This window comes from Undibacterium sp. MH2W (assembly GCF_049340215.1).
Classification (GTDB): domain Bacteria; phylum Pseudomonadota; class Gammaproteobacteria; order Burkholderiales; family Burkholderiaceae_D; genus Undibacterium.
In genome coordinates this window covers 52,777-110,447 of record NZ_JBMPPA010000010.1, presented here as the reverse complement: position 1 = coordinate 110,447, position 57,671 = coordinate 52,777, and the positions used below count along the sequence as shown (strand labels likewise).

The window sequence follows — 57,671 nt, the reverse complement described above, 5'->3', positions numbered from 1 at the left end:
CTGCTAAGGAACCAATCGTGATGCCTGGCAGGGATCCAATCAATAAAGCGATCAGCAACGACCAGTCAATCGATCCCAGCCACCAATGGCCAAAGGCAGCAATCGCCGTTAATGGTACTGCATAAGCGATATCGGTACCGGCAATGTGCGCTGCAGACATTCTAGGATATAACATCACTAACAGCGTGGCGCCGATTGCCCCTGCGCCAATAGAGGAAATAGTGACCAGTGTACCGAGCAGTGCGCCTGAAATCACGGTGGCAGCTTGCAATTGACGGCCTTGCAATTGTTTTTCAGGATGATTATTCAACCAGTTCAACATTTTGCTTTTGAACAGCAGCGCGATCACAGTCAAAAAGACCGATGCAGCGATTGAATAGCGAATAAGTTGGCCAATTTCTTTGTTCAGGCTACCAAAATGTTTGAGTGCGAGGGTCGCGAGAACAGCTGCTGGTAAAGCGCCGTAGCAAAGTAGGCGAACAACTTGCCAGTCAACGGTGCCGCGTAGACGGTGTGTAAAGGTGCCAGTCGCTTTGGTAATGGACGCAAAAGCGAGGTCAGTACCGACGGCGACGGTAGGCGCAACGCCAAACAAGAGGGTCAACAACGGCGTCATCAACGAGCCGCCGCCTACGCCGGTCAATCCGACCAGCGTACCTACTGCAAATCCCGAAAATATATAAGTTAAAGTCATATCACCCCGTCTAAATTAGGGTGAATCGTAATGAAAGTCGATTCTATTGCAAACTACTTAGTATTCATTTGCTTATATGCGCTTTTGATATATGCATAGTCGGCGAAGGGGATAAGACGTTCTTTAGGCGATGATCGGCGGCTTTATCCCTGTTCGGTAGTGATTTTTTTGTTGAAAATGCATCTCTTCGGTTTTTTCCCTGCGCCGACGTGTTTGAAAAAATGGTCGTATAATTAGCAAGCCGCTAATGCGGTAGGTAGTACGTCTTCAGGGCGGGGTGTAATTCCCCACCGGCGGTAAATCTGAGTTTTCAGACAAGCCCGCGAGCGCCCGTCAGAAATAGCGTAAGTTTTTTTGGCGGGGTCAGCAGATCTGGTGTGATTCCAGGGCCGACGGTCATAGTCCGGATGAGAGAAGATGCGCCTTAGTGCAGTGATCATGGTTTGCGCCATGAGCGCTGTCGTATGGCTATGCGTTTTTGATTTATCCCTGGAACGTCTTTTGCACTTTTTATTTTGCGGAGCGTTTCATTATGTTAGAGAGTAAAAACCCAAGTAATACGGTTGGTACTGCAACCGTTTCCAATGTCAATTCTTCTGCTCATGCTGAGCAGGCAGAAACCTTTAGTCTTGCCCCTTTTGAGCAACGTCTGCAACAAGCCTTGGCTGATTTGCGTGAAGGTCGTCCTGTTTTGTTAATGGATGATTTTGATCGTGAAAATGAAGCAGATCTCATCGTTGCAGCCGAGAAAATCAGTGTCGAGTCGATGGCAAGGATGATCCGTGATGGAAGCGGCATTGTCTGTTTGTGCTTGCCGGAAGAAAAATTATCCCAGCTCGCATTACCCCCGATGGTCAGTAACAATGAAAGCCGTTACGGGACGGCGTTCACCATTTCTATTGAGGCAAAGCAGGGCGTCACAACGGGTGTTTCCGCAGCAGATCGTGTGACAACGATCATGACTGCCATCGCCCCCGATGCGAAGCCGGAGCATTTGGCTAGACCTGGCCATGTGTTTCCGCTACGTGCGGTTGCTGGTGGTGTCTTAGAGCGGCGCGGACACACCGAAGGGTCTGTTGATTTGGCGACGATGGCAGGACTTTCACCCGCCGCAGTGCTTTGTGAATTGATGAACCCGGATGGCAGCATGACGCAAGGCTTGCAGGTGCAGGCGTATGCATTGGCACATGATCTCGTCATCTTAACGATCGATGAGCTTGCCCGCTATCGTCAACAGCAGGTCGCGTCGATGTAAACTTCGCTAAGCAGGATGGTAGAGCGCCAATCCTGCTTAGTCGGGGTATGATGACGTATCAGCGCGTTACTAATTCGGTATCAATTCGGTATCAATTTGGTACTAATTTGGTACTTATAAGGTGGCATCGTGACATGTCAAAAGAAAGGAGAAGGGCGATGAAGATGGGCTATTTTTCGCGTAAGCGAGCAGAAGTCAAACCTTCCTTTTTGTTGGCAGGGATCGTTGCCTGCTTGTTCGCTGTCTCTCCAGTGAGTGACGCTGCCCCTGCGGGTTATTTTGTCTGGAAGAGTAAGACGTCCGATGCCCAGCTCTGTGCTCAAACCTCTCCGGGCGAATTTTGGGAAAAGACCACCGGCCCCTACAAAGACCCGCAATGCGAAAAACTCGCATCGGCAAAAGAGCCGACACCGCCCGTCATTATTTTGGTTCCTGTTGTTAAGACGCGTTAATACGATCAGTTGAAGTTCGTTGGGTTTGATCAGCACTAACAACAGATGTATTGCCTGCCGACGCACCTTTTTCTTGTCATATTGCCGTCTAATGGATGAATTGCGTGTCAATTACACGTCATCTCTGGCGTTTGTTTCTTGTTGATATCTGGATAATCAAGGACTGAGAGTAATCCCAACATGCGATGTTGTTTGCTCTGAGTTGACGATCTGCTTTTGCGTCGGACAATGGTCTGATCATGAGTCAGTCACGTGAAAATACTGATTGAAAAGGAACCACAATGTTGATTGAGCGCGAAGCAGAGAGCTGCTACCTGGGGCAATTTATTCCATTGCAATACCATCACAATATGTTGATGGATGCCAATCGCATGGATAATTTTAAGGCAGCGATTGAACGTCAGGTGTTTGAAGGTGCGAAAGTGCTAGAGCTTGGCGGCGGCACAGGCGTGTTATCGTGGTTTGCGGCGCAAAAAGCAGAAAAGGTCTATTGCGTGGAGTTCAATCCAGACATGGTCACCGAGGCGCGCCGTTTGCTTGCGAAAAATGCCCATGGTGACAGAGTGGAAGTCATCCATGCCGATGCGTTTGAGTATCTTCCGCCCGAGCCAGTCGATGTCGTCATTTGTGAAATGATCCATGTCGCCATGATCCGCGAAAAGCAGGTCGAAGTGATTGAGAATTTCAAGCAACGCTACATCGAAAAATTTGGCGGCCCATTGCCGATTTTTATTCCTGAGGCGGTGGTGATGGCTGTACAACCTTTGCAGCACACTTACGATTTCTCAGGCTATCAAGCACCGATTATTCAATTTACTGACCCTGGTACTTTTTCTGCCGATACCCGCGAACTGGCAGCACCTGCGCTCTATAGCGTGATTGATTTTACTCAGCCGAACGGTCTGCAGATTCAATGGGCCGGTACATTTACCATCGAGACCGCGGGGACGTTGAGTGCTTTACGTTTCGTCACGAAGAATATTCTGGCGGTGTTGCTGGAGACGTCGGCGACGATTGATTGGTTGATTCCTTACATGTCTTTGCCTGTGGCGGAGCCTTTCGAGGTGAAAGTCGGGGATGTCATTGAAGTGAGCTTTGGTTATCGCACTGGTGGATCCTTTGCGTCATTACAAAATTCTCTGCAAGTTCGTCTTCAATCGACAGCGGCATCCCGTGCTGGACACCTGCGACTGGTTCACGCCTAAGCTTGTTGTTGCACACTGATGACGTTGTTCGTAATGGTACCCCTGCGGTACCATTTTTTTTGCTGTGTTATCTCGAAGGGTGATTGCGATCTGTTATCGTGGTTGCTATTGTCGTTTTTATTATTTTTATTATTTTTGTTATTTTTGTTATTTTTGTTATTTTTGTTATTTTTGTTATTTTTGTTATTTTTGTTATTTTTGTCGTCATCTTTATTGCTATCGTTTCCTTTTTATTCTTAATAGGAGTGAGCCATGCCGTTGCAACACCAAGTTCCTGATCAGACCGTGTCGCGTAGTCAATTCCTTTGCCGTTATGCCTCAACAGGGTTGGCAACGAGTCTTTTGGCCATGTCGATCGCGGCACAGGCTGCAATAGTAGTGCCAGAAAACCCACTGAAGGCAAAACCGAGCACGGCCGATCTCGTTAAAACGGCGCAGCCGAGCGATTGGCGTCAGCCCGACCCAGAAAACACGCTCTATCTTGAGTTAGAAAAGGGACGGGTGGTGATTGAGTTAGCGCCGCTCTTTGCCCCAAACCATGTTGAGAATATTCGTAAGCTTGTTCGTGAGGGCTATTTTGATGGGCTTGCTATTGTGCGCTCGCAAGATAACTACGTTGTGCAGTGGGCTGATCCCGATGAAAAACGTGAATTGAAGACGGCAAAGAAGAACTTGGATCCAGAGTTTACCGTGAGCGTACCTAAAGGGATGACGTTTAATCGGCTCTTTGATACTGACGGCTATGCGCCGCAAGTCGGTTTTAGTAACGGCTTTGCCGCTGGTCGTGATCCTAAGACAAACACCACCTGGCTAGCGCATTGCTACGGGGCGGTTGGTGTGTCACGGGACAGTGCAGTCAACACAGGGGATGGTACGTCATTGTATGTGGTCATCGGCAACGCGCCTCGGCAGTTGGATCGCAATATTACCGTGGTAGGGCGTGTGTTAGCGGGCATGCCTTTACTGAGCACGTTGCCGCGTGGTACAGGTGCATTGGGATTTTATGAGAAGCCAGAACAAAACGTCCCGATGAAATCAATACGACTTGCAGCGGACGTGCCTGAAGCAGAGCGTACGCATCTCGATGTGATTCGCACAGATACACCGCTGTTTAAAGCGATTGTGGAAGCGCAACGAAATCGTGGCGGAGACTGGTATAAACGTCCCGCAGGCCATGTTGATTTGTGTAATGTCCAGATTCCTGTTCGTGAGCACAACAAATAGGTCACAGGAGCGGAGGAGTGTACCAATGATGGCGCAGGGGGCGTTACCCTGTTATGATGACAGCCCTGCGCTTTTCTCCCATCGGTATTTCTCATGAACGCTCTCATTCACGCCACGTTTGGCGTCTCCGATTTTTGGACTTTCTTTATTGGGACGATTTTTATCGTCTTGCTACCAGGCCCCAACTCAATGTATGTGTTAAGTGTTGCGGCCCAACGAGGCATCCGCCCTGCATACCGAGGGGCTTGCGGCATTTTCTTGGGTGACTTTATTCTGATGGTGCTCTCTGCCGGCGGTATGGCAACGCTCTTGAAGGGGAGTCCTTCCTTATTCTATGCCGTCAAATATATCGGTGCTGCTTACTTGGGATGGATTGGCTTACAAATGCTGTTGAGTAGTCGGCGTGGTATGCGCCAGGCAGCTTCCCCGGAAGCGGCAGCGGAAGGCAAAGTGGATCTGACTAACTCAATGAGTAAGCCATTTACCCGCGCGCTGATGATTAGCCTGATGAATCCCAAAGCGATTCTATTTTTTATTTCGTTTTTTATTCAGTTCGTTGATCCTGAATTCCATACACCGGTCTTGTCTTATAGTTTTTTGGGACTGGTATGCCAGATTTGTAGTTTTACTTACCTCACCGCTATTATTTTGATCGGTGCAAAGCTAGCCGAGGCATTTCGTCGCCGCCGCCGTTTATCGGCTGGTTTATCTGGCGGGGTAGGTGTCATGTTTATTGGTTTCGGTGCGAAATTGGCAACCGCGACGTTATAACAGCCATCTCTGCATAGAAACTAAAAAGCCCCCGTACTGTTGATTGAGTGCGGGGGCTTTGATTTTCTACGGTACGCGTTATTGACCTGGATTGTTCAATGTTGCATGTATGCTTTCAATACCAGCGATGATTTCGGGGCTGAGCGTGACATCAAAGGCGTCAATGTTTTCTTTTAATTGCGTCAAGGTCGTCGCGCCAATGATGGTGCTGCCGATATACCAACGTGAATAGCACCATGCCAACGCTAACTGCGATGGAGTGAGACCATTCGCCCGCGCCAATTGGGCGTATTGACGGCTGGCTTCGAGCACGCTGGCGCGTGTATAACGAGGACTCCAGGTCGGTGGGAAAATAGTGAGGCGACCATGTGCCTTCGCATCATCAACGTATTTTCCTGTCAACTGACCAAATGCCAGGGGGCTATACGCGAGCAAACTGACGTTTTCGCGGTAGCAGCTTTCATCAAGCCCTTGTTCAAAGGCGCGATTCACTAAATTACAGGCATTTTGGATAGAAACGAGACGCGGAGCGTTGAGTTTTTCTGCTTGGCGTACAAATTCACCTACGCCCCATGCACTTTCATTCGATACGCCGTAGGAGCGAATTTTTCCTTCTTTGATCAAGTCCGATAAAACGCTAATGGTTTCGGCGATCGGGGTGTGTGGTCGCTCAAGTGTTGGGTCGAATTGTTTTTGCCCAAAAATCGGCGCGTTACGGCTCGGCCAATGCAATTGGTAAAGATCGATATAGTCTGTTTGCAGTCGTTGCAAGCTGCTGTCGACAGCAGCGCGAATATTGGCAGCGTTTAGATCGTTCTCACCACCACGAATCCAATGCATGCCACGTGAAGGGCCAGCTACCTTGGTCGCCAGAATAATGTGATCGCGCTTGGCGCTGTTTTTCTTGAGCCATGTGCCAATGTACTGCTCTGTTTTACCTTGCGTTTCGGCGCGCGGCATGACGGGGTACATTTCTGCTGTGTCGATAAAATTAATGCCACGTTCTAAGGCGTAGTCCAACTGCGCATGCGCCTCGGATTCACTATTTTGTTCTCCGAACGTCATGGTGCCGAGACAAATTTTACTGACCTGAATGTGGCTATTACCGAGCAATGTGGTTTGCATAGACATAGTTCTTTCACTAGCGAACGTTACGTAAGGCATTGGCGCATTCTTTCACGAGTGCGGGACCTTGATAAATTAATCCTGAATACAATTGAACCAGAGACGCACCCTCGCGTATTTTTGTCGCCGCATCCTCGCCAGAGAAAATACCACCGACACCGATGATCGGCAGTTCATTGCCTAACTCTGCCTTCAGCGCACGGATAACGCGGTTCGATAATTCAAATACCGGTTTGCCTGACAAGCCGCCTGCTTCTTCTGCATGTGGCAGGCCTTTCACGGCATCGCGTGTGATGGTGGTATTGGTGGCGATAACACCGTCGATACAGTGGCGCAATAGGGCTTCTGCGATCGTTTTAATTTGTTCCGCATCGATATCGGGAGCAATCTTCAAAGCGACGGGCACATAGCGTTTGTGTTGATCTGCCAGTTTTTGTTGTGCGGTTTTTAACTGTGCGAGCAAGTTGTCGAGCTCGTCCGCGCCTTGCAATTGGCGGAGATTCTTTGTGTTTGGTGATGAGATGTTGACGGTGACATAGCTGGCGTAAGGATAGACTTTTTCCAAGCAATGTAGGTAATCCTCTGCGGCACGTTCGATGGGCGTATCGGCATTTTTCCCAATATTTAAACCCAGCACGCCTTGCTTCTCTTGATAGAAGCGGGACGATTGTACGTTGCGCACAAAGGCATCGACACCGCCGTTATTGAATCCCATGCGATTGATGATGGCTTCTGCCTTAGGCAAGCGGAACATGCGCGGCAGTGGATTGCCTGGTTGCGCACGTGGTGTCACGGTGCCAATTTCAATTGATCCAAAACCAAGGGACGCTAGCCCGTCGATATAGGCACCGTCTTTATCCAGACCTGCTGCCAGTCCTACGGGGTTCGGGAATTGCACGCCCATCACTGTACGTGGGTCGTTGACTGGTTTGCTAAATAAGCCACCCAGTCCGGACTTGCTGATGCGTTGTAAGGCAGGGAGGGTGAAGTGATGGGCTTTTTCAGGCTCCATCGAAAACAGGATCGAGCGCGCCAAGGTATAGAAGAGTTTTTCAGGCATAGGAGTAATCGTCGGATGTACGTAGAAGAATAGGTATAAAAGTGCGCTTGAGTGAGGACAGTGACCAAAGAAAAATGAATGCTACTTTATCCTGCTGTCAGTCTAGGTTGTCTGTTGTCATCTGTTTTTTTGTTCATGTTGCTCAATGCGTTTGTTACGTGGTTTTTATTTTTTTCACATTTGCCCCTAGAGAGGCTGCCAATGTCCATGCATTAATGCATCGAGTGGTTTGAAGTTAATTTTATAGGCCATTTTAGGGCTGGCTGCGATCCAGTATCCGAGATAGACATACGGTAATCCGATCTCTTTTGCCTGTCTGATTTGCCAGATCACATTGTAAGTGCCATACGACGCGTTCGCATCGCTAGGATCAAAAAAGGTGTAGACCGAAGAGAGACCATCGGTGAGGATGTCAATCAGGCTTACCATTTTTAATCTGCCTGTTTCATCTCTAAATTCAACTAATCGCGTATTGACACGGCTTTGTAGCAAAAATTGGGCGTATTGATCGTGGCTGTCGTTATCCATCCCACCGCCGGCGTGGCGGTGATGTTGGTATTGCTGATAGAGCTCATAGTGCTCATGTGAATAGCTAAGGCTTGTGACGATAGCGTGTAAGTTGTCGTGTTTTTTTTCTGCGCGGCGTTGGCTGCGATTGGCAACAAACTCATCGACCCGCACTCTGACTGGGGTGCACGCTCTGCAATTATCGCAATGGGGCCGGTAGATGAAAATACCGCTTCGGCGAAAACCATTCTTGACGAGCTCAGAGTAAGTATCCGCATTGATCAGGTGCGCAGGGGTGGCCACTTGTGACCGTGCCTGCAGCCCTTCTAGATAGCTACAAGGATAAGGTGCCGTCGCATAAAACTGAATGCTCGCTAAAGGCAGATCGTTAAGTTGCGTCACGTTTCTCTCTTCTTGTTCTTACTTGACTGATGCGCTACTTTTTGACATCGCTGGTATCACTGAAAGCGGTTGCCAGTCAGTAATTTGTGGCATGGACGTTGCACTACTAATCCACTCCAAAAACGTCGACCGAGGAATCGGTTTTGCTCCCAAAGATGCCAAATGGCGTGTCTCTTGTTGGCAGTCTATCATTTTCACACCGTGCTGGCGCAAGAAAAAAACGAGATGACTTAATGCAACTTTTGATGCGTCGGTGACGCGGGCAAACATTGATTCTCCATAGAACATTTGCCCAATGCTAACGCCGTAAGCACCACCGACGAGTTGACCTTGAAACCACACCTCTGATGAGTGGGCATAACCCTGCGCATGCAAAGCACAGTAGCCTGCGATGATGTCGTCTGAAATCCAAGTACCCGCACCGTCTTTCCGTGGTGCTGCGCAAGCGCGCATGACTTGCTCAAAGGCACTATCGAACCGTACTTCCCAATCAGGGTTGTTTTGAATTTTTTTCAAGGTTTTACGGAGGCTATCGGAGACCGTGAAATCATCCGTCTTAAGCACCATTCGCGGGTCTGTCGACCACCACAGAATCGGTTGTCCCTCTGAAAACCACGGAAAAATACCCCGGCGATAAGCCTCAAGTAGGCGTTCGGGAGAAAGGTCTGCTCCTGCAGCCAACAGTCCGGCTGCACCTTGTTGTTCTGTCAGTGCGGTGTTGACATCAGGAAATGGTGTGTTTTTTTCCAACCAAGGTATCAAGTGCTACTCCGCATTGGCTTAAAGATATCATCCTCGTGCACTGAAAACTGTCCACCGGCTTTCACTTTTTTGATATCGCTAAAGAAAAAGCGCAGCGTATGCGTCACCGTTGGGAAGGCTATGTCGTCCCAGGGAATCTCTTCTTCAGAAAATAACTGCACATCGAGGCTTTCAGTGCCTGCTGCATAATTCAGATCGAGGAGGGTGGCGCGGTAAAACAAATGAACCTGATGGACGTGAGGCACGTTAATGATGGCAAACAGCTCGTGCAGCGCAATATTGGCGCCTGCCTCTTCGATTGTTTCGCGTTGAGCGGCGTGTGCGCTGGTTTCGTTGTTTTCCATGAAACCCGCTGGCAAGGTCCAAAAGCCAAGCCGTGGTTCAATGGCTCTTTTGCACAGCAACACCTTGAGTTCGCCATTTTGCTCCCATACTGGAATAGAGCCCACGACCATTTTGGGGTTCTGATAATGAATGGTGCCACACTGGCTGCAAACAAATCGCTCCCGCGTATCATCAGCAGGTATTTTGAGCTCAACGGGTGCGGCGCATTCAGAACAGAATTTCATAGCAAAATAGAGATAAATTGATGTGATGCTCGCAGTGTAACATCTGCAGTGGCTGGTGCGAAACTCAGTTTAAAGTGGCGGGGTCATTGCGCGCTGCGGTAAAATCGTGTATAGTTTCATTCTTCAGACGCGGGGTGGAGCAGTCTGGCAGCTCGTCGGGCTCATAACCCGAAGGTCGTAGGTTCAAATCCTGCCCCCGCAACCAATTCTTGAAAAAGGCTTACAGAAATGTAAGCCTTTTTTGTTTTTTGCGGTGGAATTCTTTGCTCGACGTGATTCGAGCAAAGAAGCGTTGGCTATAAGCTTGTTAACCTTTCCAATGCGGCAAGGAGCGTGGCGTCTTTTTTTGCGAAGCAAAAGCGAATGACTTTTTGATCAAAGCCGCTGCCATAGAACGCAGATAGCGGGATCGCTGCAACGCCAAGCTCGGTCGTTAGCCACCGACAGAAATCCTGCTCACTCAGATCACTGACCTCTGAAAAATCGACACATTGAAAATACGTCCCTTCACAAGGTAACAATTTCAATTTGGTTTTTGCTAACCCTTGGCGAAATAAGTCGCGTTTTTTCTGATAAAACCCAGGTAAGTCGAGATAAGGTGCTGGATCGGCCATATACGCGGCGATGCCATGTTGTGCAGGCGTATTGACGGTAAAGACGTTAAATTGATGTACTTTCCTAAATTCCGCCATCAGATCGGCCGGCGCTGCAACGTAGCCAGTTTTCCAGCCTGTGACGTGGTAGGTTTTGCCAAAACTGGAGATGACAAACGACCGAGCGGCTAAATTGGGGAATGACGCGACGCTGAGGTGGGGCGCGCCATCAAACACGGTATGCTCGTAGACTTCATCAGAAATAATCAAGATATCGGTGTTGCTCACGATCTCTTCTAGCTTACGCATCTCATCGCGTGTCCAGACTGTGCCACTGGGATTGTGTGGTGAATTGATGACGATCGCACGCGTCTTGCTGTTGATCGCAGTAGCGATTAGATCAAAATCAGGCCTGAAACTGCCTGGTGTCAATGGTACCCGAACAGGTATCCCGCCTGCTAATTGAATATTCGGGACATAACTATCATAGCAAGGGTCTAACACAATTACTTCGTCACCAGGATGCACCACCGCCAGCATCGCCGTTAGGATTGCCTGCGTTGCACCAGCCGTCACGGTGATTTCAGTCGCTGGATCATAGGTATGCTGATACAGTGCCGCGATTTTTGCCGCGATGGCTTCTCGCAGCACGGCAATGCCTGGCATCGGCGGATATTGATTCAATCCTTGGGTCATCGCTTTGGTCACGCCTTCAATCAGGCGTGGGTCGCAATCAAAATCAGGAAAACCTTGCCCTAAATTGATGGCGCCATGCTCGGCAGCGAGCATGGACATCACGGTGAAGATGGTGGTACCTACGTCTGGTAGCTTTGTAGTCAGGTGCGGTGTGCGAAAGTCGGATTGAATCAACATCGTTGTGTGTCTTAAATTTAATGGTGAAGGGTGTTTAGAGCGATAACCAGAGATTATCCCAATCATTTGCCTGAAATTTACCTTCGCGCTTAAATTTTAATTGTGCATTATGGTCAAGGACAAAATGGGTTGGTTGCGTCGCGATCACGCCAAAATTGTCTTTGTGTCCTGGGGCATTGCGCCAAACGGTCGGGAAACGCTGATCCTTTGGATAAGCGTGGGTCGTTAGCTCATTGTAATCGTCGAGATCTTTTTTGTTGGTATCGAGGTTAACACCGAGCAGCATGAATTTGTTTTTACTGTTACGCACATAAAACTCGCGCATCAGCTTTAAGTCGTCGCTACATAAAGGGCAGTCGAATGTAAAAAAGCTGACAAGGACCGTCATGCCTGAAAAATCATGCAAATTGAGCTTTTTTCCGTACACATCTGTACCGTCCAGCGTAAAAGTGGTCGTATTTTTCTGCGCCAGGGAGAGTCCTGACGACAGCAATAAGCCAGAGGCAACGGCGGAGTGGATGAAATCTCGACGTAACATGGTGCAACTCCTTTGTGGTGGTGTGGACTTGATAAACGATGGCCGCTTTCTGCAAAGTAGCAAGCACCGTTGCGTAAGCTTGATTACAGATGCATAACCTTGAGTAATTTGACTAAAGGTATTCTTTCTCTGTAGCTAAGTTTAGGTCAAAAAAGTCCGATGTGGACGTTTCGTTGTTGCATGTGGTAAAAAAACCAGGCTGGGTGGTTCCCAGTCTGGGTTTTGTCAGAGGAAATGATCGTTTAAATGATCGTTAAATGATCGTTAAAGAGATCAAAGCGCTGGTGCAGGAGGGAAATCGACAGGGATTTCCGTTGTACTGTGCAGGTAATTGCTAATGATTTTGTCGCCGATGGCCATCATGATATCAACCAAGTTACCTTCGTTCCATCCAGCATCAAAAAATGCCTGAAGGAGTTGTTTGTCAGTATGCCCCCTTGTAACAGCGACGTTGTGTACCAACTGTGCCAGCGCATCGAGGCGAGTGTCAAAGTGGGCTGTTCCACTGCGGATTTCAAGAATCTGCTGATCGGTGAATCCGACCATTTTTCCGACCATGGTATGCGCTGCAAGACAGTATTGGCAGGCGTTGACTTCGCTGACGACCAGATTGACCACCTCACGTGCTTTTGAGGATAACGAACTTTTCGCATTTTGGAGCGCCAGGTAGGTGCCTAAGGCTGTCTCTGAATAGGTGAATGTGGCATACAAATTAGGTACAAAGGTCAGGGCGCTTTTGAGATTGTCCATTAAGGCTTTATTTGCGTCAGTAGAAGCTTCGTACGTAGGTACTTGAATAGTTTTCATGATGATCCTTTTGAGTCAATGAGTGAATTCGATGATTTACTTCTGTGCGTTGTTGCTGAAGTGAAGTATGTACCTCATCCAAATAGGGCACTAGATCAAAAAACAGACTATCATTCATTCCTAGATGGAATGAATAAGGGATGGTATGGATCGATTAATGGCGATGCAAACATTTGTTCGCGTTGTGGAAACGGGGAGTTTTTCGGCCGTCGCTCGGGAGCAGTCCAGTACGCAAAGTGCGGTCAGCAAGCAAGTCGCGGCGTTAGAGAGGTATTTGGGCGTGCGTCTCCTTGTGCGAACGACGCGTGCTGTCACGACCACTGATGATGGCTTGCGTTATTTCGAGGAAGCCCGTCGGTTGGTAGCGGAAATTTCTGAAGCCGAATCCCATTTACGCGAGGGCGAACGTGCGCTGTCAGGTCCATTGCGGGTCGCGACGTCGGTCGGTTTTGGCTTGCGGGTGTTGCTGCCTCATGTGCGTTCGTTTATGCGCAGTCATCCAGACGTGATTGTCGATTTGAAGCTCGATGATGGCTTTGTGGATTTGATCGAGCAGGGCATTGACGTTGCTGTTCGCATTGGCACATTAAGCGATAGTTCATTGGTCGCCCGTCGCGTCGCTACGTCGCAACGCATGCTAGTAGTAGGGAAGCGTTATTTGGAACAGTTACCAGCAGGCGTCCATCCGCCACGCATCCCGGAAGACCTCTTGCAACACCCCTGTTTGGTCTACACCGAATTGCGTATGCGTAATCAATGGGAGTTCAACACCGCCGACGGTTCATCTGTCAGTGTGCGAGTGAGTGGGCCGTTGCAGACCAATAACTCTGAAGTGTTGCGCTCATGTTTGCGTGATGGGCTTGGTATCGGCTACCTACCCGACTGGCTGATTGCCGATTTGCTCGTGAGCGGAGAGGTGATTCAATTGATGCAGGATTGGTTAGTCAATCCTATTCCAATTCATTTAATCAGTCCCGCCGCGCGTAAGCATTCTGCGAAGGTGAGAGCCTTTAATGATCACGTAGCGAACGCCTTGGCGCGTCCTTAACGCGACAGGTGGGCTTGGGTCTAGAGATAAGCTTGCCCAAACTGTATTTTCAGTTTGGGCAAGTTGAACAAAGAACGTCTGCTGGAAATAATGCTTAGATCATTTCCGTGCCGCTGCTAATCGCGCAACAACAGATACGAGGCGATCAACTTCTTCGCACGTATTGTAAAAAGCGAGGGAAGGGCGCACTGTTGCCTCAAGACCAAATCGACGTAGGATCGGTTGTGCGCAATGGTGACCTGAACGGACGGCAATACCTTCTTCATTGAGGGCTTTGCCGACTTCTTCCGTTTGATAGCCATTGAGAACAAACGATAAAACGCTCGCTTTGTCTTTGGCTGTACCGATTAACCGTACGCCACGAATTGATTGCATACCGTAAGTGGCATACGCTAACAAATCATGTTCGTAACGGGCGATATTTTCGATACCGATTCGCTCGATATAATCAATCGCCGCACCTAATCCGACAGCATCGGCAATATTGCCCGTGCCAGCTTCGAATTTATTAGGTGGCGGTTGATAAATCGTGCGCTCAAACGTGACATCCGCGATCATATTGCCGCCACCTTGCCATGGCGGCATTTTTTCGAGGAGATCGCGTTTGCCATAGACAACGCCGATACCGGTGGGACCGAACAATTTATGGCCGGAAAACACGAAGAAATCCGCATCCAATGCTTGTACGTTCACCCGCATATGCGAGACAGACTGCGCGCCGTCGATCAACACTTTTGCACCAGCACGATGCGCAAGATCAATGATCTCTTTAACGGGAACCACCGTGCCCAAGGCATTCGACACTTGCGTTACTGACACAATCTTGGTGCGGCTATTGAGTAATTTGGTGTACTCACTCAAGATGACCTGACCTGTGTCATCGACCGGAATCACCCGAATCTTTGCGCCAGTGTGTGCTGCCAACTGTTGCCATGGCACGATATTGGCGTGATGCTCGAGATTGGAGACGATGATTTCATCTCCTTCGCCAATATGTTGCGCTCCCCACGTTTTAGCGACCAAGTTAATGCCTTCTGTGGTACCACGTACAAAAATGATTTCATCTGGTGAGCTTGCGCCCAAAAAATTCGTCACTTTTTTACGTGCACTTTCGTAGGCATCCGTTGCACGTGCCGCGAGTTCATGTGCTGCGCGGTGAATGTTAGAGTTTTCGTGTTCGTAAAAATACGATACCCGATCAATCACCGATTGCGGCTTTTGTGTTGTCGCTGCATTGTCAAACCAGACTAATTGCTTTCCATTGACGCGCTCTTGCAGAATCGGAAAATCTCTGCGAATTGCATTGACGTCAAATGGTGGTCGCGCACTGGAGGCCAAGTTTGGGAGTGCCCCTGCATGGCTACCGTGCGGTCCCGGAAAGCGTCCCGTGTCGAGAAAGTAAAACGATCCCGCTTGATCTAGGTTGCTTGAAGACTGCCCAGAGGGAATCCCACCAGAACGCAACGCTGGTTCTTCGGCGCTTAACAAACCGCGTAAATTGTGGTCTGTTGGCGTACCGAATGTTTGCAGTGTTGGCACACTGTCTGCGCTACTGAGTCCTGCTGGATAGCCACTCACATCACCTAAAAAATAAAACGGATTGGCTGGCGCTGGTGAACGTTGTTTGACCTTGTCGATCAATGGTAACGCCGCCGCATAAGCATTCGGTGCATTGTCGGCAAGACCTGCACGTGGTGTGGTAGGCGGCGTTGTTGGTACCGTCGCTGGCGCCGGATGTAGTCCTGTGAATTGCCCGAACTCGTGTTGTGGAGCACGCGTTTGCAGCGTCGCAGGCGCTGTTGGCACCGGAACGGCTCGGTTTGGATGACGTTCCCCATTCGGCAGCGTTGCGAAAAATTCGCTCGCTAGCTGCGCTAGTTCTGCTGGGTCCGGTAATCCACCGCTCTGATGTAAGGGTTGGGTACTCATTGCATTATTTGTAGGTATCTGGATAGTCATGGAACTTGCCGATTTCAACATCGTCAAGTACCGCCAATGCGTCATCGGATTGAATCGCTAATGAGCAATACAAGGAAATGAGATAAGACGAAATGGCGTTACGGCTGATGCCCATGAAACGCACGGATAATCCTGGACTTTGCTCACCAGCGAGACCTGGTTGGAACAAGCCAACGACACCCTGACGTTTGTCGCCAACGCGCAATAACAGAATCTTTGTTTTGCCATCAGCGACAGGGACTTTGTCAGACGGTACCAGTGGGATACCGCGCCATGTCAGGAACTGTGATCCAAATAAACTCACGGTCGGTGGTGGTACGCCACGACGTGTGCATTCGCGACCAAAGGCGGCGATGGCTAAAGGATGCGTCAGGAAGAACGCAGGTTCTTTCCACACTTTCGTCAACAGTTCGTCGAGATCATCTGGGGTTGGTGCGCCAGTTAAAGGGAAAATACGTTGTTCGTCAGCGACATTGGCCAACAAACCGTAGTCAGGATTATTGATCAGTTCACTTTCTCGACGTTCTTTAATCGTTTCAACGGTCAGGCGTAATTGTTCTTTGATCTGATCATGGGGGCTGCTATACAAGTCAGAAACGCGTGTATGCACATCCAACACAGTCGAGACCGCATTGAGGAAGTATTCACGTGGTTTTTCGTCATAGTCTACGAAGGTCTGAGGTAATTCAGACTCATCGCGTTGCGAGCAGGCGACGCGTACATCACGAGGATTTTTGACTTTGTTTAAACGATAGATACCTGCTTCGACTGGCAGCCATTCCAGCAGGTGGGTAAGCCAACGTGGGCTGACGGTTGATAATTTAGGAACCGTTTTGGTTGCATTCGCTAGTTGTCGTGCTGCGTCATCGCTTAATGCTAATTGTGGGATGGTTGATTCTGCCATGGTTGCTCCTTTTAATGAAACGAAAAAAATAAAAATAAAAACACATGCCAACACCTCATAGGGTATCTACGGAAGCGTGGCAATGAGGTAAGCAGAAGTAACAGTCGCGGTTCGATGTTGCTTTGCTGCATTCTTCAGCTCTCGACGTTGTGACGTTGAATGAGCGCTCTTGCCAATGGCATCGGTTTATTGATTTGATCGTGTACTATCTCCGTGCTGTAATGATCCCGCCTGTGTGACATGACTGCCTGCCGCGACATCTTGCGTGATCCAGACGTTGCCTCCAATGACTGCGCCGCGCCCGATGGTGATGCGACCTAGGACGGTGGCACCTGCATAAATAACGACTTCATCTTCAACAACCGGATGACGTGGTAAGCCTTTTTGTAAGGTACCGTTAGCGTCTGCTGGGAATCGTTTTGCGCCGAGTGTTACCGCCTGATAAATACGGACATTCGCGCCAATAATCGCCGTTTCACCAATGACAACGCCGGTGCCGTGATCAATAAAAAAACCGGTGCCGATGGTGGCACCCGGATGAATGTCGATGCCTGTCTGCGCATGTGCAAGTTCCGCTGCAATACGGGCAATCAATGGAGTGCCTAAGCGATAGAGACAGTGTGCAATGCGGTGATGAATCAATGCCAGAATGCCGGGATAACAAAGCAATACCTCATCGACACTACGTGCCGCCGGATCACCTTGGTAAGCAGCAATCACGTCACTATCCAGCAGGACGCGAATTTCTGGTAGTGCTCTTGAAAAACGACGGACAATATCGAGCGCCTGTTGCTCAACATCTTCATTGCTTGAGCCTTGATAACGGGCCACATATTGCAGCTCAAGACGTACTTGATGAAATAAAGAGTGGAGGGCGAGATCTAAGGTGTGACCCACATAGAAATCCTCACTCTCTTGGCGAAGCTCTACAGGACCCAATCGCATTGGAAAGAGTGCGCCGCGTAAGCCGGATAAAATGTCAGCGATCGCATCGCGTGACTGTAACTCACGTCCACCTGGCTCATTTGAACGTTGTCGACCTTCGCGCCAATTTAATCTGACGGCAGCCAATTCACTGACAACACGATCGATATCAAATGAAGGTCGACGTACTTCTGTACTGCCTGATACTTTACTACTCATACCCGAAAACTCCCTTATCCGCTGACTGACGATTAAACGCTAACTCTGTACCCATGGCAGTTGATGAAAGCGCCAGCCATCGGCGGTGCCGCGATGTTGGTCGCCGTTTATTTCGCCTTCAAACCCTTCTTTGATGTTGTAGATATCGGTGAAGCCTGCTTTTTTTGCTGCATCGAGTGCGAGAGCAGAGCGTTTGCCGCTACGACAAAGTAAGAGAATTTTTTTCTCTTTACCGACTTTAGATTCCAGTTCACGGACGAAGCGTGGGTTGCGAGTAAGGCTAGTGCCAGTGGCCCACGGCACGTGGATCGAATCAGGAACGTAGCCGACAAAGGTGCGTTCTTCGGTTGTTCGGACGTCGACCAGCACTGCTTGGCCTGTAGAGAATAGTTCCCATGCATATTGTGGTGAGACGCTATCTGCGACATCCTCGTTGGCTAATAACGTGGCGCGAACAGCATCGTGCGATTGTGCGGCGTTCGCATGTGAAAATGATGCACCCATCTGATCTTCTCCTTATCAATGCGCAGAGGGTTGATGGCACTCCCTGCGCTAACCTCGATGTGTTTTCTGTGTGCTTAGAATACGAAATCCTCATAAGTTGGAAAACGAATAAAAAAATACTTAAATACTTGGAAAACGTATATTGAAAAAAATGAGGATGAACAATGCATGCAAGGACATACGTTTGCTGTGAACGACTTGATTGAAAACCCCATGAATACCGTCTCGGCAACATGGGGTTGGAAGGCGGCGCAATTACCGCTGGTAGGTCGGGAAAGAAAGTCCGAGGTTTTCCCGCAGGGTTGATCCCTCATAGCGTGTCCGCACTAGTCCACGGCGTTGCAGCTCAGGTATAACCAGTTCTGCAAAATCAGTGAATCCCTGCGATAGATAAGGCGGCATGATATTGAAACCGTCTGCTGCGCCGTTCTCAAACCACTCTTGCATGTGATCCGCGATGTATTCAGGTGTGCCAACGAGTGTAAAGTGGCCACGTCCGCCTGCAATACGAAGATACAGCTCGCGAATCGTCAGGTTCTCGCCTTGTGCTAACGAGGTCAGTAGCTTCTGACGACTTTGCTGACCACTGTTAGTGAGTGGGAGCTCGGGGAGGGGCTCGTCAATGGGGTAACCCGAGAGATCAAAATTCCCAATCATTCTTCCTAATAAAGCCAAACCATCTTTGGGCAGTACAAGCGCTTGCAACACGTTCCATTTTTCCTCCGCTTCTGCTTGCGTTTTACCAACGATGGGGAAGAGCCCTGGCATAATTTTCAGACTCTCTTCCGAGCGACCTGCATGGCGGACGCGTTGCTTGAGATCGGCATAAAACTGTTGTGCCGACGCAAGAGTGGGATGGGCGGTGAATACAACGTCTGCCGTTTCAGCAGCTAAATTCTTTCCCGCTTCAGAGCCACCTGCCTGAACGACGATGGGGTGACCTTGTGGGCTACGACTGACATTCAGTGGACCAGCGACCGAGAAGTGTTCGCCGCGATGGTGTAAAGGATGCAGTTTCTCTGGGTTGAATTGTCGTCCCCCTTCTTTGTCGTTGAGGATGGCATCGTCTTCCCAGCTATTCCACAAGCCTCGTACGACTTCATGAAATTCTCGTGCACGTGCATAGCGGTCGCTGTGCGCAACATGTTCTTGTCTTCCAAAATTGGCTGCTTCACTGGCATTATCAGAAGTCACCAAATTCCAGCCAGCCCGGCCTCCAGAGAGCCGATCCAGCGAGGCAAATTTACGCGCAACGTGGTAAGGCTCGTTATAGGTCGTCGTTGCCGTACCAATGAGGCCGATATGCTCAGTCACTGCGGCAAGTGCAGATAACAAAGTGAGTGGCTCTAATCCACCAACGCCGCTCGTTAATGCGACACTATCTGCAAAAAAAATTGCGTCAAAGCAGGCGCGTTCGGCGGTTTGGGCTAATTCTTTATACAGCTTCAATGGGTTACTACCCGCATCGGCTTGTGGGTGGCGCCATGCTGCTACATGATGTCCGTTATGTAGCAGAAAGGCGCCAAGTTTTAATTGGCGCTGACTCATTTTAGAACTCTTTTCTCACATTAATTCCAACATACCGTGTGTCATCGCGTGGAATACCACGGGTGACCGTGCCACCACTACTAATCAGATTCGTTGAATACGATTTGTCTGCCAGGTTTTTACCAATCAATGCAACACGCCATCCTTTTTCTGGCGTAGACAAGGCAACGCTGGCGTTCCAAATACCATAACTACCTTGGATGCTGGTTGGGGATTGGAAAAGGTCATATTGCACCTTGCTTTGCCATGCATAATCGCTTGCGAACTCAACTTGCAGACCATTATTCAAAGGCACTGTGTAGGCAGCACGGGTAAATGATTTAGTCTTCGGTGAGAATGGCAAGGTCTGTCCGTTCAGATTGCAAGACGCTGCGGCGGCAGCAGGGCAATTGAACTGATCAATATGGGCATCGATATAGGCGACAGAAGTACTGAGATGGAGCTGGGAAGTAGGACGCGCTTCCAATTCCACTTCAACACCACGCGTCGACACATCACCCGCATTAATCAGACGCGTAACGACAGCACCCGCCACCGTGTCATAGAAGTTGGCTTGATAGTTGGCATATTTCGTTTGGAACGCAGCGACGTTGAGGCTCAGCTTGCGATCAAGTAAGAGTGCTTTGAGGCCGATTTCATAGGAGTCGGATGTCTCTGGTTTCAATGCCAACGTATCACGGTTGAACATATTGAAGAAGACGTTATACGCGGGACCCTTATAGCCACGAGAATATGTCGCATAGCTCGTGACAGTATTGCTGATGTCAAATTGAAAGCCAAGGCGGCCAGAGAATGCACTTTCGGTATCGGATCCAGAATTGGCGGTTGCAGGCTGCACGCCAGCGAATGCCGTTGACGAAGTCGATGTTCTTGAATGTTGATAAGCGATTTTATCGTGCGTCCAGCGCAATCCACTCAAGAACTTCAGTTGTTGCGTTATTTTATAGGTGCTATCACCAAACAGCGCCAGACTATCGTTATCAACGCTGTAGGGTGCGTAACCGGAATTCACAACCGACGGTAGCGTCGTCACAATCCTTTGGTAAGTTTCTTCGTCCTTGCCTTTGAGGTAGTAAGCCCCCGCTACATATTCAAAGAGATCACTTTTCGGCGAGGCGACGCGGACTTCTTCAGAGAATTGACGGTAATACAGTGTGCCAATATCGCGTGTCGCTGGGAATGCTGCGGTGATCCGGCTGACATCAGCACTATTGCCGATGGTCGATGTTGTTGTGTGTTGGACGTTGTCCCATGACCTGATACCAGTGATGGAGGTCCATGTGTAGCCTTGATTGCGCCAGTCAACTTGTGCTGAAACGCCCTTGTTAAAGTCGTTAATGGCATTCGATAAATCGTACTCCACTTGACGATTCGTTGCGCTAATGTGTACCGGTGCGACTGCGTTAATGACAGCGGTATTTGTGGATTGCGCAATCGTATAAGTGGGGGACGAGACCGAGCGTAAGTAGTCGGCGGTCAGAGTAATGTCCGTGTCCTGATTTGGCGTAATCAGTACTTTTCCGCGTAGACCTTGGTGATCGAAACCATTCACTTTTTCGCCCGTTTTTAAGTTGTCGACGTTGCCATCGTAGGCCGTATCGACAACGGTCAGAGAGGCACGAACCACATCTTGTTTCAATGTGCCGCTCACGCCTGCGCTGAGGCGTTTTTCATTTCCTTGGTAAACAGCGGCATCAACGAAACCGGTCAACTCTTTACTTGGTTGTTTGGTAATGATGTTGATCACACCGGAAGACGCATTTTTGCCAAACAAGGTGCCTTGGGGACCACGCAGCACCTCGATACGTTCGATATCGAGCACATCCAATGTTGCTTGTCCTGGTCTTGCTAGAACGACGCCATCGATGATAGTCGACACCGTTGGCTCAACACCTGGTGATGTGGAAATGGTGCCGATCCCACGAATAAAAATACTCGTATCTTTATTTCCGCCTTGCTGCCTGAAATCGACGCTGGGTAATTCTGCCGCGATCGTATCAATGCTATTGCGGTTGGATTGCGATAGTTCGTCCCCGCTCAACACAGAGACCGCAATGGGGACCGAACGTACGGACGCTTCGCGACGGGTTGCTGTCACAGTCACGGATGGTAGGCCGCCATCATCCGGTGGGCTGCTTTCTTCCGCGGCGGCGCTGAGTGACAGGCTTGCACCTGTAAGAAGGGCGAATAGGTGCTGATATCGCCGAGACTGAAGTTGTTTGTTTTTAGTATGGATGTTCATATTTACCCTGAATTAACGCTGAATTGATAATGATAAAAAGCTGATTCAAAACGGAAAAAGTACACAGTCGGTTTGATATGTAATTCGGTAATAAGCTTCGAATTATTTGCGACTTCGTACGCTTCCTTGGTACTGATAGAATTTGATGGTACCGATACCATTGCTATTTAGTTTCTGTGATTGACAGGGCATTCGTCAAAGAATGATTTCAAACATCCATATGTCATTTAAAAATATAGAACCATGATCAAAAGAAAAACTGAGATCGATCGTCATTCAGACAATGCGGAAAATGACGTGCCGTCCGCAACGCGCAAACGCCGTGGTTCAGGTCGCGCAACGATTCATGATGTTGCGCAGATGGCAGGTGTGGGATCGATCACCGTATCGCGTTATTTCAAGCAACCAGCGTTGGTCTCTGATGCGTTACGAGAAAAAATTGCAGCAGCTGTTAAGGTGCTTAATTACGTTCCCAATCTTGCAGCCGGTGGCTTGGCGTCGACCCATTCTCGTATTGTTGGAATGGTGATTCCCAATATTTCTGGTCCCATTTTTGCGCATACCATACAAAGCTTTAGCGATACGTTGAATGCACATGGCTATCAGCTCTTACTGGCTTCAAGCTACTTTTCTGTTGAGCAAGAAGAACAGGCTGTACGCGCATTTTTAGGTTGGTCACCCGCCGCATTGGTTGTCACGGGGCAGTATCACAGTCGAGGGACTTTGCAGCTTTTGAATAAAGCGAATATTCCTGTCGTAGAAACGTGGGATTACCAACCTAAGCGTCGGTATATGCAAGTCGGTTTTTCGCATCATCGTGTCGGTGAGCAGGCGGTACGTTATCTGCTCAACAAAGGGTATGAGCGCATTGCCTTCGTTCAAAATAGTGTCGTCGGCGACGAAAGTGCTCTCGATCGTCGAGATGGTTATGCTGAAGTATTACGTGAAGCAGGATTGCAGCCGCAATTTTTTGTACCGACGCAAGCGAGCCCGTTTGATGCTGGAAAACAAGCGATCGAAGCATTGGCATTAAGGAAGAAAGATGCGGTGCAAGCGATTATTTTCGCCAACGACAACTTGGCTGCCGCCGCGATTCTCGCGGGGCAAAGAGCCGGTATCGCGATGCCGTCGCAATGTGCTTTGATGGGATTTGGCGACTATGCCATGTCATCAATGTTACTGCCCAGCCTCACCACGATCCGACCACCCGCCAGAGAAATCGGTGAAATTGCAGCGATACGCATTTTAGAAAGTCTTGGAGAAATACCGGTAACAAAAAAAATACAGCGGCTCACACTGCTGGAGTGCGACTTACTCGAGCGCGAGAGCGCATAGCCATCGAAACAACGAAACAACGAACCAACTTATCATTCAACAACGGACAAAGAGCAACCACTATGATCAATTCACTACGTCGCTTCACTCACCTGTTAACCTTCTTGCTTACGCTGACCTTATACCCGTTCGTGGATGCCCATGCGGACAATAAAATAGTGACCATTGGCTTTCAAAAAGGAAGTGGACTGTTAGCAGTACTCAAAGCACAGGGTACGTTAGAAAAAACACTTGAGACACAAAAAATACAACTCAATTGGATTGAATTTCCTGCCGGCCCTCAACTTTTAGAGGCGCTTCATACCGGTAACGTGGATTTTGGTTATACCGGTGCGCCACCACCGGTCTTTGCACAGGCGGCAGGTGTTGAGTTAATGTATGTTGGTGCTGAGCCTGCTTCACCAGGGGCGGAGGCGATCGTCGTACAGAAAGACTCACCGATTAAAAATGTGAACGAATTGAAGGGAAAGAAAGTCGCGTTTCAGAAAGGATCGAGTGCTAACTTGTTGATTGTGACGGCACTTCGTCGTGCGGGCTTAACGGTTAACGATATTACGCCAGTCTATCTGACTCCCGCTGATGCTCGTGCTGCATTTATCAGCGGTAGCGTCGATGCGTGGGCGATCTGGGATCCTTACTTTGCAGCGATTGCACAATCCGTGCCGGTACGGGTTTTGGCTGATCATCAAGGCTTATTGCCTGCCAATAGTTTTTATGAAGCATCACGTCGTTTTACACAACAGTATCCGGCCGTGTTGTCGGCAATCTTAAATGAGTTAGCAAAAACCGGCGCATGGGCGACACAGCATCCACAGCAAGTTGCTAGCATTCTCTCTGGACAACTCCATATGCCAGAGGCGACGCTCCTTACGTGGCAACAGCGTGTTCATTACGGTGTGACACCTGTAACGCCGGATATCGTCGGTCGTCAGCAGGAAATTGCGGACCTCTTTTTTCAGCAAAAGCTGATTCCGAAAGCTGTGCGGATCAGTGAACGCGTTTGGTTATGGTCTCCCGCTTCCACAACGACGGCTGGTACGCATTGATTGTTCTATGATTGTTCTATGATTGTTCCTCGATTGTTCCATTCATGAACGAGTCTATTCCAATTGACTAGCTTTATCTCAGGTGAATTCCTCCCTATACTTTTGGTTATTCACACAACACCGACATGAATAGGGAGGGCTGCGATGACTACAGAGAGAAAAATAGTCGCACGAACCGGTGGACAGACGCACGGTCCGATTACGCGTCTCATGAGTCCTGGAGACCTGGGGCACCTGCTCAAACCATTTATCTTTCTTGATTATGTCGAGGCAGAGGGTAGTGGGCCACAGTTTGGATTTCACCCCCACTCTGGCATCGCCACCCTGACTTTTCCATTGACCTTTGACATTGAACATACAACGTCAGAGGGGCAAGTGGATGTCGTGCGTAAAGGCGGGGTTGAATGGGTGATGACGGGCAGTGGCATCTGGCACAAGGCGCGTGGTCTTCATGGCGACCAGATGCGTGCTTTTCAGACATGGTTTGCCATGCCGCCATCCCATGAATTGGCGACACCTTCCGCTCAATTTGTACAGGCAGATGAGGTGCCACGCTCAGGACCGGTCACCTTGCTTCTCGGGAAGTACCAAGAACTAGTCAGCAAGATCACGCCACCTTTTGATGTCAGTTACTTATGGGTGGAGTTAAAGGCGGGTGAGTCTTGGACGTATCAGCCATCCCAGACCCATGATATTGCGTGGCTATTTCCACAAACGGGCACAGTTGGTGTCAGTGGTAGCGATATCGCGAGGGAATTGGTAGTTTTTGAAGAAGGGCATGCGTCGATCGTTGTCGAGGCCCGCACAGATTGCCGTTTTCTACTCGGCTCCGCAGCGAAGTTGCCTCAGTCTCTGGTCATGGGTTATTACTCAGTGCATTCGTCAGAGCAACATCTGATACTGGGGGAGCGTCGAATCAAAGAGATTGGTGCGTCGTTGAAATCGTAACAGCCTAAAAATCTCAATGCCGACTGTTGTACGGTAGTCGAGATCAAAAGCCACGTTGTCGTACGTGGCTTTTTTATTGTTGAATTTCTTGCAATTTTGTTTTATTGCATCTATGGTAGATACCACGCCACATCATCTGCATCGTCGGCATTGTATTTCGCCCTCCGCTTTAAATGAAAAACATTGAAAGATTCAATTTTTTGAGTGGATTTGTTGCGTATGGGAAACTACACTGCATGTACCAACTAGGTGGCTTCACCCTCGGAGACGTGCCATGCGAACAATCGAAAGATCTCATCTCCGAGGCATCAGCCTTGGGACTCGCCTCAGTATCATCGTTTTTTCTCTTGTGCTTGTGGTCTTCACAATCTTTATCAGCGCACTCGGTTACAGCATCTACCGATCAATGCAAGCCACAGCCGTTCAGGACGTTTCACACACGGTAGAAAATATCAACGATATGTTTGATGTGTTTGATAAGGCCGTGAGAGCCGATGCGCAACGCACCGGAACGACCTTTCAGCGGCAATTAACGCAGCCGTTTGTGCTCAAAGAAAACGATAAAGTAAAGATTGGTGACCGGCAAGTGTCGACGCTGACTTATGGCGGGGAAATTATCAATGGTAATGAATCCATCGTCGATCAATTTACGAAAACGACAGGAGCAATTGCTACCATTTTTGTCAAAGAGGGGAGTGAATTTGTCCGAGTCACGACGTCCCTGAAAAAAGAAAATGGCGAGCGCGCTGTTGGCACAGCACTCGACCACACTCATCCCGCTTATGCATTACTTCAGTCGGAAAAAGGCTACATTGGTGCCGCGAAATTGTTTGGCAAAGACTATATGACCAGCTATATGCCGATCACCGATGAACAATCGCATATGGTCGGCGTGTTATTTGTGGGGATCGATATTTCGCCCAGTCTCATATTTCTTAAAGATAAAATCCTCGCGATGCGTATCGGAAAAACCGGAAGCTACTTCGCCTTTCATTTGAAGAAGGGTGATAGCTTGGGAGACCTCACTTTGCATCGTGATCAGGAAGGGCGAAATGTTTTGAAGGATAAAACGCCGGAAGAGTCCGATGCATTGAAAGCGATGATCGAGCAAGGCCATGGGACGCTATATTTCAATAGCAATCTATCAGGTGGTGAACCGCAACAGCATCTAGCCGTTTTTAAAAAAATCGAGGTCTTGAACTGGATGCTGGTGGGAGCGTGTCCTGTGTCTGAAATTACAGAAGATACCTTGAAGAATTTGATGCTATACGCGCTCTTCGCGATGGTGTTGATCATCATCACGGCGTTTGCACTCTTGTATCTGATTCGAAAAAATGTGACTGTTCCTTTGAATCAAGCAAGCGCATTGGCAAAGAAACTGGCGGTCGGTGATTTAACCGAAAGAACACACCATGAAAGATCCGATGAAATTGGCGAATTGCTCGATTCGATCAATAACATCGGTACTGGACTCGCCACTGTTATTCAAGAAGTGCGCGCGAGCTCTGCCTCAATTCAAGTGGCGGCGGCAGAGATTGCTTCCGGTAATGCGGATCTTTCATCCAGAACCGAGTCGCAGGCGAGTTCACTGCAAGAAACAGCAAGTTCTATGGAAGAGTTGACTTCGACCGTTGAACACAATGCCGAGAATGCGAAGTCGGCTGCGAAATATGCAGAGATGGCATATTCCGTCGCCATGGATGGGGGCGATGTCGTCAAGGGTGTTGTTCATACCATGGACGACATCAAGGAAAGCTCAAATCAAATTGTTGATATCACCGCTGTGATTGATGGTATTGCTTTCCAGACGAATATCCTAGCGCTCAATGCTGCGGTAGAGGCTGCGCGGGCTGGTGAACAAGGAAGGGGCTTTGCGGTGGTGGCATCCGAAGTCAGGAACCTGGCGCAGCGGGCCGCTTCTTCGGCGAAAGAAATTAAATTGTTGATTGGTGATTCTGTTGAGAAGATCAATAAAGGCGCAGCGATGGCCGATGTGGCAGGCAAAACGATGACGGATATTGTGAGTCATTTAGAGCAAACCTCTGCCACGGTCAATAGTATCAGTCACGCCAGCGCAGAGCAAAGTGCAGGAATTCATCAGATCAGCCTCGCCGTGACGGACATGGATGATATGACGCAGCGGAATGCGGCATTGGTGGAGCAAGCTGCCGCAGCGGCACAAAGCCTACGTGAGCAAACGGATAAGTTGAATACGCTCGTCAATCAGTTTAGGCTCTAAACCGCGTGGGTCCATTCGTTCGATAAAAGTTAGATCAAAGCTAGACAAAGTTATCCGCCAGATGCGCAATATCTGGCGCGACCCATTGTGGCTCGACACATTCTTGCAGATGTTCCGCCATAAACTTGACGAGTTGCATTGCCGCGTACGGAAGACGGCGATCTTTTCTGCTGACTAAATACCAGTGGCTCTCGAGTGGAAAATGTTGCACCGGCAGGATCGCAAGTTTTTCTTGACCTTCTTGCAAGGTATGCGCCGAAATGACGGATAAGCCGAGCCCTGAGGCGGTGCCAAGTCGGATCGCTTCATTACTTTCAATTTGCATCGTGTCGGCGAGCTCGATACCTTGGCTGCTGAGCCAAGACTCAAACATCATCCTTGTGGCAGAGCCTGGCTCGCGGATCAAAAATCGCTCATTTCTCAGGTCGCTAAAATCCAACTGTTCTCTTGTTGTTGCCCAATGATCAAGTGGCGCGATGATTTGTAATGGATTTTTCAAAATACGCGTCGCTTGTGCTTCAGTGCCGCTGGGCGGATGGCTAAAGACGTACAGGTCGTCTTCTTGCTTAGAGAAGCGTTCCAAAATGTGTGCTCGATTACCGATATTTAATGTCACACTCACTTTAGGAAATTGTCGGTAAAATGCACCCAAAATCCGTGGCAGAACATATTTGGCCGTGGTGACAATGCCGAGGTGAATATGTCCCGAACTACCCCCGCGTGCTTGTTCAAGAAAGCCATTAAAATCATCAAATCGAACCAAAACATCACATGCAGCGCGGTAGAGTTCTTCTCCCACATGTGTCATTTCCATACGACCCTCGCGTAGGGTGAATAAAGGCTCGTCGACGGCCTCACGTAATTTTTTTAGCTGTAGCGATACGGTTGGTTGCGTCAAATGTAATGCACGCGCGGCGGCAGAAATGTTCCCCAGTCGCGCAACTTGTACATAAACCTGTAGCAAACGGAAGCTCAAATGGCGAATGTTCATAGATGATTATCTATAGGGTTGGTTGAAACAATTTATTATTCAATATACCTAAAAATCGGGACAATAGCTATTCTGTTTATCAAGAGGAGTGTTTTCATGCTCGGAAACGTCGTCGATTTTATCTCTGCTTTTACTCACTCCACTCTCAGCGTGTCTTCGTTGTTAGCGCAATTAACATTAGCCTTGCCTGTGCTATTGGTGATTGCTGCGGCTTTGACTTCTTGGCGCTTGGCGCAGAGGAGTGCCTTATTGGCAATGGTGATCGCGTTTTGTTCGCTGGTCAGTGTGGGATTTCACGGTGCGGTGGTTGGTGTTGCGAGTGAATGGCTGCCCACCGTCAAGATCGATGTCTTGAGTGGCCTCATGTTGGCACTGACCGGGTTTTTAGCGTGGGTCATTCTGTGTTATTCCAAAAATTACCTCGCGGGCGATCAAGGCGTAAGCCGTTATCTGCGTTGGCTATGCCTGACTGTGGCGACGGTCTGGTTGCTTGTGACGTCGAATAATTTGCTGTTTATCTGTTTATCGTGGACAGCAAGCAGCTTGGCATTGCATCAATTATTGGTCTTTTACAAAGACCGCCCAGCAGCAAGGATGGCGGCGCATAAAAAGTTTCTCATTAGTCGTGCTGCGGATGTGTTGACCTTTGCAGGTTGTTTGATCTTGTATCTGCATCTTGATACCTTGGAAATTGATGGTCTCATGCATATCCTCGCTCAATCGCATCAACCTGGTCGTTGGGTGCAAATGGCCGCATTGTTATTCGTGTCCAGTGCGATTTTAAAATGTGCTCAGTTGCCGTTACATGGATGGCTGTTGCAAGTGATGGAGGCGCCAACGCCCGTATCGGCGCTGCTCCATGCCGGTATCGTCAATATTGGGGGATTTATCTTACTCAGGCTCTCTGGCTTGTTGGAGGTGGCACCCACTGCACAACTGGTGCTGGTGATCGTCGGAAGTGTCACGGCAGCACTCGCGGCCTTAGTGATGATGACACGAATTAGTGTGAAGGTAATGCTTGCGTGGTCGACTTGTGCGCAGATGGGGTTTATGTTGCTTGAAATTGGTCTGGGCGCGTATTCGCTTGCGCTCCTCCATTTGTTGGCACATTCCCTCTATAAAGCACATGCATTTTTAAACGCGGGAGAAACCGTTTCCCGGCAGCGCATGTTGGGAATCGCCCCTGCGACGCATATGCCAAGCCTCGTGCAAATTCTATTCGCCTTAGTGGGTGTTGCCATCGCGGTGGTATTAACGAGCGTGCTGAACGGACTCGATCCATACGGCGAACCGGTGCTGTGGCTGTTCGCGTTGGTGTTGGTAAGTAGCTTGCTTCCTTTGGTGAGCTCTCCCTTTGAAAGCCGTGGCTGGTCACAGGTGATGGTGCTCATTGGGTATGCCATCGCTTTGTCATTGGTGTACGGTGTCTGGCACGTTATTTTTGGTCGTTTGCTTCCGTCTTCAGAGATTCCCCCTTCGCCACTGAGAATCGGCTTTGCGATGCTGTGCCAGTTAAGCCTCCTCTTGACGCAATTTATTGTATTGCACCGACCGCAAGGAGACCTCTCTCGTTGGTTACATCCAAGGGCATTTGCGGGTTTTCATCTTGACGAGTTCGTGACGCATCTGACGCTCAAGATTTGGCCAACACAGCTTCTGATGACCCCGCCTCAGGCGTTACGCATCACCACACCACTTCTGAATAAAAAAGGATCATGATGATGCCTCACGCTTATGTTGCACCGTTTCCTTCTCCTAATGCATCGACGTTGACGCATCCTGTTGTTGTCACGGAAGACCAGATTCAACAAGCCCTTGTGCAGGCGTGCAAACGGATTGCGCCAACGTGGCCGCTCGATAAATCGATTGCGGTCAATCCTCTGTGGGGCTTTGTCGAGCAGCCTATCGAGGCGGTATCGAATTATGTTGCCTATCTCTGTGGTTCCACATTGACGATGCCGCGTGATTGGTATCTTGAACAATTTCATCGGGGGCAGATCACGATAGAGGCGCTGCGCGCTGCTATGAAACGGCGATCCGTCGATCTGTCTGTCGAAGGATGGCTCGCACTGTCTTCCTCAGCACCGTCTGAAAACGCACAACGCTTTCACCTTTTTACCGACGCACTGGATGCAAAGCGAGATTTAGTCCATCAGCCCTCGTGTAAGGATGTTGTGACCCATGCCATTGGACAGCACTGCGCGTCTTGGTTTGATCAGGGGCAGGCACGATGGACATTAACGCCTGCTCGCTCCCTGTATGCTGCATGGCGTGAAATTGCATCGTGCGATAACGGCCCCTCATTGCTGACAGGCATTGACGGTATCGCCGATCGGATTGCGACACTGCCTGAAACACATCAAGAGCTGATTGCTTTGGTTTGTCGTCGGTTGCACATTGGCCAGCATGAATGTGAAACCTATTTCACCGCTTTGTTATTAAGCGTCAACGGTTGGGCGGCATGGTGTGCTTACTTGGCGTGGCAAGCGGATCTTGCGGGGACGAGTGATCACCACTTGGCGCAGCTCCTAGCAATCCGGCTTGCATGGGAGTGGGTGCTGATGGATACACCTACGCATGAATCTGTTGTCGCAGAATGGCGCGCGGCGCGCGGTGCGGTGGGCTCTGCTGAGGTGGGTACGATGGATGTCAGCGATAAGATCGACTGGATATGGCAGGATGCACTCGACATGTCATGGCAAATGCAAGTCAATCAGGGCTTGATGCAACATCAAAGAAGCACGCAGCAAGGTGGGGTAGAGCGTAGTGTGTCGGTACTGCGTCCCACGATGGATGCGGTCTTTTGCATTGATGTTCGCTCAGAGCGCATGCGTCGCGCCTTAGAGAAAAGTGATCCAGCGATCCGCACCCACGGTTTTGCAGGGTTCTTTGGCTTACCGATCGAATATTTACCGTTCGCGGGACAAAAAGCGCGACCACAACTACCTGGATTGCTTGCACCCCAGATACGTGTTGTCTCTGTGGCGAATAATCCTGAAACAACCAATCATCTTTTCGCTCAGCGCCGTTTTAGGTTAAGTGTGTCGCAGGCATGGGAGCGTTTCAGGACGTCGGCAAGTAGCGGATTTGCCTTTGTTGAAACCACGGGGTTGACGTACGGATGGAAACTACTGAAATCCAGTCTTCGTGGTGCGAAAGAAAAAAATATTGATATGGCTGCGTTGTCTGACCAAGAGCACGGCCAGTTATTCCCAGTGATGCAAGGTGTGAGCCTTGAGGCGTCCATTCAACTCGCTGCGGGTATTCTTCGTGCCATGTCGATGACATCCAATTTTGCGCCGTGGGTACTGTTGGTTGGTCATGGTAGTCAGTCTGCGAATAATCCTCATGCGACCGGATTAGATTGTGGTGCTTGCTGCGGACAATCGGGTGAAATCAATGCGCGGGTTTTGGCGGCGATGCTCAATCGCGAAGAGGTAAGGAAGGGATTGATGGAGCAGGGTATTCACATTCCTGCCGATACACGATTTATTCCTGCATTGCATAATACGACGACCGATGACATTCGCCTCTTTGATGTTGGTGTGGATGGTCTGAATGATCTGGCGCTGCAGCAGGTGAAATGTTGGCTTTTAGAAGCGAGTGAGCGTATCCGTGCTGAACGGGCCCCAAGTCTCGGGCTGGCAGCACGGGATGCAGGGACACTGAAGAAAGAATTCCTGCAAAGGGCGGGTGACTGGTCTCAAGTGCGCCCAGAATGGGGCCTCTCGACAAACGCAGGCTTTATCGCCGCGCCACGTGAGAGAACAGCGCATATCAACCTCGAAGGTCGTAGCTTTTTACATGACTATGATTGTGCGGCAGACCAGGACTTTGCGATTTTGGAGCAAATTCTCACAGCACCTGTGGTGGTGGCTCACTGGATTAATATGCAATATTTTGCGTCGACCGTCGATAACCTCCGGTGGGGGAGTGGCAACAAGGTGCTGCACAACGTTGTTGGGGGTAATATTGGCGTGTTCGAAGGCAATGGAGGCGATTTGCGTACAGGTTTGCCACTGCAATCGCTACATGATGGCAAGCAGTGGATTCATGCTCCTTTGCGTTTGTCGGTCTGGATCGAGGCGCCACATCACGCGATCTTGGCGATTGTGCAAAAGCATGAAAAACTTCGGCAGCTTGTGACTGGTCGGTGGTTGCATCTGTTTTGTATCGAGCCGACGACTGGCAATATTCTACGGTGTGTCTTGGATGAAGCGTCGCCTCATCCATGGCGTGTAGAGGCATCTCGAGATTAAGGAGGACGAACGACGTGCAAGACGTGCTGGTATTGCAACCCGCTGCGCTATTAACTTGTCATAAAAAGGAGGCGGCATTGGCCGCACCGATGGCGAAGGCTGGTTATGCGGTGTTGACGATCGATCACTTTGATACCGACTCACTGGGCACTTTTACAGGCGAGATCGCCCGCGAAGGTACGATGCTCGATGCAGCACGCGCCAAGGCGGAGCTCGCCTGTGAACTCAGTGGCGAGCGATTTGGCATTGGCAGTGAGGGTAGCTTTGGCGGTGACCCTTGGTTTGGCGTCACTGGATGGGGGCGGGAAGTGCTGGTGTGGTATGACGCCAAGGAGTGTTTTGCGGTGACGGCCTTCGTGCAAGGACCGGAAACAAATTATCTAAATCAGTCGGTCAATACCCTCCAAGAAGCCATCGAATTCGCCGACAAAATCGGATTTCCAGAGCATGGCGTGATCATTGGTGAGCCCGGTCAGCCGTTCTATGATAAATCCTGCATGGATCGTCCCTCATTTGAGCATGCGGTAAAAAAAGCATTGATGTCGGGTGACGTGAGTTTATCGACCGATATGCGCGCTCATCGAAATCCGACGCGGATGAAAATGATTGCGCGTTGTGCTGAGGACCTTGCTCAACGATTAGCGAGCCATTGTTCTGCATGTCATGCCCCAGGCTTCGGTGCATATGCGCCGGTGGCAGGCGCTTTGTGTATGGCATGCCACCGACCTACACAGCAGTCGCGCGGGGTCTTGTTGCAATGTGTGCGATGTGAGTTCTCACAGGAAAAGCCGCTCCGTACGGAAGTTCCTGCAAGTTATTGCGACTACTGTAATCCTTAGCTTTAGCGAGACGTTGGCGGCGTTTCGGCATCAAAAACTTGCATGTATCCTTGTTCCAAAAATCGAGACAGGTCCACGATCTTTGTTGTACGCGGGATGGGTGATGTGTTGGTAGTCGATGCTGAGCGTTATCGCCGGATGTAGGTGCCACGCGTAGTAAATTTCGGAGATTTTTTCAGGGGCATAATTAAGCCGCCCATCGCCAATCAGTAAGCCTAAGCCGCCAGCAGCGAAATAGGCGCGGGCATCGCTAGAAAGACGGTTTTCAATGAACGCGATACCAATGTTGTCGTCGTCCCTGTGCCACGCATTGCCTTTGATCATCAGGCCCGTCGATAGGGATTGATTGATGTCGGTGAACTCATAGGTTTCTTTGTCGCCGCGATTGGCGCTAAGACGCAGGAATGCCCCCATGTTTGCTGCTAGTTCTTGCTCGGCATTGAGCACAATCCCAGGGCGTGAACTGGCGCGGCGTACGAGTGAGACATCTGGCGTCGTGTTGGTCTGTTGGCTGAGTGCGATGGCGTCAGCATAGCTTCCCATGTTGCCTTGATTCACCCACGCCAATAGCTTTAATTTTCCGGGATGTCCCCACAGGGTATGCCTTTCTTCAAGCTCGATATTGGTTGCGTTACCGCCAAAATGAATTCGTGTGATTTTGCCGTTTGGTACAGGAGACAATTGAAAGAAACCGGCGCGTACAGTCCACCAGTCCTGAGTCCATTCAATAGCGCCGCCCCAAGTAAAGCCCCAAGGGTCGGCAGCATAATCGTATGTACCACCATCCAATGCCGACCAATTCATAAAGTCAGCGCGCGGATCGTGCGCGTAACTATTCGTATCAAAGACATCGGTTACCGCAAATTTCCCTACGGTGATCGCGATATTGTTGGCCGAAACGATGCTGGCGAGTTGATTGGCGTTCGCCTCCACGGTCGTCGCTTCTCCGCTAAGGGAAATGTTTTGATGGAAGAATAGGCGTGGAAACCGTAAGTAAGGTTGATTGGCACCGAGTTTATAGGCGCCACCGTTCGAAAATCCAGCCAAGCCCTGTGTGTCGTTAAAACCATGACCCTGATCCACTTCCGCGTTGATCCAGATCTCCCCGTCCTTCCAAAGACGTTTTCCCAAGAACAGCGTCATGTCAGTCGTTTCTTCCGTGCGACTGAGTGCGGTAAGGCTTTGCTGACCGCTATAAGGGGCGCTGAAACTGGGGTGGTGTTGGGTGATGTTGGTCAATTGTCCATGTATTGCCCAATCCTCTGGCGTGATTGTCGGAGTGGTGACCTTTGTTGAGGTGTCTTCGGGTATCGCAACTGAGGTGTCCGCCGCGCAAACCGGCGCACTGAGAGCAATGAGGGTGGCGAAGAGGGCAGTTGGTAGGAGGTGTTGGTGGAAGGTGAGCGCTTTAAGTGATTTCATGAAAAGTGCAGTCGATTCAACAGATGGTCTGATGCAATAGTTAGTCTTGAAGAAAGTATCTCTTCAGAAAACCATCATTATAGGGTGGTTAATCGATGGGAGCGTCGTTATGGGGCATGAAATCGCGAGCTTATTGAGAAATCCAGTATAATGTCAGCAGGATAAGCCCAAAGCGTTATCGACAACGCGTTGTTGAATAAGCGCCCGTTTGTGTTTTTCGTCAGGGTTTTAACCCACGTTGGCGAGGATGAAGTAAGGTTTTCTCACCAGAATAGTCCTGAATTGACCGTCGAACGATGCGCATTCAGGGATTGAAAGCGATGTTAAAAGCGTGGCTTTTAGATCGACTTGCAATTTATTTTTGATTGCAAGGGATAATCTGGACTACAATCTAGTGTCTACTAATTTGATGGGTAGAGCGCAACGACTGTGTTGTGTTTCCTAAACTCCCTGATCTGCCCGCTCGCGGGCGTTGCGAGTAAATACACTCGCAGCAAAATTAAATACATATAAAACGTGTGGTGTTAGCCGTTGATCTTTCCGGTTTAACCCAGTGTATGGCATCAATTAAACCCGTGTAATCTATTACTTGCATGAATACTGCTGAGGCAAAGCGAGTCCTCGAAACAGCCTTGTTATGCGCGCCTGAGCCGCTAACAGTCAATAACATGAAAAAACTGTTTCAAGAGGCCGACGATCAAGGAGATGTGGTCGGCGCCGATACGATCAAAATGCTGTTGGAAGATTTGCGCCGAGATTGGTCGGACAAAGGAATTGAGCTCGTTGGCTTGTCGACTGGCTGGCGCTTCCAAAGTCGTCCAGAAATGCGTGCTTACATTGATCGACTGAATCCTGAAAAGCCGCCGAAATATTCCCGTGCGACACTGGAAACGCTTGCAATTATTGCGTACCGTCAACCGGTAACACGTGGCGATATCGAAGAAATCCGCGGCGTGACTGTGTCCACGCAAATGGTGAAAACCTTGGAAGACCGCGGGTGGATTGAGACCATCGGGCACCGTGACGTGCCTGGTCGCCCGGCATTGTTTGCAACGACAAAGCAATTTTTGAGCGATATGGGGCTCTCGTCGCTTGATCAGTTGCCGCCTTTGCAACAAGTCCGCAAAGAGGATGACGAGGAGTTGGTGGCGAAGCCAGACCTTGATGCGCAACTGGCAGGCTTCGGCGTTGAAGAGCCTAATTTTGCCGAAATGGTCTCTGTTGCTGTCGAAATGAGTGAAGACCTCGTGACCGATGCTTCAGAGGGTCAACTTGTTGATCCACAAGTTGAAATAGATCAAGAAGGGGACAATTCCCCCGAGTTAGTAGTAACTCAGGACGTTGTTGAGACGACGTCCTTAGAAACGGAAGAAATAAGTGATCAGGCTGCCAGTGCATTGGTGCCAGATAATGAACTGGATGCTGAGCAGCAGCCGCAAATAGAATCAAATGAATTGAAGAATGAATCCCATGAATCCTGAAGATGTAATAGTTGATAAAAATGCTAGCGGCGATGCTGCTGGATCCGATGAAGGCAAGCCAAGTGGCCGTGGGTCACGTGGTGTGCGTGGACCGCGCAACATGCGCCGCTCCCCGCGCCCTAAAGCGGATGCCAATGAGTCGTCAGCCTCAGCCGAGGCTAGCGGTGTGACGGTGGGTGGTGCGGATGGTGCCTCAGAAGCTGGCCGTCCTGCACGCGCACCGCGTGCTGCCAATGCTGGTCGTGCTCGTAAGCCTCGTGCTGATGGTGAGCAAGCTGCACCTCGTGCCGAGCGCGCAGCAGGTGCTGAACGGACAGAGCGTACAGAGCGTACAGAGCGCGGTCCACGTACTCCTCGGGAGGGTGTTCAGGCAGGTCGTGGGCCAAATCGCGGGAATGGAAAACGTTCTTCGCAGGCAAATGCCGCTCGCCGTGACGCGAGCAATCCAGATGATGTTTTTTCGTTTGTGACTTCTGATGCTTATGACGCATCGTTCTCGGACGCCGATGAGCCAAAAGGCCGTGGAAAAAATGCCAAGCCTGTCCGTCGTGATTTGACGGCAGACGACGATGCGCCAAAATTGCACAAAGTATTAGCGGAAGCGGGTCTGGGATCGCGCCGTGACATGGAAGAATTGATTGTTGCTGGTCGTGTGTCAGTTAATGGCGAGCCGGCACATATTGGTCAGCGGATTTTGCCGACAGATCAAGTACGCATTAACGGTAAGCCGATTATGCGAAAAATCAGCAAAAAACCGCCTCGTGTCCTGATTTACCATAAGCCAGCTGGCGAAATCGTCAGTACAAACGATCCCGAAGGCCGTACATCGGTGTTTGATAGCTTGCCAACCATGAAAATGGGTAAATGGTTAGCCGTTGGCCGTTTGGATTACAACACGGAAGGCTTGTTGTTGTTTACAACCTCTGGTGATCTTGCCAATCGATTAATGCACCCACGCTACGGTATTGAACGTGAGTACGCCGTACGTACGCTTGGCGAGTTGGAAGAAGGGATGCGTCAGCGTCTGTTGGCGGGTGTTGAGCTTGAGGATGGCTTGGCGCAATTTTCCAAAATCTCCGATGGCGGCGGTGAAGGTGTGAATAAATGGTATCGCGTCATTATCGGTGAAGGCCGTAATCGCGAGGTGCGCCGTATGTTTGAGGCGGTAGGACTGACTGTTTCTCGTTTGATTCGTACGCGCTATGGCGCAATGACGTTGCCTGCCAACCTGAAGCGTGGTCGTTGGGAGGAGTTGGAAGAAGATGCAGTTCGTAGCCTTTTGAAGCTGAGCGGCCTGGAAAAGACGGCAAGCGATAAGCCTGCCGCAAAAGGTGGTAAGTCGTTTGGCAATAAAGCGGCGCCTGCAGGTCCTTACGCGCAAAAGCAGCCAACGTTCCCGATGTCGAGTGGTCGTGGCGATGCCCGTAGTGAGTTTGGCGTTGGTCGTGGTGGTAATGCCAATGGAAACAAGGTAGGTGGTAATGGTGCAGGTGCAGGTGCTGGTGCTAAAAAGCGCCCACGTCAACCTGATCCGCTGCAAACCGCCCTTGGTTTCCCTGATGCTGGACAGCAACGTCGTGGTCCGACGACCCGCGGAAGTGGGCAAGCGATTGGTCAGGGTATTGCCGCTCGCCGCCGCTCGCGGGGTGCTTGATCTGACTGCGCAGATGTGGTTGTTTTACCCTGTTTTTGATTGCGACAGGGTAGAAAATCGTTTATAATCTGGTAGTTAGTAGTTTATGCCTGATGAATTTAAAATCTCGGCGCAAATAAAAGATGGGCTTAGCCCATTTTTTTTTGGTTTTATCATTTGCGTACGTGGAATACTATGTTTATCTGGGTTTGTGTTGATCGGAGAATAGTTTGGTTTTGTTGGATTTGATAGAGAAAACCGTCAATGGTACCGGATATGATCTGGTGGATTTTGAGCAGGCCGAGCGCGGTTTGTTCAGGGTCTATATCGACTTTTTGCCTGCTGATCTTGAAAAAGGCAATATCGCGGTCGAAGATTGCGAAAAGGTAAGTCACCAGTTGTCGCATGTGCTGACGGTGGAAAATGTTAATTACGAACGTCTCGAAGTTTCTTCTCCAGGTCTTGATCGGCCGTTGAAGAAAGTGGCAGATTATGTGCGTTTTGTCGGTTGCGAAGTGACCGTTAAATTGCGCATGCCGATGCCTGGGACGCCCAACCGTAAAACGTTCACCGGTGTGTTGCACGAGCCTGAAGGTGAAAACCTGAAGCTAGAATTTGAAGTAAAAGATGGGTCGGCCATGCTGGAGTTTACGCTCGCCGATGTGGATAAGGCACGTCTGGTGCCACAAGTGGATTTTAGGAGTCGCAAAGCATGAGTCGTGATTTGTTGTTATTAGTGGATGTGCTGGCACGCGAAAAAAACGTCGATGAAGAAGTAGTCTTCGGTGCGCTGGAACATGCTTTGGCGCAAGCGACAAAAAAACGCTTCCCTGGTGAAGTTGATATCCGCGTCGAGATCGACCGTGATACTGGTGAATTCCGCTCTTTCCGTCGTTGGCATGTTGTGCCTGATGAGGCGGGTTTGCAATTGCCAGATCAAGAGATTTTGCATTTTGAAGCAGTGGAAGATGATCCGGAGATTCAAATCGATGATTACATCGAAGAAGAAATCGAGTCCGTTGATTTTGGTCGCCGCTTTGCGCAAGATACAAAACAAGTCGTGTTGCAACGTATCCGTGATGCGGAACGTGAACAGATTCTGGCTGACTTCCTTGAGCGTGGCGATTCCCTGGTAACCGGTACCATCAAGCGCATGGAACGCGGCGACGCAGTGGTTGAATCTGGTAAGATCGAGGCACGCTTGCCACGCGATCAGATGATTCCAAAAGAAAACTTGCGTGTTGGCGATCGCGTCCGTGCTTACATCTTGCGTATTGATCGTAACGCACGTGGTCCACAGGTGATCTTGTCCCGTACCGCTCCTGAATTCATCATGAAATTGTTTGAGCTGGAAGTGCCAGAGATCGAACAAGGTACATTGGTCATTAAATCTGCAGCGCGTGACGCTGGTGTGCGTGCGAAGATCGCTGTTCACACGAACGACAAACGTATCGATCCTATCGGCACTTGTGTTGGTATGCGTGGTTCACGCGTCCAAGCGGTGACTGGTGAATTGGGTGGTGAGCGTGTTGATATCGTTCTGTGGTCTGAAGATCCAGCGCAGTTCGTGATCGGTGCGTTGGCACCAGCGAATGTGTCTTCCATCATGGTTGATGAAGAAAAACACGGCATGGATGTTGTTGTGGATGAAGAAAACCTCGCCATCGCGATCGGCCGTAGCGGACAGAACGTTCGTTTGGCAGCGGAATTGACTGGCTGGCAAATCAACATCATGACTGCAGAAGAATCTGCAAACAAGGCAGAGCAAGAAACTGCGGGTATCCGCGCCTTGTTCATGGAAAAACTCGACGTTGATCAAGAAGTAGCTGAAATTCTGGTCGATGAAGGTTTCTCTAGCCTCGAAGAAATTGCTTACGTACCGATCAGCGAAATGCTCGAAATCGAAGCATTCGATGAAGATACCGTAACAGAGTTGCGTAACCGTGCACGCGACGCACTTTTGACAGAAGCCATTGCTTCTGAAGAAGGTTTAGAAGGCATGGATGATAATTTGTTGAACCTCGAAGGTATGACCCGTGTTACCGCCGGTAAACTGGGCTTGGCTGGTATTAAAACACTCGCTGCTTTCGCTGGTCTGGCTTATGACGAATTTGGCGCGATTTTGGCATTGTCTGCCGACCGTTCACGCCATTTGATTAAAGAAGCATTTGAAGATGTGACCGATGATGAGATGAAACTCATCGACGCTAAATATGATGATCAAGCCAAAGCTTTGTTAGCTACCGCTTGGAAACTCGTAGAAGCTAAGTAATTCACGGGTTTCAAATTCATAACGCGCACATAGAAAAAGAGGACTGAATGGCGAGTAACAACGTTGCCCAATTTGCCACCGAGCTGAAAATGTCAGCGGATTTGTTGCTCACGCAATTGCGTGCAGCAGGAGTCGAAAAAAAATCGACCTCAGATTCATTGACAAAAGAAGATAAGGATAGACTGCTAGAACACCTGCGTCGTTCCCATGGATCTGCTGTTGACAATGAAAAGAAAAAAATCACGCTGACTCGTAAAGAGACAACGGAGATCAAACAGGCCGATGCTACGGGCAAATCTCGCACCATTCAGGTCGAAGTTCGTAAGAAACGTACATTCGTTAAACGTGACGAAGTGGTTGCGGATGATGCAGCAGCGCGGACACCGGCTGCTGAACCAGAAGAAGTGGAAGTGAACGAGGAAGAAGCGCGCCGCGAGGCAGAGCTGATTGCTCGTCAAGAAGCTGAATTACGCGAAAAACAAGAACGCCTTGCCAAGCTGGAAGCGGAAAAAGAAGCCCAAGCCAAAGCAATGCGTGAAGCGGCTGAAGCCGAGGCTGCAAAAGCCGAAGCCGAGCGCTTGAAAGCGGAACAAGCTGCAGCAGCCGCTGCCGCAGCAAAAACTGTAGAAGTAAAACCTTCTCAGTCAGATGAAGAGAAGAAACGTTTGGACGCAGAAGAAGCAAAGAAAAAAGCCGCCTTAGAAGCGAAAGAGGCAGCGGAACGTGCAGCAGCAACTGAAAAAGCAAGAAAAGCAGTCGCTGATGAAGTAGCACAAATCAAAGAAATGATGAATGCAGCACGTCGCCCAGCAAAAGCGCCGGCACCTGCTGCGCCTGTCGCCGCTCCAAAGGTGGCTGAGGGCACGTTGCATAAGCCAACAGATAAAAAAGTAGGCGATAAAAAGCCTGCACCTGCGGCGACAACGGACAAAAAAGAAGAGAAAAAACCAGCGACAGCAGATAAGAAAGCAATCAAATCTGCCAACGTCTCTTCTACATGGTCAGAAGAATCTAAAAAACGCAGTGGTGGTTTGAAAACCCGCGGTGATACTTCCGGTGGTCGCGAAGGTTGGAAGGGCGGTCCTAAAGGACGCCGTAACAACCATCACGAAGAACGTGAATCTAATTTCCAAGTGCCTGTTGAAGCCATCGTAAAAGATGTGTTTGTTCCAGAGACACTGACAGTGGCTGAATTAGCACACAAAATGTCTGTGAAGGCATCCGAAGTGATTAAGCATTTGATGAAGTTAGGTCAGATGTGCACGATCAACCAGGTGCTCGATCAAGAGACAGCGATGATTTTGGTCGAAGAGATGGGTCACAAAGCATTTGCGGCCAAACTTGATGATCCAGAAGCAGCGCTGACAGATGTTGCAGAACACGCAGAATACGAAACGTTCCCACGTGCACCAGTTGTCACGGTCATGGGTCACGTTGATCACGGTAAAACATCGTTGCTCGATTATATTCGTCGCGCCAAAGTGGCTTCCGGCGAAGCGGGTGGTATTACCCAGCATATCGGTGCATACCACGTAGAAACACCACGCGGCATGATTACCTTCCTCGATACACCAGGTCACGAAGCCTTTACGGCAATGCGTGCACGTGGTGCGAAGGCAACGGATATCGTTATTCTGGTCGTGGCAGCGGACGACGGCGTGATGCCGCAAACACGTGAAGCGATTGCGCATGCAAAAGCTGCTGGTGTACCGCTGGTTGTTGCGATCAACAAAATTGATAAACCAGGTGGCAATGCTGACCGCGTAACACAAGAATTGATCGCTGAAAGCGTCGTTCCTGAAGAATACGGTGGCGATTCGCCATTTGTTCAAGTATCTGCAAAAACAGGTCAAGGGATTGATTCCTTGTTGGAAAACGTGCTGTTGCAAGCTGAAGTTCTTGAATTGCGCGCAGCAGTTGACGCACCAGCGAAAGGTCTCGTTGTTGAGGCGCGTCTGGATAAAGGTCGCGGTACCGTGGCAACGATCCTGGTGCAGTCAGGTACCTTGAAGCGCGGTGACGTTGTTCTGGCGGGTTCTTCTTACGGTCGTGTTCGTGCGATGTTGGATGAGAACGGCTTGAACATTGCGCAAGCAGGTCCATCGATCCCTGTTGAGATCCAAGGTTTGACAGAAGTGCCAGCGGCAGGTGAAGAAGTGATGGTCATGGTAGATGAACGTAAAGCACGTGAAATCGCCCTGTTCCGTCAAGGTAAGTTCCGTGATGTGAAACTCGCAAAACAACAAGCTGCTAAGCTCGAAAACATGTTTGAAAACATGGGTGAAGGCGAAGTGAAGAATCTGCCGATCATCGTCAAGACCGATGTTCAGGGTTCCCAAGAAGCCTTGGTTCAGTCCTTGCAGAAATTGTCCAACAGCGAAGTACGCGTTCAAGTTGTTCACGCTGCCGTTGGTGGTATCTCTGAAAACGACGTCAACTTGGCAGTCGCTTCTAAAGCAGTGATTATCGGCTTTAACACACGTGCAGACGCGTCTGCTCGTAAGTTGGCTGAATCAAACGGCGTCGATATTCGTTACTACAACATCATTTACGATGCTGTGGACGAAGTCAAAGCAGCGTTGTCCGGTATGTTGGCTCCAGAAAAACGCGAACAGATCATCGGTATGGTCGAAGTACGTCAAGTCTTCTTGGTCAGCAAAGTCGGCGCGATCGCCGGTTGCTTGGTCACCGACGGTACTGTTAAGCGTACATCGTCTGTTCGTCTGTTGCGTAACAACGTGGTGACATGGACAGGTGAGTTGGATTCTCTCAAGCGTTACAAAGACGACGCGAAAGAAGTCAAGGCCGGTATGGAATGCGGCTTGTCACTGAAAGGTTACAACGACATCCAAGTGGGCGATTCGCTCGAAATATTTGAAGTTCAAGAGATAGCACGTACGCTCTAATCACTTCCACCCCGGACTTGTTCCGGGGTTCTGCTTTATGGCAAAGATGAAAGCGTAGAAAAGAATTTATGGCAAAACATAGTAAAAATATTCCTGGTCGTGGTCTGCGCGTGGCAGATCAGATCCAGAAGGATTTGGCAGAGATTATCTGGTCCGAATTAAAGGATCCGCGTGTTGGCATGATCACGTTGACTGAAGTGCAGTTAACGCCAGATTATGCGCATGCAAAAATTTACTTTACTGCATTGGTGGATGATCCTGTTGCAGTCAAGGCAACCAATGATGCGCTGACGAAAGCGGCGGGTTTTTTGCGTGCGCAATTGGGTTTGCGTTTGCGTATTCACACCTTGCCGCAGCTGCATTTCATTCATGACACATCGACCATTCGTGGTATCGCTATGTCGAAATTAATCGATGAAGCAAATGCTAGTCGCGCAAAAGACGATGCCGTCGATGAGCCTGCTGCTGACAAAGATTCCGACGCCTGATAACGCACTCTGACCAGCTATCAGGCTGGCGCGATCAATGACTAACCAGATAAAAAAACGTCCCCGTGTTCCAGTGCACGGTGTATTGCTATTGGATAAGCCAGTCGGGTTTTCTAGTAACGACGCGCTGATCAAGGCAAAACGCTTCTTGAATGCGCTCAAGGCAGGTCACACCGGCACGCTTGATCCATTCGCAACAGGTTTGTTGCCCTTGTGCTTCGGTGAGGCAACAAAATTTTCTCAGGATTTGTTAGAGGCGGATAAGACGTACACGACGGTGGTACATCTTGGTGTCACGACAACTACTGGAGATACTGAGGGTGAGGTACTTGCACAAACTCCAGTGGATACAACGGTGTCGCAAATTGAAGCAGTGTTAAAGCAATTTACTGGGCCGATTAAGCAAGTGCCGCCGATGTACTCTGCATTGAAGCGTGACGGAAAACCTTTGTATGAATATGCGCGTGCAGGCGTGACGCTGGAGCGGGAGTCCCGTGATGTGGTGATTCATGCGCTTGATTTGTTAAGCTATGACGCTCCATTTCTGACGCTCAAGGTAACTTGCAGCAAAGGAACCTATGTGCGCGTTCTCGGCGAGGATATCGGTGCTGCGCTTGGATGTGGTGCTCATCTCAAGGAGTTGCGCCGGATTCAAGTGGGGCATTTAGTCTTGGAGAAGTCGATTACGTTGGCTTCGCTAGAAGAATTGCCTGACGAAGAGCGTTTAGCGTTGCTTGATCCTGTCGATGCGCTGTTATCGAGTTTCCCAGTTGTTCAACTCAATGACACATTGGCAACGCGTTTCCTGCATGGTCAACGCTTGGCCTTAGGTAAGGAAGAGGGCGTCACGTTGCCGGCAGAAATTGGGCGTGTCCGTGTGTATCGCGAATCTGATGGGCAATTGTTAGGATCGGCGCAGTTGCAAGAGTTTCAGATTTTGGCGCCTGAGCGTCTTATTAATACGCAATAGCACGCAATAGCACCCAATAGCGCGCAATGCTAAAAAATTTCCATTGAGAAATATTGTTCTGATATGTTTTTGATCATATCAGGCGCAATAATAATTACCGGCCATTCAACCAAGAGATGCCGTCGTTAGACGTCGTCAATGTGGTGGTGGTCTTTATGACCGACCTAAGAAAAAGACATGCTAGGGTTTGTCATCGCTTTGTAGTAACTCCCTGAAATAATAGAGTGAACCAACAGAGGAAACTGCGAGACCATGGTGTGCGATGGCGGTCGAACCAATTGCGGAGTCGACGCGTTGCTGATCTTTATTTTTCTTCGATGCAAAGCTGACTTAAAAAGACTCACTCTGACGCTAATGCATCGTATTTGTCTGCTTTTGCGTTGCAACATGTTATAATCTTAGGTTATCCGATTTACCCCAAACGAACGTTATCATGTCCACTACAAAACGCGCTATTCGCAACATCGCCATTATCGCTCACGTCGATCACGGCAAAACCACCTTGGTTGATCAATTATTGCGTCAATCCGGCACTTTCCGTGACAACCAACAGGTTGATTCCCGCGTGATGGATTCCAATGATATTGAAAAAGAACGTGGTATCACGATTCTGTCCAAAAACTGTGCAGTTGAATACAAAGGCACACACATCAATATCGTTGATACCCCAGGCCATGCCGATTTCGGTGGTGAAGTTGAGCGCGTATTGTCCATGGTTGACAGCGTTTTGTTGCTGGTCGATGCACAAGAAGGTCCAATGCCACAAACACGTTTTGTGACACGTAAAGCATTGGCGTTGGGTCTCAAGCCTATCGTTGTTGTGAACAAGATCGACCGCGAAAATGCTGACCCACAAAAAGCAGTTAATCTGACATTTGAATTGTTCGACAAACTCGGTGCAACCGACGAACAATTAGATTTCCCTATCATTTACGCGTCCGGCTTCAAAGGCTACGCTGGTCTGGAAGACACAGTGCGTGAAGGTACGATGGAACCGCTGTTTGATGCGATCCTGAAGCACGTTCCTGCACGTGAAGATGACCCAGACGGTCCTTTGCAATTGCAAATCACTTCCTTAGAATACTCTTCTTACGTTGGTAAGATCGGTGTTGGTCGTATCTTGCGTGGTCGTGTAAAAGGTTTGCAAGATGTTGTTTGGATGAATGGTCCAGAAGACAAACCAACAAAAGCGCGTATCAACCAAGTCCTGACATTCAAAGGTTTGGATCGCGTCCAAGTGGATGAAGCATTGGCTGGTGACATCGTATTGATTAACGGTATCGAAGAAATCAGTATCGGCTCCACCATTTGCGCACCTGACGCCCCAGAAGCACTGCCAATGCTTAAGGTTGACGAGCCAACGTTGACGATGAACTTCATGGTGAACAGCTCACCATTGGCTGGTCGCGAAGGTAAATTCGTTACTACACGTCAGATCCGCGACCGTCTGGAACGCGAACTGAAATCCAACATGGCGTTGCGTGTTGTTCAGGCAGAGGGTGATGATTCGACCTACGAAGTATCCGGTCGTGGTGAATTGCATTTGACTATTCTGATCGAAAACATGCGTCGCGAAGGCTTTGAATTAGCGGTGTCCCGTCCACGCGTTGTGTTTAAAATGGTTGATGGTGTTCGTCATGAGCCATACGAAAACCTGACTGTTGACGTCGAAGAAGCAAACCAAGGCGGCGTCATGGAAGAATTGGGTCGTCGTCGTGGTGATCTGCAAAACATGGAACCGGACGGCAAAGGTCGTGTTCGTTTGGAATACCGTATTCCAGCACGTGGTCTGATCGGCTTCCAAGGCGAATTCATGACATTGACACGCGGTACTGGCTTGATGAGCCACGTGTTTGATGAGTACGCACCAGTGGACAACTCCCGTGGTGAAATGGCTGGCCGTCGTAACGGTGTGTTGATTTCCCAGGATGATGGTGCTGCTGTTGCTTACGCTATCTGGAAACTGCAAGATCGCGGCCGTATGTTCGTTGTTCATAACGACCCAGTATACGAAGGCATGATCATTGGTATCCATTCCCGTGACAACGACTTGGTTGTTAACCCAATTAAAGGTAAACAATTAACGAACGTCCGTTCTTCTGGTACAGACGAAGCGGTGCGCTTGGTTCCACCAATTCAAATGTCTTTGGAATACGCTGTTGAGTTCATTGAAGATGACGAATTGGTTGAAATTACACCGAAGAGCATTCGCCTGCGCAAACGTTACTTGAAAGAACACGAGCGTAAAAAGGCATCCCGCGAAGCATAATAGCTCGCTATAACATGCGCTGCGGCGCATGGAGATCAACCCGTTTCGCTCTTACCTTTTGGTGGGGCCAAACGGGTTTTTTATTTGCCCGCGCATCGAACGTTATTCGTTTGGTGATAGCGTGGGTACTCGCTTAAAAAACATGCTGGGAAAACTATGTCAAAAAAAATCAGCCACCGTCATGCCGTCATATTGATGATTTGCGCTGCGAGTTTATGGAGTATCGCAGGTGTGTTCACGCGTCACTTGGAAGTGGCGCGCGGTGTTGAGGTTACATTTTGGCGTAGTTTTTTTGCTGCCGTCTTTGTGGCGGGGGCGATGATCTCCCAATATGGACGAGGTTTTGTTGCGCGTTTAACGGCATCAGGCAAACTTGGTTTTATTTCAGGCTGTATGTGGGCAATTATGTACAGCTGTTTCATGATCGCAATCACGATGACGACTGTTGCGAACACATCGATCATGGAAAGTCTGGCGCCTCTTTTTACTGCTTTTCTGGCGTGGCTCGTCTTGCGTGAGAAGATTCCTGTACGTACTTGGTGGGCAATTGTTGCGGCGGTAGCAGGTATGGCGTGGATGTTTGTCGGAAGTCTTTCCGAAATCGATCACCGGGGTTTATTAGGCATGTTTATTGGATTAGGTGTTCCGCTCGCTTCGTCTGTCAACATGATCACCATGAAAAAAGGAGGGCATAGCGTTGATTTGATCCCTGCTGTGTTCTTGGGTGGCTCCATTTCGGCCATTGCCATGTTGCCATTCGCAATGCCTTTTCATGCATCGTTGCACGACATCCTTATTCTCGCTATCTTGGGCTTTTTTCAGTTGGGATTTCCCTGCATGCTGATGGTGCGCGCAGCACCGAGTCTGAGCGCGCCTGAGATCGCTTTGCTATCGCTGCTTGAGGTGTTATTGGCACCCATCTGGGCGTGGTTAGGCGCTGGAGAGATTCCAGCGCAAGCAACGATTGTCGGCGGGGCGGTGGTGTTAATCTCATTGGTCTGCAATGAGATTTTTGCCGAAGAAGTGGAGTGATGCGCGTTCGCTTAGGCAGCGCTGCGCCAGCAGGAGGCGGCGAGCAGCGGGCTATTGTTGTAGCCAAGACATAAGGCCTGGTTGCTCTGGAAAATTTGGAAGGGTGGCGATGTAGGAACAATATTGCGTAATGTTCTGCCGGTCCTTTCAAAGATATTATCAATGTGCGCGAATCCCGCCTCTTGCATTTGTTTCGCCCATACTTCTTTGCGTTCGTGACGTTCCACTCTATCCGGCCCATCGGCTGTCACGATATTAATAATTTCACGGCCAAAGAAGTCGTTTTCCAAGATAGCGCGCTCTTTTAAGTGGCGTGGGAATAAATATTCAAACGCATTGAAGATATGCATGTAGTGTTGAAACGCTTCGTAGCAACGATCTTCAAACGATGTCAAATTGTGGTTCGAGTCAGGTTCAACCATGGTGAGCAGTTGTGGCTCGAGCTGACGCAGTTGCAAGAGTAATGCGGCCCGCGAAAACTGGTCGTTTTTAATGGCATCGCCGGACGGTGTATGGTGTAAGGCGAGTGCCGCATTGATGACAAGAAATTCTCCAGAGCTGCGATCAATTTCTTTAAAAGCCATCTGTTCTGCTTTGGCGACGATCGGTGTGAAGGAGAACTCGATACCAACATCTTTCGCCTCGTTCACTAATTTATCCCGAACGTCATTCAACGTGGATTCTGTTCCCGGAATATCGATGCCGGTGATATGGATTTTTTTCGGATAAAAACTTGTCCCTTGCAGCAGAGCGAAAAGTGCGGACCACTGATTGCCAAGTCCAATCCCGATATCGATGATGTGTAGTCGGTTGGTATTGCACGCTTTCGCAAGGATAGCGAGGTTGACGGCGTTGTAGGCAAATCGGATAAACGGCGTGTGTTTCGCCAGTACATCATAGGCTTTGATCATCGCGATCGGGTTTGTCTCATCGTTGTAGAGATTACCCAAAAATTCGGTTTGCGAGTAGCAGCGGCGTTGGATGCCATTCATTAAGATACGGCTGAGACGATGTAATGGCGCGCCGCTGGGTTCGGTGAGAGAGAGTACTTCGCTGGCTTTTTTATACGCCTCTTCTTTTTGATTGACATGAAACAGCCGTGCGCTTTCAAGGACTTTCGCAAGGATGATTTCATTTCTTAATTGCTCAGTTTGTGTGTGTGCGATATGTCTCGCCTCTTGGGTGGTGAGAAGATTGTTTCTGCGGTCTCTGGCAGAGGTTGTTGGGGTAAGCATAGTTCCTTCTTTCGTAATTTTTTCCGTTGTCGGGGAGGCTGCTTAATCCCAGATTTAGTGAACAATCTTGTTGAGTAACCTGCTTAGTGAGTTGGGGATTAAGCGCAAAAAATTATAGAAGGTATAGTTTCTGCGCGGCATAAAGTAACAAAGAGTTGCTTCAGGTTGCATTTGGTTATAACTACAGTAACAAATTGGTTTGATGACACTTGATTGATCGATGCGCTATGGAATACGCATGCCATCAAAGTGTAGATGTTTGCGCTAGATCAAATACGATTACCAAAAAAATTGTGTTTGTTGTTTTATGGATTTAAAATCGCGAACATTTTATTTTTCGATTGCACCATCATGTTAAAAGCACCAGAACTCCTCTTGCCAGCTGGCTCCTTGGAAAAAATGCACGCTGCCTTCGATTTCGGTGCGGATGCGGTATATGCCGGTCAGCCTCGTTATAGCTTGCGTGCACGTAACAACGAATTCTCCACACTAGACGTCCTTCAGCAAGGCATTGATGGTGCGCACGCACGAGGAAAGTTGTTTTTTGTTGCCAGCAACATTTTTCCGCACAATTCAAAATTAAAAACCTACTTGCGCGACATGGAACCGGTCATTGCGATGAAGCCGGACGCGTTGATCATGGCTGATCCGGGATTGATCATGATGGTGCGTGAAAAATGGCCTGAGGTGCCAGTGCATTTATCGGTTCAGGCCAATGCAGTGAACTGGGCAGATGTGAAGTTTTGGAAAAAAATGGGGCTGACCCGCGTGATTCTTTCTCGTGAATTATCACTCGATGAAATTGAAGAGATTCGCCAAGAATGTCCAGACATGGAACTCGAAGTTTTCGTCCACGGTGCGCTGTGTATCGCATATTCCGGACGCTGTTTGTTATCTGGCTACTTCAATCACCGTGATCCGAATCAAGGTACGTGCACTAATTCTTGTCGTTGGGATTACAAAGTCGAAAATGCGACAGAAAATGAGACCGGTGACTTAGCACGTATTCCTGTCGAAACGATCCAGTTTAATTATCAAAAGGCATTGGAAGAGGCAAACCAGTCTTTTTCAGCGATGGGTGACATGCCGCGTCATCCACTGGCGGATCGTCCTTATTTGATTGAAGAATCGACCAAGCCAGGGCAGTTCATGCCGATTCTGGAAGATGAGCACGGCACCTACATTATGAATTCGAAAGATCTGCGCGCAGTCGAGCACGTCGAGCGCCTTGCCAAGATTGGCGTTGACTCCCTCAAGGTTGAAGGACGCACCAAATCCTTGTATTACGTGGCACGGACTGCGCAAGTTTATCGTCGTGCGATTGACGACGCTGTCGCAGGACGCCCGTTTAACCCGCAATTGCTCGGTGAATTGAATGGCCTCGCTAATCGGGGTTATACCGATGGTTTCTACCAGCGTCATCATACGCAAGATCATCAGAACTACATGGAAGGCGTTTCGCAAGCGCACCGTAGTCAGTATGTGGGACAGGTGCTTCAGATGAAGGACGGATGGGCCGAAATCGAAGTCAAAAATCGTTTTGCTGTCGGCGATCAGATTGAAATTATTTCGCCAGCCGGAAATGAGATCGTCACTTTGTCTGAAATGAAAAATGTGGACAATCAATCGATCAATATGATTGGCGGCGCTGGTCATAAAGTACGTATTCCGTTGGATGCGAAATACGAAAAAGCGTTAATTGCGAAAATGCTTTGAACGCTTTAAATGCTTTGAACGCGTTGTTCGTCGTGCTAGCGAAGTCTGTTGCAAAGTGCGGTGGGATATAATCAAGCGCCTATTTCTTCCTTCTTGGGCGTCACTATGGTGTGACGCCATGTGGTCTCTCTATCGAAGAAAGTTTGTGTGCCGACATCGTTTTTCGTTCTCTGCTGCGTGAGTGGGTTTTATCTCCTCATCAGTACAGTCACCTTTATTTACTACTGGATTGATAAGCGCGCTGCTAAAGCGCAGCGACAGCGCGTTCCTGAGCGTCGATTGCTATCACTTTGCTTGGCCGGCGGTTGGCCGGGTGCCATTCTTGCGCATCGACTATTGCGTCATAAATCTGTGAAGAGAAGTTATCAGCGATGGTTTCGGTTGATGATTTTTTTGCATATCGTCGGTCTGGGCCAGTTGGTGACGTGTATCTATCAGGCGATGCAAACATAGGATCTGGCCTCATATCGCCTATTTGAGCCGCTATCAATCCCTGTAATTCTCCTCATTTCCTGAGTAATTCTTTTTCCCTAAAGGCGTTGGTATCATGGTCTTTTTGGGGGAATTTCACTTTGATCTCGTTGACCGGATGGTTGCCATGGTGAATCTTCGAGCCGGACGAATGATGTGGGCACTGCTATCGGCTGTCTTTGCATTGACTTTTTTAGGTGATCGTCCGAACTTGCGTGGTTGGGGAGGTATCTCGATGATAGTCAGTGGTGTTTTGTTATTGGTATTCAGACGCTTACGGAATGTTGTCGCTGTGTCGTTGGGTTATTTCTGGGATAATGCACCTTTCACCATTCGAACCCCCACATATCCATGTGGTATGTATCTCAGGAAACAATATGAATTGGCTTTATCTCGGTCTGGCAATTATTTGTGAAGTGATCGCCACCTCTGCGCTCAAGGCATCATCAGGTTTTACACGTCCTGTGCCCACCGTTATTCTCGCTGTTGGTTATACAGCGGCATTTTATTTCTTGTCACTCACACTGCGAAGTATTCCTGTGGGTATCGCTTATGCAGTCTGGTCTGGTGTCGGCGTTGTATTGATTTCACTAGTGGCGTGGTTGTTGTATGGACAGGAACTGGATGTGCCCGCGATGCTCGGAATGGGGTTAATTGTTGCAGGCGTGATCGTCCTTAATTTGTTTTCGAAAACGGTGAGCCACTGAAATACTGAAACGCTGAAACCGTCCTCAACGTTGCGATCAAAGTCGTCATGAAAAATATTGATAAATTAAAATTGTTCCCCTTAGCGCGCATCATGACCCTTGCGGTGTTTTCGTGGGCGGCATTGTCGGGTCTCACACGTGGAATCATCAACCATACATTGAGTGAAACCCTGATTGGTGTATCGTTTGTGTTTTGGTGTGTCGAGTCATTTTTAAAGCCGATCGTGTTTGCAAAACCAACTCCTGAATTTCTTGAGCGTAAAGCGCTCGCGACGATCGGCTCTCCTGCGTTGCATCGTTTTTTGTCAGTCAGCGCAATTGTTTGTATGGCGGGTGGTTACATCGCCCGCTACCTCATAGAGCGTTAGGCTCGTTTTGATGATTGCCTGTTGACGAACCTATTTCATTTGCCTGACTTCTTTCGATTGTTCTATGCCTCTGCTTTCTGATTTATCGCCTCACCACTTTCCGTTGCTGTATGCCGCTGCGTTGTATCAGGCACCGTTTAGTCAGACCAAATTGCTTGAGTTGATGCAAATCAGCGGTCAGACTGACATGAAAGGCAATCCCTATGAGGCGAAGGTGCTCAAAGAGGTTGGGCTTGAACTGACTCAAAGGATGATGCTCAGGCAAGAAATTGGTCTCGGACTCGTGCTTCGTGAAGATTTGCGCATGGCGGTGCTGCTCCATTTACAGCAAAGTGGTCAATTGAAAGTCTGGGTGACGAGTATTCGTGACTTACTCAAACGTCAAGGCGAATACCATCACTGGAAATCCTACGATGCCAATTTTTATCGTCGGGAGGTATTGTTTTCCTTGCTACTAGGTAGGACAGACGAGGCCTTATTGTGGCGCGAAAAATTTTTCAGTGTATCTACCGATCACATGCCTGCGTTAGGAACGGAATTTTTTAGCCATCCTGAAGGCGTTGATTTATTCTCGACACTCAAGTCAATCGATCAAGGACAAGTACTCACCGATGTATTTGCGCGGGCGAATTGGCATCTCGATGACTGTAAGCTTGCTTATGATTACGCCTTTGCGCAATTGGAGGAACAGGCAAATAGTTGGCCGCAATTGATGGGTTTATTGGCATGGCAGTCGTTATTGCGTGGCGATATGGATCGCCTAGAAAAACTCAAACGACGCTTATCACCCCAAACACAAGCAGAATTTTTGATCGCTTCCGCAGTCATGCAGCACAATATGAATGCTGCTGTGGGTGTTATTCAAACCTATATTGAAATTCAAAAAACAGTCGCCGGCAAACGCAAGGTCTTTATTCCTGAATTGCTCGGATTATTTTGCACGGTCGCTTGCATTGCGAAAAATGATCCGGCAAGTTTGAAGCTAGCCAAAGCACAGGTGGACGACGGTGTTAAACAAAAACACGCGTATAGCTATTACGTATTGCAGCCTCTGGTGAATCATTTGGCGCTCGGCGTTGTCTTGCCCGTCTCGCATTTTAGCTCGCGAGTTCCGCATGATGTGGATGCCTTATTTGAAGCGTTAGCAGGACATTGGCAGGATGCGCCACCTCATCCCAAATTGCATCCTAAGTTAGTCGATATGCGGGCGACAATGATGCGCTTGGGTTACCAATGGGTGGCGGCAGAACTCGATGTGTTGCTGCTGCGCCAGTTCAAAGAGCCGCGCCTTTTGCCTGAGTGGCATGCGCAAAAAAACTGCCGCCCACTGATCGATGTGTTACACCGTGAAGAAGCGTGGCAACGCGCCTTAACTGCCTTAACGCAACTTAAACCCATGTCAGAAGTAAAAAATACGAAAGTCGGTGATGACACGCGGCTTGCTTGGTTGTTGGAATACCATTTTCAGCAACTGAAAGCGGAGCCACGTGAGCAAAAAAGAAGTGTCAAAGGCGTCTGGAGTAAAGGGCGTCCCGTGGCTCTCAGACGCTTGGCCCAAGAGCAGGATAGTTTGCCATTCTTGTCGGAACAAGACCTGCAGATCGTTGCCTGTATTCGTAAATATGCGGATAGCTATTACGGCGGCAGTGAATTTGAACTCAACATCGATAAGGTCTTACCGTTGATGGTCGGGCATCCCGCAGTCTATTGGGACGATGCTCCTGATGTGCGGATTGATGTGGTGAAAGCGGATATCGCCCTGCAATTGAAAGAGAGTGGCGATCAGATTACATTGCAGCTTGATCCTTTTGTTAGTCCGGATGCCAATATCGTATGGAAAAAAGAAACACCAACGCGATTGGCAGTCTACATATCGAGCCCAGAGATTAAACAAATTACGGGTATTCTTGGTCGCGGCTTAACGGTGCCTAGCTCAGCAAAAGCGCAACTCGTGGATGTCATTGCTGCAATCGCACCGCATCTGGCGATTCATTCCGATCTCCCTGAGCTTGCTGCCCATCTGAATACCGTAGACGCCGATGCTACAATCTATGCCCATCTATTGCCATTGCAAGAAGGGCTACGTCTGCAATTATTAGTGCGCCCCTTAGCGGATGGTGGTTGGTTTGCACCGGGTAAGGGCGCTGCTAATGTCGTGGGAGAGCAGGGTGGTGTGCCGGTTCAAGCGAGCCGTCAGCTCAAGAAAGAATTACAAGATTTGCAGGATGTCTTAAGCGCCTGTCCTTTATTGGCTGTGGCAGAAGATACTGGTCAAGAATGGCAACTGCAGCATCCTGAGCAATGCTTAGAATTATTGGGTGAACTCAAAGCACTGCCTGAATCCAAAGTGCAACTCATTTGGCCAGAGGGAGAACGCTTCCGAATTAAAGGAAGTCGTTCGTTGCAGAATTTGCGGTTAACCATCAAAAAGCAGGGCGAGTGGTTTGTGGCAGGCGGCGAGGTCGCGTTGGACGATGGTCGCGTGTTGGCATTGCGCGAATTGTTGCAAATGGCAGAATCGACGCGTGGCCGTTTTCTAAAGTTAGGTGATAACGATTATCTTGCGCTCACGGAAAGTTTCCGAGCACGGCTTGATGAATTGCGTGCTTTGGGTGAATTGAGTGGTAAAGACGGCATCCGTATCAACGCCCTCGCTGCACCTGCATTGGCTGCATTGGCCGATGAAGTCGGTGAGCTGAAAACCGATGCTGCATGGCGCGAGCAAGTAGAGAAACTGGACGCGTTAGGTAATTTCTTGCCAGAGGTGCCGTCGACTCTGCAAGCAACCCTGCGTGATTATCAACTCGCAGGCTATCAATGGCTTGCGCGGTTAGCGCAATGGGGTGTTGGCGCGTGTTTAGCCGATGATATGGGGTTGGGTAAAACCATACAAACCCTCGCTTTACTCCTTCAACGTGCGCCGAACGGTCCTGCACTCGTCATCGCGCCGATTTCGGTGGCGATGAATTGGCAAGCTGAAGCGATGCGTTTTGCACCGACCTTAAAAGTCCGAGCCTACAACAACAATCGCTCGCTCGCCGATCTAGGTCCATTTGACCTTGTCATTGCAAGTTATGGCATGTTGCAGTCAGATGCAGATCTGTTTGCTGCACAACATTGGCACAGCGTCGTACTGGACGAAGCGCAGGTGATTAAGAATTCGGCGACGAAGCGCAGTCAGGCGGCAATGGCGCTCACGGCTGACTTTAAAATGATCGCTAGTGGAACGCCTGTAGAAAATCATCTGGGTGAATTATGGAATTTATTCCGCTTCATTAACCCGGGTTTGCTCGGCTCAAAAGACCGTTTCGCCGAACGTTTCAGCACGCCGATTGAACGAGGTGATAAAGACGCGCGGCAACATCTTAAAAAACTCATCCAGCCCTTTATTTTGCGTCGTACCAAAGCACAGGTGTTAACCGAGTTGCCATCGCGCACCGAGATTACTTTGCAAGTCGAACTCAGTGATGAAGAGCGGCATTTATACGAAGCCTTACGCCAAGAAGCCTTGGATAAAATTGCGTCACTGAATGCAGAAGAAGGGCAGTCGTTAAAAGTGCTCGCTGAAATTACAAAGCTGCGCCGTTTCTGTTGTCACCCGCAATTGGTGTTGAAAAATTCAACCATCAGTGGCAGTAAGCTTGCGGTTGTGGAAGATACGATCGAAGAACTCTTAGAGAACCGCCATAAGGCGCTAGTGTTTAGCCAATTTGTCGATCATCTCGGTCTGGTCAGAGAGCGTCTGGAACAACGTGGCATTCGCTATCAGTACCTCGACGGCAGTACGCCAGCGCTAGAGCGTAAGCGCCGTGTCGATGCGTTTCAAGCGGGTGAGGGAGATGTCTTCCTCATTAGTCTCAAGGCGGGTGGCACGGGGTTGAATTTAACCGCTGCCGATTATGTGCTTCACTTGGATCCTTGGTGGAATCCCGCGGTAGAGGACCAAGCGTCTGATCGCGCTCATCGCATGGGACAACAAAGACCTGTGACGATTTATCGCCTCGTGACGCAAAATACCATCGAAGAAAAAATCATCGCTCTTCACGCAGAAAAGCGAGACCTCGCCGATAGCTTGCTTGATGGTGGGGATGCGTCTGCACGTCTCGATACTTCTGCATTGTTGCGTTTATTGAAGGAAAGTGTGTAGAACAGATTGTAAGTGCGACGAAGGTGGAGAGATTCTTGTGAATATCGAAGCTTGATTTCATTTGCTGTTAAACTGTCAGGTTTCGCTGCCGAATGTTCAGTTTTGTGTTTTTAATATGGGAAATTGTTACTGAGCAGCTTAGTCTATCCCGAGCTAGAACGATGTGCCTGGCGTGATGAAGTTAAATAAAGAATTGTAGTATTAAGAAATGAACTCCGTAATCAATACGCCCACGCTTGACGCAACGGCAAATACCTTACCTCTGCGCCGCGTCTCCGTTGCTCAATTAACCTGATAAAAGCACAGTTTATCGATGGTGTTGAAGCCATTATCTGTAATTCTTCCGTAATTGAGTTTAATTGGTATGAGAAAAACCAAAATTTTCGTAGTTTCATAATGGCAACATTATCAGATTAATTTTAATACTATCGATTATATTTCTAAAATTTCTTTCAAAAAAATAAACTTAGAGTTCATTTTAGTTAAGGAAAATGTTATTATTTTTATATTTTAATAATTTTCATTTTCGAAGGAACTGAGGGAGAAATGGTAAAAGAGTCAGTTGTGCACATATGCGCGATAAATATTGCAATGCATAATCCTCATTCTGCAGATCGCTACGTGCGTTTGTTTAACAAAATTTTCTCTTTAAAAAAAATCATTCCGACCAGAGGACTCAACGGTGTCCTGATGGGAAGTCTTCGCGAGCTGG

At 49.1% G+C, this 57,671-nt stretch carries 47 protein-coding genes, 1 tRNA gene and 1 riboswitch (2 of these 49 only partly in view); of the genes, 30 read left to right on the top strand and 18 right to left on the bottom strand.

Annotated elements, in window-relative coordinates; all coding sequences use genetic code 11:
- Window positions 1-694: the 5' portion of a sulfite exporter TauE/SafE family protein gene (locus tag ACO0K2_RS18305; protein ID WP_423021501.1), read on the bottom strand. It extends 80 nt beyond the left edge of the window; the window shows 694 of its 774 coding nt (coding positions 1-694); its start codon is at window positions 692-694; its stop codon lies beyond the left edge, outside the window.
- A 259-nt stretch (window positions 695-953) separates the two neighbouring features.
- A riboswitch (FMN riboswitch) is annotated at window positions 954-1,117 on the top strand.
- Window positions 1,118-1,226: 109 nt separating this feature from the next.
- On the opposite strand from ACO0K2_RS18305, the gene ribB reads away from it, so the two are divergent.
- The 5 genes from ribB (at window position 1,227) to leuE (ending at window position 5,601) form a co-directional block, all read left to right on the top strand.
- Window positions 1,227-1,949: a 3,4-dihydroxy-2-butanone-4-phosphate synthase gene (ribB, locus tag ACO0K2_RS18300; protein ID WP_423021500.1), complete on the top strand. Its 723-nt coding sequence runs from the start codon at window positions 1,227-1,229 to the stop codon at window positions 1,947-1,949.
- A 158-nt stretch (window positions 1,950-2,107) separates the two neighbouring features.
- A complete protein-coding gene (locus ACO0K2_RS18295; protein WP_423021499.1) occupies window positions 2,108-2,401 on the top strand; it encodes a hypothetical protein in 294 nt (97 codons plus the stop codon).
- 281 nt (window positions 2,402-2,682) lie between these two features.
- Window positions 2,683-3,606: a methyltransferase domain-containing protein gene (locus tag ACO0K2_RS18290; RefSeq protein WP_423021498.1), complete on the top strand. Its 924-nt coding sequence runs from the start codon at window positions 2,683-2,685 to the stop codon at window positions 3,604-3,606.
- Window positions 3,607-3,858: 252 nt separating this feature from the next.
- Window positions 3,859-4,830 carry a peptidylprolyl isomerase gene (locus ACO0K2_RS18285; protein WP_423021497.1) on the top strand — a complete coding sequence of 324 codons (972 nt, stop codon included), beginning with the start codon at window positions 3,859-3,861 and terminating at the stop codon, window positions 4,828-4,830.
- Between the two features lie 93 nt (window positions 4,831-4,923).
- Window positions 4,924-5,601 carry a leucine efflux protein LeuE gene (gene leuE, locus ACO0K2_RS18280; protein WP_423021496.1) on the top strand — a complete coding sequence of 226 codons (678 nt, stop codon included), beginning with the start codon at window positions 4,924-4,926 and terminating at the stop codon, window positions 5,599-5,601.
- Between the two features lie 78 nt (window positions 5,602-5,679).
- On the opposite strand, the gene ACO0K2_RS18275 is transcribed toward leuE, so the two are convergent.
- The 5 genes from ACO0K2_RS18275 to ACO0K2_RS18255 all read right to left on the bottom strand — a co-directional run bounded on the left by ACO0K2_RS18275 (window position 5,680) and on the right by ACO0K2_RS18255 (window position 10,026).
- A complete protein-coding gene (locus ACO0K2_RS18275; protein WP_423021517.1) occupies window positions 5,680-6,726 on the bottom strand; it encodes an aldo/keto reductase in 1,047 nt (348 codons plus the stop codon).
- Between the two features lie 16 nt (window positions 6,727-6,742).
- A complete protein-coding gene (locus ACO0K2_RS18270; protein WP_423021495.1) occupies window positions 6,743-7,786 on the bottom strand; it encodes a quinone-dependent dihydroorotate dehydrogenase in 1,044 nt (347 codons plus the stop codon).
- Window positions 7,787-7,972: 186 nt separating this feature from the next.
- A complete protein-coding gene (locus ACO0K2_RS18265; protein WP_423021494.1) occupies window positions 7,973-8,695 on the bottom strand; it encodes an arginyltransferase in 723 nt (240 codons plus the stop codon).
- 18 nt (window positions 8,696-8,713) lie between these two features.
- Window positions 8,714-9,457 (bottom strand): leucyl/phenylalanyl-tRNA--protein transferase, encoded by a 744-nt coding sequence (gene aat, locus ACO0K2_RS18260; protein WP_423021493.1) that lies wholly within the window; start codon window positions 9,455-9,457, stop codon window positions 8,714-8,716.
- Entirely contained in the window at window positions 9,454-10,026 is a 573-nt protein-coding gene (locus ACO0K2_RS18255) for an NUDIX hydrolase (protein WP_423021492.1), read from the bottom strand. The genes aat and ACO0K2_RS18255 overlap by 4 nt, the downstream gene beginning before the upstream one ends.
- 128 nt (window positions 10,027-10,154) lie before the next feature.
- Between ACO0K2_RS18255 and ACO0K2_RS18250 the strand changes: the two genes are divergently transcribed.
- Window positions 10,155-10,231: transfer RNA gene (locus ACO0K2_RS18250), tRNA-Met, on the top strand.
- Window positions 10,232-10,322: 91 nt separating this feature from the next.
- Here ACO0K2_RS18250 and ACO0K2_RS18245 read toward each other — a convergent pair.
- The 3 genes from ACO0K2_RS18245 to ACO0K2_RS18235 all read right to left on the bottom strand — a co-directional run bounded on the left by ACO0K2_RS18245 (window position 10,323) and on the right by ACO0K2_RS18235 (window position 12,837).
- Window positions 10,323-11,492 (bottom strand): pyridoxal phosphate-dependent aminotransferase, encoded by a 1,170-nt coding sequence (locus ACO0K2_RS18245; RefSeq protein WP_423021491.1) that lies wholly within the window; start codon window positions 11,490-11,492, stop codon window positions 10,323-10,325.
- Between the two features lie 34 nt (window positions 11,493-11,526).
- Window positions 11,527-12,030 carry a peroxiredoxin family protein gene (locus tag ACO0K2_RS18240; RefSeq protein ID WP_423021490.1) on the bottom strand — a complete coding sequence of 168 codons (504 nt, stop codon included), beginning with the start codon at window positions 12,028-12,030 and terminating at the stop codon, window positions 11,527-11,529.
- A 273-nt stretch (window positions 12,031-12,303) separates the two neighbouring features.
- Window positions 12,304-12,837, bottom strand: coding sequence for a carboxymuconolactone decarboxylase family protein (locus ACO0K2_RS18235; RefSeq protein ID WP_423021489.1), 534 nt, complete (start codon window positions 12,835-12,837; stop codon window positions 12,304-12,306).
- 145 nt (window positions 12,838-12,982) lie between these two features.
- Here ACO0K2_RS18235 and ACO0K2_RS18230 point away from each other — a divergent pair, with 145 nt between their 5' ends.
- Window positions 12,983-13,885, top strand: coding sequence for a LysR family transcriptional regulator (locus tag ACO0K2_RS18230; RefSeq protein WP_423021487.1), 903 nt, complete (start codon window positions 12,983-12,985; stop codon window positions 13,883-13,885).
- A gap of 99 nt (window positions 13,886-13,984) precedes the next feature.
- On the opposite strand, the gene ACO0K2_RS18225 is transcribed toward ACO0K2_RS18230, so the two are convergent.
- The 6 genes from ACO0K2_RS18225 to ACO0K2_RS18200 all read right to left on the bottom strand — a co-directional run bounded on the left by ACO0K2_RS18225 (window position 13,985) and on the right by ACO0K2_RS18200 (window position 22,185).
- A complete protein-coding gene (locus ACO0K2_RS18225) occupies window positions 13,985-15,844 on the bottom strand; it encodes a family 2A encapsulin nanocompartment cargo protein cysteine desulfurase (protein WP_423021485.1) in 1,860 nt (619 codons plus the stop codon).
- Window positions 15,819-16,748, bottom strand: a complete 930-nt coding sequence (locus ACO0K2_RS18220; RefSeq protein ID WP_423021483.1) for a family 2A encapsulin nanocompartment shell protein — start codon at window positions 16,746-16,748, stop codon at window positions 15,819-15,821. The genes ACO0K2_RS18225 and ACO0K2_RS18220 overlap by 26 nt, the downstream gene beginning before the upstream one ends.
- Before the next feature lie 186 nt (window positions 16,749-16,934).
- Window positions 16,935-17,891, bottom strand: coding sequence for a serine O-acetyltransferase EpsC (gene epsC / locus ACO0K2_RS18215; RefSeq protein ID WP_423021481.1), 957 nt, complete (start codon window positions 17,889-17,891; stop codon window positions 16,935-16,937).
- 39 nt (window positions 17,892-17,930) lie between these two features.
- Window positions 17,931-18,395: a rhodanese-like domain-containing protein gene (locus ACO0K2_RS18210; RefSeq protein ID WP_423021479.1), complete on the bottom strand. Its 465-nt coding sequence runs from the start codon at window positions 18,393-18,395 to the stop codon at window positions 17,931-17,933.
- 255 nt (window positions 18,396-18,650) lie between these two features.
- Entirely contained in the window at window positions 18,651-19,943 is a 1,293-nt protein-coding gene (locus tag ACO0K2_RS18205) for an LLM class flavin-dependent oxidoreductase (protein WP_423021477.1), read from the bottom strand.
- Window position 19,944: 1 nt separating this feature from the next.
- Entirely contained in the window at window positions 19,945-22,185 is a 2,241-nt protein-coding gene (locus ACO0K2_RS18200) for a TonB-dependent receptor (protein ID WP_423021475.1), read from the bottom strand.
- A gap of 243 nt (window positions 22,186-22,428) precedes the next feature.
- On the opposite strand from ACO0K2_RS18200, the gene ACO0K2_RS18195 reads away from it, so the two are divergent.
- From ACO0K2_RS18195 to ACO0K2_RS18180, 4 genes are all read left to right on the top strand, one after another.
- Window positions 22,429-23,520: a LacI family DNA-binding transcriptional regulator gene (locus ACO0K2_RS18195; RefSeq protein WP_423021473.1), complete on the top strand. Its 1,092-nt coding sequence runs from the start codon at window positions 22,429-22,431 to the stop codon at window positions 23,518-23,520.
- A 62-nt stretch (window positions 23,521-23,582) separates the two neighbouring features.
- The gene (locus ACO0K2_RS18190) at window positions 23,583-24,566 is read left to right on the top strand and encodes an aliphatic sulfonate ABC transporter substrate-binding protein (RefSeq protein ID WP_423021471.1); all 984 of its coding nucleotides are present in this window, start codon (window positions 23,583-23,585) and stop codon (window positions 24,564-24,566) included.
- 144 nt (window positions 24,567-24,710) lie between these two features.
- Window positions 24,711-25,514, top strand: a complete 804-nt coding sequence (locus tag ACO0K2_RS18185; RefSeq protein ID WP_423021469.1) for a pirin family protein — start codon at window positions 24,711-24,713, stop codon at window positions 25,512-25,514.
- Window positions 25,515-25,788: 274 nt separating this feature from the next.
- The gene (locus ACO0K2_RS18180; RefSeq protein ID WP_423021467.1) at window positions 25,789-27,753 is read left to right on the top strand and encodes a methyl-accepting chemotaxis protein; all 1,965 of its coding nucleotides are present in this window, start codon (window positions 25,789-25,791) and stop codon (window positions 27,751-27,753) included.
- Window positions 27,754-27,793: 40 nt separating this feature from the next.
- Here ACO0K2_RS18180 and ACO0K2_RS18175 read toward each other — a convergent pair whose 3' ends face one another.
- Window positions 27,794-28,744, bottom strand: coding sequence for a LysR family transcriptional regulator (locus tag ACO0K2_RS18175; protein ID WP_423021465.1), 951 nt, complete (start codon window positions 28,742-28,744; stop codon window positions 27,794-27,796).
- Window positions 28,745-28,840: 96 nt separating this feature from the next.
- Here ACO0K2_RS18175 and ACO0K2_RS18170 point away from each other — a divergent pair, with 96 nt between their 5' ends.
- Genes ACO0K2_RS18170 through ACO0K2_RS18160 form a run of 3 tightly spaced genes read left to right on the top strand, consistent with a single transcriptional unit; the run spans window position 28,841 to window position 33,842 of the window.
- The gene (locus ACO0K2_RS18170) at window positions 28,841-30,463 is read left to right on the top strand and encodes an NADH-quinone oxidoreductase subunit L (protein ID WP_423021463.1); all 1,623 of its coding nucleotides are present in this window, start codon (window positions 28,841-28,843) and stop codon (window positions 30,461-30,463) included.
- A complete protein-coding gene (locus ACO0K2_RS18165; RefSeq protein ID WP_423021461.1) occupies window positions 30,460-33,003 on the top strand; it encodes a YbcC family protein in 2,544 nt (847 codons plus the stop codon). Before ACO0K2_RS18170 ends, ACO0K2_RS18165 begins: the two co-directional genes overlap by 4 nt.
- A gap of 14 nt (window positions 33,004-33,017) precedes the next feature.
- Window positions 33,018-33,842, top strand: coding sequence for a DUF6671 family protein (locus tag ACO0K2_RS18160; protein WP_423021459.1), 825 nt, complete (start codon window positions 33,018-33,020; stop codon window positions 33,840-33,842).
- 30 nt (window positions 33,843-33,872) lie between these two features.
- Here the strand turns inward: ACO0K2_RS18160 and ACO0K2_RS18155 are convergent, their stop codons facing one another.
- Window positions 33,873-35,264, bottom strand: coding sequence for a carbohydrate porin (locus tag ACO0K2_RS18155; RefSeq protein WP_423021457.1), 1,392 nt, complete (start codon window positions 35,262-35,264; stop codon window positions 33,873-33,875).
- Window positions 35,265-35,857: 593 nt separating this feature from the next.
- On the opposite strand from ACO0K2_RS18155, the gene scpB reads away from it, so the two are divergent.
- The 9 genes from scpB to ACO0K2_RS18110 all read left to right on the top strand — a co-directional run bounded on the left by scpB (window position 35,858) and on the right by ACO0K2_RS18110 (window position 48,315).
- On the top strand, window positions 35,858-36,745 hold the full coding sequence (gene scpB / locus ACO0K2_RS18150; RefSeq protein WP_423021455.1) for an SMC-Scp complex subunit ScpB: 888 nt from the start codon (window positions 35,858-35,860) through the stop codon (window positions 36,743-36,745).
- On the top strand, window positions 36,726-38,399 hold the full coding sequence (locus ACO0K2_RS18145) for a pseudouridine synthase (protein ID WP_423021453.1): 1,674 nt from the start codon (window positions 36,726-36,728) through the stop codon (window positions 38,397-38,399). The genes scpB and ACO0K2_RS18145 overlap by 20 nt, the downstream gene beginning before the upstream one ends.
- A 209-nt stretch (window positions 38,400-38,608) precedes the next feature.
- Window positions 38,609-39,094, top strand: a complete 486-nt coding sequence (rimP, locus tag ACO0K2_RS18140; protein WP_186913353.1) for a ribosome maturation factor RimP — start codon at window positions 38,609-38,611, stop codon at window positions 39,092-39,094.
- A complete protein-coding gene (nusA, locus tag ACO0K2_RS18135) occupies window positions 39,091-40,650 on the top strand; it encodes a transcription termination factor NusA (RefSeq protein WP_423021451.1) in 1,560 nt (519 codons plus the stop codon). Before rimP ends, nusA begins: the two co-directional genes overlap by 4 nt.
- 47 nt (window positions 40,651-40,697) lie before the next feature.
- On the top strand, window positions 40,698-43,556 hold the full coding sequence (gene infB, locus ACO0K2_RS18130) for a translation initiation factor IF-2 (RefSeq protein WP_423021449.1): 2,859 nt from the start codon (window positions 40,698-40,700) through the stop codon (window positions 43,554-43,556).
- A 68-nt stretch (window positions 43,557-43,624) separates the two neighbouring features.
- On the top strand, window positions 43,625-44,044 hold the full coding sequence (gene rbfA / locus ACO0K2_RS18125) for a 30S ribosome-binding factor RbfA (protein ID WP_423021446.1): 420 nt from the start codon (window positions 43,625-43,627) through the stop codon (window positions 44,042-44,044).
- Window positions 44,045-44,081: 37 nt separating this feature from the next.
- Window positions 44,082-45,014 carry a tRNA pseudouridine(55) synthase TruB gene (truB, locus tag ACO0K2_RS18120; protein WP_423021444.1) on the top strand — a complete coding sequence of 311 codons (933 nt, stop codon included), beginning with the start codon at window positions 44,082-44,084 and terminating at the stop codon, window positions 45,012-45,014.
- A 433-nt stretch (window positions 45,015-45,447) separates the two neighbouring features.
- The gene (gene typA, locus ACO0K2_RS18115) at window positions 45,448-47,283 is read left to right on the top strand and encodes a translational GTPase TypA (RefSeq protein WP_423021442.1); all 1,836 of its coding nucleotides are present in this window, start codon (window positions 45,448-45,450) and stop codon (window positions 47,281-47,283) included.
- A 156-nt stretch (window positions 47,284-47,439) separates the two neighbouring features.
- Window positions 47,440-48,315, top strand: coding sequence for a DMT family transporter (locus ACO0K2_RS18110; RefSeq protein ID WP_423021440.1), 876 nt, complete (start codon window positions 47,440-47,442; stop codon window positions 48,313-48,315).
- An 11-nt stretch (window positions 48,316-48,326) separates the two neighbouring features.
- Here ACO0K2_RS18110 and ACO0K2_RS18105 read toward each other — a convergent pair whose 3' ends face one another.
- Window positions 48,327-49,550: a GRAS family protein gene (locus ACO0K2_RS18105; protein ID WP_423021438.1), complete on the bottom strand. Its 1,224-nt coding sequence runs from the start codon at window positions 49,548-49,550 to the stop codon at window positions 48,327-48,329.
- A 351-nt stretch (window positions 49,551-49,901) separates the two neighbouring features.
- Between ACO0K2_RS18105 and yegQ the strand changes: the two genes are divergently transcribed.
- The 7 genes from yegQ to ACO0K2_RS18070 all read left to right on the top strand — a co-directional run.
- A complete protein-coding gene (gene yegQ / locus ACO0K2_RS18100) occupies window positions 49,902-51,266 on the top strand; it encodes a tRNA 5-hydroxyuridine modification protein YegQ (protein WP_423021436.1) in 1,365 nt (454 codons plus the stop codon).
- 147 nt (window positions 51,267-51,413) lie between these two features.
- Window positions 51,414-51,719 (top strand): DUF1294 domain-containing protein, encoded by a 306-nt coding sequence (locus ACO0K2_RS18095; RefSeq protein ID WP_423021434.1) that lies wholly within the window; start codon window positions 51,414-51,416, stop codon window positions 51,717-51,719.
- A gap of 145 nt (window positions 51,720-51,864) precedes the next feature.
- The gene (locus ACO0K2_RS18090) at window positions 51,865-52,152 is read left to right on the top strand and encodes a hypothetical protein (protein ID WP_423021432.1); all 288 of its coding nucleotides are present in this window, start codon (window positions 51,865-51,867) and stop codon (window positions 52,150-52,152) included.
- A complete protein-coding gene (locus ACO0K2_RS18085; RefSeq protein WP_423021430.1) occupies window positions 52,115-52,444 on the top strand; it encodes a DMT family transporter in 330 nt (109 codons plus the stop codon). Before ACO0K2_RS18090 ends, ACO0K2_RS18085 begins: the two co-directional genes overlap by 38 nt.
- Window positions 52,445-52,491: 47 nt before the next feature.
- Window positions 52,492-52,812, top strand: a complete 321-nt coding sequence (locus ACO0K2_RS18080; protein WP_423021428.1) for a hypothetical protein — start codon at window positions 52,492-52,494, stop codon at window positions 52,810-52,812.
- A gap of 64 nt (window positions 52,813-52,876) precedes the next feature.
- On the top strand, window positions 52,877-56,959 hold the full coding sequence (locus ACO0K2_RS18075; RefSeq protein WP_423021426.1) for a DEAD/DEAH box helicase: 4,083 nt from the start codon (window positions 52,877-52,879) through the stop codon (window positions 56,957-56,959).
- 546 nt (window positions 56,960-57,505) lie between these two features.
- Window positions 57,506-57,671, top strand: the beginning of a protein-coding gene (locus tag ACO0K2_RS18070) for a DUF4747 family protein (RefSeq protein ID WP_423021424.1). 716 nt of this gene lie beyond the right edge of the window; the window shows 166 of its 882 coding nt (coding positions 1-166); the start codon lies at window positions 57,506-57,508; its stop codon lies off the right edge, out of view.

Excerpts from the sequence above, each read along its gene's own strand:
- ribB (WP_423021500.1), top strand. The coding sequence starts at position 1,227 with ATGTTAGAGAGTAAAAACCCAAGTAATACGGTTGGTACTGCAACCGTT.
- ACO0K2_RS18295 (WP_423021499.1), top strand. The coding sequence starts at position 2,108 with ATGAAGATGGGCTATTTTTCGCGTAAGCGAGCAGAAGTCAAACCTTCC.
- ACO0K2_RS18290 (WP_423021498.1), top strand. The coding sequence starts at position 2,683 with ATGTTGATTGAGCGCGAAGCAGAGAGCTGCTACCTGGGGCAATTTATT.
- ACO0K2_RS18285 (WP_423021497.1), top strand. The coding sequence starts at position 3,859 with ATGCCGTTGCAACACCAAGTTCCTGATCAGACCGTGTCGCGTAGTCAA.
- leuE (WP_423021496.1), top strand. The coding sequence starts at position 4,924 with ATGAACGCTCTCATTCACGCCACGTTTGGCGTCTCCGATTTTTGGACT.
- ACO0K2_RS18275 (WP_423021517.1), bottom strand. The coding sequence starts at position 6,726 with ATGCAAACCACATTGCTCGGTAATAGCCACATTCAGGTCAGTAAAATT.
- ACO0K2_RS18270 (WP_423021495.1), bottom strand. The coding sequence starts at position 7,786 with ATGCCTGAAAAACTCTTCTATACCTTGGCGCGCTCGATCCTGTTTTCG.
- ACO0K2_RS18255 (WP_423021492.1), bottom strand. The coding sequence starts at position 10,026 with ATGAAATTCTGTTCTGAATGCGCCGCACCCGTTGAGCTCAAAATACCT.
- ACO0K2_RS18245 (WP_423021491.1), bottom strand. The coding sequence starts at position 11,492 with ATGTTGATTCAATCCGACTTTCGCACACCGCACCTGACTACAAAGCTA.
- ACO0K2_RS18240 (WP_423021490.1), bottom strand. The coding sequence starts at position 12,030 with ATGTTACGTCGAGATTTCATCCACTCCGCCGTTGCCTCTGGCTTATTG.
- ACO0K2_RS18235 (WP_423021489.1), bottom strand. The coding sequence starts at position 12,837 with ATGAAAACTATTCAAGTACCTACGTACGAAGCTTCTACTGACGCAAAT.
- ACO0K2_RS18230 (WP_423021487.1), top strand. The coding sequence starts at position 12,983 with ATGGATCGATTAATGGCGATGCAAACATTTGTTCGCGTTGTGGAAACG.
- ACO0K2_RS18225 (WP_423021485.1), bottom strand. The coding sequence starts at position 15,844 with ATGACTATCCAGATACCTACAAATAATGCAATGAGTACCCAACCCTTA.
- ACO0K2_RS18220 (WP_423021483.1), bottom strand. The coding sequence starts at position 16,748 with ATGGCAGAATCAACCATCCCACAATTAGCATTAAGCGATGACGCAGCA.
- epsC (WP_423021481.1), bottom strand. The coding sequence starts at position 17,891 with ATGAGTAGTAAAGTATCAGGCAGTACAGAAGTACGTCGACCTTCATTT.
- ACO0K2_RS18210 (WP_423021479.1), bottom strand. The coding sequence starts at position 18,395 with ATGGGTGCATCATTTTCACATGCGAACGCCGCACAATCGCACGATGCT.
- ACO0K2_RS18205 (WP_423021477.1), bottom strand. The coding sequence starts at position 19,943 with ATGAGTCAGCGCCAATTAAAACTTGGCGCCTTTCTGCTACATAACGGA.
- ACO0K2_RS18200 (WP_423021475.1), bottom strand. The coding sequence starts at position 22,185 with ATGAACATCCATACTAAAAACAAACAACTTCAGTCTCGGCGATATCAG.
- ACO0K2_RS18195 (WP_423021473.1), top strand. The coding sequence starts at position 22,429 with ATGATCAAAAGAAAAACTGAGATCGATCGTCATTCAGACAATGCGGAA.
- ACO0K2_RS18190 (WP_423021471.1), top strand. The coding sequence starts at position 23,583 with ATGATCAATTCACTACGTCGCTTCACTCACCTGTTAACCTTCTTGCTT.
- ACO0K2_RS18185 (WP_423021469.1), top strand. The coding sequence starts at position 24,711 with ATGACTACAGAGAGAAAAATAGTCGCACGAACCGGTGGACAGACGCAC.
- ACO0K2_RS18180 (WP_423021467.1), top strand. The coding sequence starts at position 25,789 with ATGCGAACAATCGAAAGATCTCATCTCCGAGGCATCAGCCTTGGGACT.
- ACO0K2_RS18175 (WP_423021465.1), bottom strand. The coding sequence starts at position 28,744 with ATGAACATTCGCCATTTGAGCTTCCGTTTGCTACAGGTTTATGTACAA.
- ACO0K2_RS18170 (WP_423021463.1), top strand. The coding sequence starts at position 28,841 with ATGCTCGGAAACGTCGTCGATTTTATCTCTGCTTTTACTCACTCCACT.
- ACO0K2_RS18165 (WP_423021461.1), top strand. The coding sequence starts at position 30,460 with ATGATGATGCCTCACGCTTATGTTGCACCGTTTCCTTCTCCTAATGCA.
- ACO0K2_RS18155 (WP_423021457.1), bottom strand. The coding sequence starts at position 35,264 with ATGAAATCACTTAAAGCGCTCACCTTCCACCAACACCTCCTACCAACT.
- scpB (WP_423021455.1), top strand. The coding sequence starts at position 35,858 with ATGAATACTGCTGAGGCAAAGCGAGTCCTCGAAACAGCCTTGTTATGC.
- ACO0K2_RS18145 (WP_423021453.1), top strand. The coding sequence starts at position 36,726 with ATGAATCCCATGAATCCTGAAGATGTAATAGTTGATAAAAATGCTAGC.
- nusA (WP_423021451.1), top strand. The coding sequence starts at position 39,091 with ATGAGTCGTGATTTGTTGTTATTAGTGGATGTGCTGGCACGCGAAAAA.
- infB (WP_423021449.1), top strand. The coding sequence starts at position 40,698 with ATGGCGAGTAACAACGTTGCCCAATTTGCCACCGAGCTGAAAATGTCA.
- rbfA (WP_423021446.1), top strand. The coding sequence starts at position 43,625 with ATGGCAAAACATAGTAAAAATATTCCTGGTCGTGGTCTGCGCGTGGCA.
- truB (WP_423021444.1), top strand. The coding sequence starts at position 44,082 with ATGACTAACCAGATAAAAAAACGTCCCCGTGTTCCAGTGCACGGTGTA.
- typA (WP_423021442.1), top strand. The coding sequence starts at position 45,448 with ATGTCCACTACAAAACGCGCTATTCGCAACATCGCCATTATCGCTCAC.
- ACO0K2_RS18110 (WP_423021440.1), top strand. The coding sequence starts at position 47,440 with ATGTCAAAAAAAATCAGCCACCGTCATGCCGTCATATTGATGATTTGC.
- ACO0K2_RS18105 (WP_423021438.1), bottom strand. The coding sequence starts at position 49,550 with ATGCTTACCCCAACAACCTCTGCCAGAGACCGCAGAAACAATCTTCTC.
- yegQ (WP_423021436.1), top strand. The coding sequence starts at position 49,902 with ATGTTAAAAGCACCAGAACTCCTCTTGCCAGCTGGCTCCTTGGAAAAA.
- ACO0K2_RS18090 (WP_423021432.1), top strand. The coding sequence starts at position 51,865 with ATGGTGAATCTTCGAGCCGGACGAATGATGTGGGCACTGCTATCGGCT.
- ACO0K2_RS18085 (WP_423021430.1), top strand. The coding sequence starts at position 52,115 with ATGAATTGGCTTTATCTCGGTCTGGCAATTATTTGTGAAGTGATCGCC.
- ACO0K2_RS18080 (WP_423021428.1), top strand. The coding sequence starts at position 52,492 with ATGAAAAATATTGATAAATTAAAATTGTTCCCCTTAGCGCGCATCATG.
- ACO0K2_RS18075 (WP_423021426.1), top strand. The coding sequence starts at position 52,877 with ATGCCTCTGCTTTCTGATTTATCGCCTCACCACTTTCCGTTGCTGTAT.